The 55,925-nt window shown below is 64.5% G+C and carries 56 protein-coding genes and 1 pseudogene (2 of these 57 only partly in view); 38 read left to right on the forward strand and 19 right to left on the reverse strand.

The window, feature by feature from the left end; all coding sequences use genetic code 11:
• The 12 genes from JG746_RS12860 to JG746_RS12915 form a co-directional block, all read left to right on the forward strand.
• Window positions 1–354, forward strand: the 3' portion of a protein-coding gene (locus tag JG746_RS12860) for a branched-chain amino acid ABC transporter permease (protein WP_202358467.1). It extends 510 nt beyond the left edge of the window; 354 of the gene's 864 nt are visible here — the last part of the coding sequence; the start codon falls outside the window, past its left edge; the stop codon is at window positions 352–354.
• Window positions 355–361: 7 nt separating this feature from the next.
• The gene (locus JG746_RS12865; protein WP_202358468.1) at window positions 362–1,411 is read left to right on the forward strand and encodes a branched-chain amino acid ABC transporter permease; all 1,050 of its coding nucleotides are present in this window, start codon (window positions 362–364) and stop codon (window positions 1,409–1,411) included.
• The gene (locus tag JG746_RS12870; protein ID WP_202358469.1) at window positions 1,411–3,165 is read left to right on the forward strand and encodes an FAD-dependent oxidoreductase; all 1,755 of its coding nucleotides are present in this window, start codon (window positions 1,411–1,413) and stop codon (window positions 3,163–3,165) included. Before JG746_RS12865 ends, JG746_RS12870 begins: the two co-directional genes overlap by 1 nt.
• A gap of 10 nt (window positions 3,166–3,175) precedes the next feature.
• Window positions 3,176–4,063, forward strand: a complete 888-nt coding sequence (locus JG746_RS12875; protein WP_202358470.1) for an intradiol ring-cleavage dioxygenase — start codon at window positions 3,176–3,178, stop codon at window positions 4,061–4,063.
• Window positions 4,064–4,132: 69 nt separating this feature from the next.
• Complete coding sequence (locus JG746_RS12880; RefSeq protein WP_202358471.1) at window positions 4,133–4,951, forward strand: SDR family NAD(P)-dependent oxidoreductase; 819 nt, start codon at window positions 4,133–4,135, stop codon at window positions 4,949–4,951.
• A 70-nt stretch (window positions 4,952–5,021) separates the two neighbouring features.
• Window positions 5,022–6,326 carry an ABC transporter substrate-binding protein gene (locus JG746_RS12885; RefSeq protein WP_202358472.1) on the forward strand — a complete coding sequence of 435 codons (1,305 nt, stop codon included), beginning with the start codon at window positions 5,022–5,024 and terminating at the stop codon, window positions 6,324–6,326.
• 25 nt (window positions 6,327–6,351) lie between these two features.
• Window positions 6,352–7,080: an ABC transporter ATP-binding protein gene (locus JG746_RS12890; protein WP_202358473.1), complete on the forward strand. Its 729-nt coding sequence runs from the start codon at window positions 6,352–6,354 to the stop codon at window positions 7,078–7,080.
• Window positions 7,077–7,805, forward strand: a complete 729-nt coding sequence (locus JG746_RS12895) for an ABC transporter ATP-binding protein (RefSeq protein ID WP_202358474.1) — start codon at window positions 7,077–7,079, stop codon at window positions 7,803–7,805. Before JG746_RS12890 ends, JG746_RS12895 begins: the two co-directional genes overlap by 4 nt.
• Entirely contained in the window at window positions 7,792–8,655 is an 864-nt protein-coding gene (locus JG746_RS12900; RefSeq protein WP_095774988.1) for a branched-chain amino acid ABC transporter permease, read from the forward strand. Before JG746_RS12895 ends, JG746_RS12900 begins: the two co-directional genes overlap by 14 nt.
• Complete coding sequence (locus tag JG746_RS12905; protein ID WP_202358475.1) at window positions 8,652–9,677, forward strand: branched-chain amino acid ABC transporter permease; 1,026 nt, start codon at window positions 8,652–8,654, stop codon at window positions 9,675–9,677. The genes JG746_RS12900 and JG746_RS12905 overlap by 4 nt, the downstream gene beginning before the upstream one ends.
• A 14-nt stretch (window positions 9,678–9,691) precedes the next feature.
• Window positions 9,692–10,708: a zinc-dependent alcohol dehydrogenase gene (locus JG746_RS12910; RefSeq protein WP_202358476.1), complete on the forward strand. Its 1,017-nt coding sequence runs from the start codon at window positions 9,692–9,694 to the stop codon at window positions 10,706–10,708.
• 12 nt (window positions 10,709–10,720) lie between these two features.
• Complete coding sequence (locus JG746_RS12915) at window positions 10,721–11,509, forward strand: alpha/beta fold hydrolase (protein WP_202358477.1); 789 nt, start codon at window positions 10,721–10,723, stop codon at window positions 11,507–11,509.
• 8 nt (window positions 11,510–11,517) lie between these two features.
• On the opposite strand, the gene JG746_RS37130 is transcribed toward JG746_RS12915, so the two are convergent.
• Window positions 11,518–11,937: a hypothetical protein gene (locus JG746_RS37130; protein WP_244730766.1), complete on the reverse strand. Its 420-nt coding sequence runs from the start codon at window positions 11,935–11,937 to the stop codon at window positions 11,518–11,520.
• A gap of 39 nt (window positions 11,938–11,976) precedes the next feature.
• Here JG746_RS37130 and JG746_RS37135 point away from each other — a divergent pair, with 39 nt between their 5' ends.
• Together JG746_RS37135 and JG746_RS12925 are read left to right on the forward strand one after the other, a co-directional pair.
• A complete protein-coding gene (locus tag JG746_RS37135) occupies window positions 11,977–12,759 on the forward strand; it encodes an acyl-CoA dehydrogenase family protein (protein ID WP_244730767.1) in 783 nt (260 codons plus the stop codon).
• Window positions 12,760–12,822: 63 nt separating this feature from the next.
• The gene (locus JG746_RS12925; protein WP_202358478.1) at window positions 12,823–13,371 is read left to right on the forward strand and encodes a flavin reductase family protein; all 549 of its coding nucleotides are present in this window, start codon (window positions 12,823–12,825) and stop codon (window positions 13,369–13,371) included.
• 1 nt (window position 13,372) lies between these two features.
• Here the strand turns inward: JG746_RS12925 and JG746_RS12930 are convergent, their stop codons facing one another.
• The 6 genes from JG746_RS12930 to JG746_RS12955 form a co-directional block, all read right to left on the reverse strand.
• On the reverse strand, window positions 13,373–14,122 hold the full coding sequence (locus tag JG746_RS12930; RefSeq protein WP_202358479.1) for a ribonuclease activity regulator RraA: 750 nt from the start codon (window positions 14,120–14,122) through the stop codon (window positions 13,373–13,375).
• A 23-nt stretch (window positions 14,123–14,145) separates the two neighbouring features.
• Window positions 14,146–15,309, reverse strand: a complete 1,164-nt coding sequence (locus tag JG746_RS12935; RefSeq protein WP_202358480.1) for a mandelate racemase/muconate lactonizing enzyme family protein — start codon at window positions 15,307–15,309, stop codon at window positions 14,146–14,148.
• A 25-nt stretch (window positions 15,310–15,334) separates the two neighbouring features.
• Window positions 15,335–16,432, reverse strand: a complete 1,098-nt coding sequence (locus JG746_RS12940) for an ABC transporter ATP-binding protein (protein WP_202358481.1) — start codon at window positions 16,430–16,432, stop codon at window positions 15,335–15,337.
• A 10-nt stretch (window positions 16,433–16,442) separates the two neighbouring features.
• Window positions 16,443–17,333 carry a carbohydrate ABC transporter permease gene (locus JG746_RS12945; protein WP_202358482.1) on the reverse strand — a complete coding sequence of 297 codons (891 nt, stop codon included), beginning with the start codon at window positions 17,331–17,333 and terminating at the stop codon, window positions 16,443–16,445.
• Complete coding sequence (locus tag JG746_RS12950) at window positions 17,330–18,289, reverse strand: carbohydrate ABC transporter permease (protein ID WP_202358483.1); 960 nt, start codon at window positions 18,287–18,289, stop codon at window positions 17,330–17,332. The genes JG746_RS12945 and JG746_RS12950 overlap by 4 nt, the downstream gene beginning before the upstream one ends.
• A 76-nt stretch (window positions 18,290–18,365) precedes the next feature.
• The gene (locus JG746_RS12955) at window positions 18,366–19,844 is read right to left on the reverse strand and encodes an ABC transporter substrate-binding protein (RefSeq protein ID WP_202358484.1); all 1,479 of its coding nucleotides are present in this window, start codon (window positions 19,842–19,844) and stop codon (window positions 18,366–18,368) included.
• Window positions 19,845–20,054: 210 nt separating this feature from the next.
• Between JG746_RS12955 and JG746_RS12960 the strand changes: the two genes are divergently transcribed.
• From JG746_RS12960 to JG746_RS13025, 14 genes are all read left to right on the forward strand, one after another.
• Window positions 20,055–20,765 (forward strand): GntR family transcriptional regulator, encoded by a 711-nt coding sequence (locus JG746_RS12960; RefSeq protein WP_096455061.1) that lies wholly within the window; start codon window positions 20,055–20,057, stop codon window positions 20,763–20,765.
• Window positions 20,766–20,821: 56 nt separating this feature from the next.
• Complete coding sequence (locus JG746_RS12965; RefSeq protein WP_202358485.1) at window positions 20,822–21,988, forward strand: mandelate racemase/muconate lactonizing enzyme family protein; 1,167 nt, start codon at window positions 20,822–20,824, stop codon at window positions 21,986–21,988.
• Between the two features lie 63 nt (window positions 21,989–22,051).
• Window positions 22,052–23,410, forward strand: coding sequence for a mandelate racemase/muconate lactonizing enzyme family protein (locus JG746_RS12970; protein WP_202358486.1), 1,359 nt, complete (start codon window positions 22,052–22,054; stop codon window positions 23,408–23,410).
• A gap of 97 nt (window positions 23,411–23,507) precedes the next feature.
• Window positions 23,508–23,834: an NIPSNAP family protein gene (locus tag JG746_RS12975; RefSeq protein WP_202358487.1), complete on the forward strand. Its 327-nt coding sequence runs from the start codon at window positions 23,508–23,510 to the stop codon at window positions 23,832–23,834.
• Between the two features lie 9 nt (window positions 23,835–23,843).
• A complete protein-coding gene (locus JG746_RS12980; RefSeq protein ID WP_202358488.1) occupies window positions 23,844–25,043 on the forward strand; it encodes a mandelate racemase/muconate lactonizing enzyme family protein in 1,200 nt (399 codons plus the stop codon).
• A gap of 155 nt (window positions 25,044–25,198) precedes the next feature.
• Window positions 25,199–26,695 (forward strand): aldehyde dehydrogenase family protein, encoded by a 1,497-nt coding sequence (locus JG746_RS12985; RefSeq protein WP_202358489.1) that lies wholly within the window; start codon window positions 25,199–25,201, stop codon window positions 26,693–26,695.
• A 100-nt stretch (window positions 26,696–26,795) separates the two neighbouring features.
• Window positions 26,796–27,071, forward strand: coding sequence for a hypothetical protein (locus JG746_RS12990; RefSeq protein WP_202359338.1), 276 nt, complete (start codon window positions 26,796–26,798; stop codon window positions 27,069–27,071).
• Window positions 27,072–27,361: 290 nt separating this feature from the next.
• Complete coding sequence (locus tag JG746_RS12995; RefSeq protein WP_202359339.1) at window positions 27,362–29,059, forward strand: ABC transporter substrate-binding protein; 1,698 nt, start codon at window positions 27,362–27,364, stop codon at window positions 29,057–29,059.
• Between the two features lie 22 nt (window positions 29,060–29,081).
• A complete protein-coding gene (locus JG746_RS13000; RefSeq protein WP_202358490.1) occupies window positions 29,082–30,065 on the forward strand; it encodes an ABC transporter permease in 984 nt (327 codons plus the stop codon).
• The gene (locus JG746_RS13005) at window positions 30,062–30,964 is read left to right on the forward strand and encodes an ABC transporter permease (protein ID WP_202358491.1); all 903 of its coding nucleotides are present in this window, start codon (window positions 30,062–30,064) and stop codon (window positions 30,962–30,964) included. The genes JG746_RS13000 and JG746_RS13005 overlap by 4 nt, the downstream gene beginning before the upstream one ends.
• On the forward strand, window positions 30,961–31,770 hold the full coding sequence (locus JG746_RS13010) for an ABC transporter ATP-binding protein (protein ID WP_202358492.1): 810 nt from the start codon (window positions 30,961–30,963) through the stop codon (window positions 31,768–31,770). The genes JG746_RS13005 and JG746_RS13010 overlap by 4 nt, the downstream gene beginning before the upstream one ends.
• Window positions 31,767–32,690, forward strand: coding sequence for an ABC transporter ATP-binding protein (locus JG746_RS13015; protein WP_202358493.1), 924 nt, complete (start codon window positions 31,767–31,769; stop codon window positions 32,688–32,690). The genes JG746_RS13010 and JG746_RS13015 overlap by 4 nt, the downstream gene beginning before the upstream one ends.
• Window positions 32,691–32,703: 13 nt before the next feature.
• Entirely contained in the window at window positions 32,704–33,174 is a 471-nt protein-coding gene (locus tag JG746_RS13020) for a GNAT family N-acetyltransferase (protein WP_202358494.1), read from the forward strand.
• Window positions 33,175–33,197: 23 nt separating this feature from the next.
• Window positions 33,198–35,207: a beta-N-acetylhexosaminidase gene (locus JG746_RS13025; protein WP_202358495.1), complete on the forward strand. Its 2,010-nt coding sequence runs from the start codon at window positions 33,198–33,200 to the stop codon at window positions 35,205–35,207.
• A gap of 64 nt (window positions 35,208–35,271) precedes the next feature.
• Here the strand turns inward: JG746_RS13025 and JG746_RS13030 are convergent, their stop codons facing one another.
• A complete protein-coding gene (locus JG746_RS13030; RefSeq protein ID WP_202358496.1) occupies window positions 35,272–36,477 on the reverse strand; it encodes an ROK family transcriptional regulator in 1,206 nt (401 codons plus the stop codon).
• Window positions 36,478–36,643: 166 nt separating this feature from the next.
• The gene (locus JG746_RS13035; RefSeq protein WP_202358497.1) at window positions 36,644–37,738 is read right to left on the reverse strand and encodes a CaiB/BaiF CoA transferase family protein; all 1,095 of its coding nucleotides are present in this window, start codon (window positions 37,736–37,738) and stop codon (window positions 36,644–36,646) included.
• 105 nt (window positions 37,739–37,843) lie between these two features.
• Between JG746_RS13035 and JG746_RS13040 the strand changes: the two genes are divergently transcribed.
• The gene (locus JG746_RS13040; RefSeq protein WP_202358498.1) at window positions 37,844–38,866 is read left to right on the forward strand and encodes an LLM class flavin-dependent oxidoreductase; all 1,023 of its coding nucleotides are present in this window, start codon (window positions 37,844–37,846) and stop codon (window positions 38,864–38,866) included.
• Window positions 38,867–38,918: 52 nt separating this feature from the next.
• The gene (locus JG746_RS13045; protein ID WP_202358499.1) at window positions 38,919–39,566 is read left to right on the forward strand and encodes a ThuA domain-containing protein; all 648 of its coding nucleotides are present in this window, start codon (window positions 38,919–38,921) and stop codon (window positions 39,564–39,566) included.
• 221 nt (window positions 39,567–39,787) lie between these two features.
• Here JG746_RS13045 and JG746_RS13050 read toward each other — a convergent pair whose 3' ends face one another.
• Window positions 39,788–41,806, reverse strand: coding sequence for an amidase (locus JG746_RS13050; RefSeq protein ID WP_202358500.1), 2,019 nt, complete (start codon window positions 41,804–41,806; stop codon window positions 39,788–39,790).
• Window positions 41,807–42,303: 497 nt separating this feature from the next.
• Between JG746_RS13050 and JG746_RS13055 the strand changes: the two genes are divergently transcribed.
• The gene (locus JG746_RS13055; protein ID WP_202358501.1) at window positions 42,304–42,504 is read left to right on the forward strand and encodes a hypothetical protein; all 201 of its coding nucleotides are present in this window, start codon (window positions 42,304–42,306) and stop codon (window positions 42,502–42,504) included.
• A 130-nt stretch (window positions 42,505–42,634) separates the two neighbouring features.
• Here JG746_RS13055 and JG746_RS13060 read toward each other — a convergent pair whose 3' ends face one another.
• From JG746_RS13060 to JG746_RS13070, 4 genes are all read right to left on the reverse strand, one after another.
• A complete protein-coding gene (locus JG746_RS13060; RefSeq protein WP_202358502.1) occupies window positions 42,635–43,861 on the reverse strand; it encodes an alpha-D-ribose 1-methylphosphonate 5-triphosphate diphosphatase in 1,227 nt (408 codons plus the stop codon).
• Between the two features lies 1 nt (window position 43,862).
• A complete protein-coding gene (locus JG746_RS37655; RefSeq protein WP_274609327.1) occupies window positions 43,863–43,988 on the reverse strand; it encodes a hypothetical protein in 126 nt (41 codons plus the stop codon).
• 98 nt (window positions 43,989–44,086) lie between these two features.
• The gene (locus JG746_RS13065) at window positions 44,087–44,899 is read right to left on the reverse strand and encodes a PfkB family carbohydrate kinase (protein ID WP_202358503.1); all 813 of its coding nucleotides are present in this window, start codon (window positions 44,897–44,899) and stop codon (window positions 44,087–44,089) included.
• Window positions 44,900–45,146: 247 nt separating this feature from the next.
• A complete protein-coding gene (locus JG746_RS13070) occupies window positions 45,147–45,713 on the reverse strand; it encodes a TetR/AcrR family transcriptional regulator (RefSeq protein WP_202358504.1) in 567 nt (188 codons plus the stop codon).
• 103 nt (window positions 45,714–45,816) lie between these two features.
• Between JG746_RS13070 and JG746_RS13075 the strand changes: the two genes are divergently transcribed.
• On the forward strand, window positions 45,817–46,629 hold the full coding sequence (locus JG746_RS13075) for an oxidoreductase (RefSeq protein WP_202358505.1): 813 nt from the start codon (window positions 45,817–45,819) through the stop codon (window positions 46,627–46,629).
• A gap of 57 nt (window positions 46,630–46,686) precedes the next feature.
• Window positions 46,687–47,688 carry an NADP-dependent oxidoreductase gene (locus tag JG746_RS13080; protein ID WP_202358506.1) on the forward strand — a complete coding sequence of 334 codons (1,002 nt, stop codon included), beginning with the start codon at window positions 46,687–46,689 and terminating at the stop codon, window positions 47,686–47,688.
• Between the two features lie 123 nt (window positions 47,689–47,811).
• On the opposite strand, the pseudogene JG746_RS13085 reads toward JG746_RS13080, so the two are convergent.
• Window positions 47,812–48,013 (reverse strand): annotated as a pseudogene (locus tag JG746_RS13085) (hypothetical protein).
• A 79-nt stretch (window positions 48,014–48,092) separates the two neighbouring features.
• Between JG746_RS13085 and JG746_RS13090 the strand changes: the two are divergent.
• Window positions 48,093–48,272: a hypothetical protein gene (locus JG746_RS13090; protein ID WP_202358507.1), complete on the forward strand. Its 180-nt coding sequence runs from the start codon at window positions 48,093–48,095 to the stop codon at window positions 48,270–48,272.
• A gap of 319 nt (window positions 48,273–48,591) precedes the next feature.
• Here the strand turns inward: JG746_RS13090 and JG746_RS13095 are convergent, their stop codons facing one another.
• Window positions 48,592–49,626: a class I SAM-dependent methyltransferase gene (locus tag JG746_RS13095; RefSeq protein ID WP_202358508.1), complete on the reverse strand. Its 1,035-nt coding sequence runs from the start codon at window positions 49,624–49,626 to the stop codon at window positions 48,592–48,594.
• Between the two features lie 189 nt (window positions 49,627–49,815).
• Here JG746_RS13095 and JG746_RS13100 point away from each other — a divergent pair, with 189 nt between their 5' ends.
• Window positions 49,816–51,909 (forward strand): putative bifunctional diguanylate cyclase/phosphodiesterase, encoded by a 2,094-nt coding sequence (locus tag JG746_RS13100; RefSeq protein ID WP_244730769.1) that lies wholly within the window; start codon window positions 49,816–49,818, stop codon window positions 51,907–51,909.
• A 15-nt stretch (window positions 51,910–51,924) separates the two neighbouring features.
• On the opposite strand, the gene JG746_RS13105 is transcribed toward JG746_RS13100, so the two are convergent.
• The 3 genes from JG746_RS13105 to JG746_RS13115 all read right to left on the reverse strand — a co-directional run bounded on the left by JG746_RS13105 (window position 51,925) and on the right by JG746_RS13115 (window position 54,146).
• Entirely contained in the window at window positions 51,925–53,073 is a 1,149-nt protein-coding gene (locus JG746_RS13105; RefSeq protein WP_202358509.1) for an amidohydrolase, read from the reverse strand.
• Window positions 53,074–53,122: 49 nt separating this feature from the next.
• Window positions 53,123–53,578 carry a hypothetical protein gene (locus JG746_RS13110; protein ID WP_202358510.1) on the reverse strand — a complete coding sequence of 152 codons (456 nt, stop codon included), beginning with the start codon at window positions 53,576–53,578 and terminating at the stop codon, window positions 53,123–53,125.
• A gap of 124 nt (window positions 53,579–53,702) precedes the next feature.
• On the reverse strand, window positions 53,703–54,146 hold the full coding sequence (locus JG746_RS13115; RefSeq protein ID WP_202358511.1) for an SRPBCC family protein: 444 nt from the start codon (window positions 54,144–54,146) through the stop codon (window positions 53,703–53,705).
• 299 nt (window positions 54,147–54,445) lie between these two features.
• Between JG746_RS13115 and JG746_RS13120 the strand changes: the two genes are divergently transcribed.
• The 3 genes in view from JG746_RS13120 to JG746_RS13130 are tightly spaced (at most 2 nt apart) and all read left to right on the forward strand, a layout consistent with a single transcriptional unit that may run on beyond the window.
• Window positions 54,446–55,306, forward strand: a complete 861-nt coding sequence (locus JG746_RS13120) for an FAD binding domain-containing protein (protein ID WP_202358512.1) — start codon at window positions 54,446–54,448, stop codon at window positions 55,304–55,306.
• On the forward strand, window positions 55,306–55,782 hold the full coding sequence (locus tag JG746_RS13125; RefSeq protein WP_202358513.1) for a (2Fe-2S)-binding protein: 477 nt from the start codon (window positions 55,306–55,308) through the stop codon (window positions 55,780–55,782). Before JG746_RS13120 ends, JG746_RS13125 begins: the two co-directional genes overlap by 1 nt.
• 2 nt (window positions 55,783–55,784) lie before the next feature.
• On the forward strand, window positions 55,785–55,925 hold the 5' end (the start) of the coding sequence (locus tag JG746_RS13130) for a xanthine dehydrogenase family protein molybdopterin-binding subunit (RefSeq protein ID WP_202358514.1). It continues 2,124 nt past the right edge of the window; only the first 141 of its 2,265 coding nucleotides appear in the window; it begins with the start codon at window positions 55,785–55,787; the stop codon falls past the right edge of the window.

Genomic DNA, 55,925 nt, shown 5'->3' on the forward strand with positions numbered 1-55,925 from the left:
ACTTCGGACGACGCCGTGACGGCGGGCCTGATGGGGATCGAGCCGAAGCGGGTGTTCGCCGTCGCCACCGGGATCGCGATGGTCGTGGTGACGCTGGCGGCGCTCTATCTCGGCATGCGGGCGAATTTCGATCCCTCGATCGGGCCGGCGCGGCTGATCTATGCCTTCGAGGCGGTGATCATCGGCGGCCTCGGCAGCCTGTGGGGAACGCTTGCCGGGGGGATCATCATCGGCGTGGCCCAGACGGCCGGCGCGGCGGTGAACCCGGAATGGCAGATCCTGGCGGGCCACATCGCCTTTCTGGCCGTGATGCTGCTCAAGCCGCGGGGCCTGTTCCCGCGGGCAGTGGATTGAGGGCGGCATGTACCGGCTGACAACCCGCACCCGCGCCGGAACTGCCACGGAGATCGCCGTGCTGGTTCTCGTCGTGGCCGCGCTCGCCTTGCCCGCCGTGATCTCGCGCGGCGTCATACAGGACCTGTTCTTCATTCTCACCATGCTGACGCTGGCGCAGATCTGGAACCTGCTGGCGGGCTATGGCGGTCTCGTCTCGGTGGGCCAGCAGGCCTTCGTCGGCATCGGCGCCTATGCGATGTTCGCGGGCGTGATCCTGCTCGGCTGGAACCCGGTTGCCGCGATCCTGCTGGGTGGCCTCGCGGCGCTGGCGCTGGCCGTTCCCACGGCCTTCTTCGCCTTCCGCCTGCAGGGCGCCTATTTCGCCATCGGCACCTGGGTGATCGCCGAGGTGACGCGGCTCTTGATCGCGCAATGGAAGGCGCTCGGCGGCGGCACCGGCACCTCGCTGCCGCGCGAGGCGACCAGCAACATCATGGGCACGGATGCGATCCGGGCGCTATTCGGCGTGCGCGAGGCGGCGGCGCGCGACATTCTCGCCTATTGGCTGGCGCTGGCGCTGGTCGTGGTCGTCACCGGCTGCATCTACTGGCTGCTGCGCAGCCGCCTCGGGCTGGCGCTGGCGGCCGTGCGCGACAATGTCGATGCGGCCCAATCGGTCGGCGTCGACGTCGTGCGGCTCAAATGGGCGGTGTTTCTGATCGCCGCGGCCGCCACCGGACTGACCGGCGCCCTGATCTTCGTGCAGACGGCCCGCATCTCGCCGGAAGCGGCCTTCGCCGTCACCGACTGGACGGCCTACGTCATCTTCATCGTCGTCATCGGCGGCATCGGCACCATCGAGGGCCCCATCGTCGGCGTGCTGGTCTTCTTTGCGCTGCGTTCGGCGCTGGCCGACTACGGCAGCTGGTACCTGATGACACTCGGCCTCGCGGCCATCGCGGTGATGCTGTTCGCACCGAAGGGACTGTGGGGGCTGATTTCGGCCCGCACCGGCCTGCACCTGTTTCCGGTCCGCCGCAGGCTGGCCGGTCCGAAGATCGAGGGAGGAATTTGATGGCGGATATCGAAACCGACGTGCTGATCGTGGGCACGGGCCCGGCCGGCTCGGCCACGGCGGCACTTCTCGCCAGCTCCGGCGTGGCCAACATGGTCGTGAACCGCTACCGCTGGCTGTCGAACACGCCGCGCGCCCACATCACCAACCAGCGCACCATGGAGGTGCTGCGCGACCTCGGGCCGGAGGTCGAGGCCGAGGCCGTGATGCACGCCTCGCCGCAGGAATTGATGGGCGAGAACGTGTTTTGCGAAAGCCTGGCCGGCGAAGAGCTCGGCCGCATGAAAAGCTGGGGCACGGACCCGCTCTCCAAGGCCGAACATCTCCAGTCGTCGCCGTCCTTCATGAACGATCTGCCCCAGACCTTCATGGAGCCGATCCTGTTCAAGACGGCGTGCGCGCGCGGCACGCAGGCGCGCATGAGCACGGAATATGTCAGCCATGTCCAGGATGCGGACGGCGTCACCACGACCTGCCGCGACCGGCTGTCGGGCAAGGACTTCACCGTGCGGTCGAAATTCCTCGTCGGCGCCGATGGCGGCAACTCGCTGGTGGCCGAGCATCTTGGCCTGCCGTTCGAGGGCAAGATGGGCGTCGGCGGCTCGATGAACATCCTGTTCCGGGCCGATCTTTCCAAATACGTCGCTCACCGCCCGAGCGTCCTCTACTGGGTCATGCAGCCCGGTGCCGATGTCGGCGGCATCGGCATGGGTCTCGTTCGCATGGTGCGGCCGTGGAACGAGTGGCTCATCGTCTGGGGCTACGACATCAACCAGCCGCCGCCCGATGTGACGCCGGAACTGGCCACCGGCGTCGCGCGCCAGCTGGTCGGGGATCCCGAGCTCGAGATCGAGCTCCTGGGCGCCAACACCTGGACCGTCAACAACTGCTTCGCCACGCACATGCAGAAGGGGCGGGTGTTCATCATGGGTGACGCCGCGCACCGGCATCCGCCCTCGAACGGGCTCGGCTCCAACACGTCGATCCAGGACGGGTTCAACCTCGCCTGGAAACTCGCCAAGGTCGTCAAGGGGCAGGCGGGGATCGGGCTTCTGGACAGCTACTCGGCCGAGCGTGCGCCGATCGCGCGCCAGATCGTGACGCGCGCCAACCAGTCGATCGCCGAATTCGGCCCGATCTTCGAGGCGCTCGGCATGGATGGCGGCGTGGATCACGAGAAGATCCAGAGGAACATGGAGGCCCGCGCCGACGCCACCCCGGCGGCCGAGGCGCAGCGCGAGGCGCTGCGCAAGGCCATCGCCTTCAAGAAGTACGAGTTCGACGCCCATGGCGTCGAGATGAACCAGCGCTATGCGTCGGGCGCCGTGGTGACCGAAGGCCAGCGCGAGCCGGCTTTCGAGAAGGATCGCGAGCTGCACTACGCGCCCACGACCTGGCCCGGCGCGCGCCTTCCGCATGTCTGGGTCTTCGAGCGCTCGGGCCGGAAGGTGTCGACGCTCGACCTTTGCGGACATGGCGAGTTCACGCTGTTGACCGGCATCGGCGGCGAGGCGTGGGTCGCCGCTGCCGAGGCGGTGGGCGCCGAGCTCGGCCTGCCGATCCGCAGCCATGTGATCGGCCCGCGCCGCGCGATCGAGGACCATACCGGCGACTGGGCGCGCGCGCGCGAAATCCGCGACGCGGGCTGCCTGATCGTGCGTCCCGACCACCACATTGCCTGGCGTTCCGAAACTCTGGCGGCCGATCCTGCGGCCGAACTGCGCCGGGTCTTCAAATCCGTTCTGGCGCGCTGAGGAGGATCCCATGATCGACGAACACGAACACGGCTATTTCACCGAAGCGAACTCGGCCGAAGTCGTCGTGGCGCGCAACAAGAACGCCAAGGACCAGCGGCTTGCTGAGGTCATGGAGGTCATCACCCGCAAGCTGCACGAGGCGGTTAAGGAGATCGAGCCGACGCAAGAGGAATGGTTCGACGCGATCATGTTCCTGACGCGGACGGGCCAGATCTGCAACGAGTGGCGGCAGGAATACATCCTTTTGTCTGACGTCCTCGGCGTCTCGATGCTGGTCGATGCGATCAACAACCGCAAGCCGTCGGGCGCCTCGGAATCCACCGTGCTGGGGCCATTCCACGTCGCCGACGCGCCCGAACTGCCGATGGGTTCGAACATCTGCCTCGACCAGAAGGGCGAGCCGATGTTCGTGCATGGCCGCATCCTCGACACCGAGGGCAACCCGATCGCGGGCGCCAAGATCGATGTGTGGCAGGCCAATGACGAAGGCTTCTACGACGTGCAGCAGAAGGGCATCCAGCCCGACTTCAACCTGCGCGGCGTCTTCCGCACCGGCGCGGACGGACGCTACTGGTTCCGCGGCGCAAAGCCCAAATACTACCCGATCCCGGATGACGGGCCTGTCGGCAAGCTGCTCGGCGCGCTGGGACGCCACCCCTATCGCCCGGCGCATCTCCACTACATCGTCGAGGCCGAGGGCTTCGACGCGCTGACCACCCACATCTTCGATCCGGACGACCCGTACATCGATACGGACGCAGTCTTCGGCGTGAAGCAGAGCCTGCTCGCTGAATTCCGCAAGGTCGAGGACGCCGGGGCCGCCGCCAAGGCCGAGGTTGCGGCTCCGTTCTATGACGTCGAGTTCGATTTCGTGCTTTCGCGGAAGAAGAAGTGAACCGCCGCGCGGCGGGCGCCGCGAAGGCGCCGGCACGCAGGCCGGTATCGTGCAAATGGGAGGAAACTGATGGCCGCACTTGAGAAGATGTTCGATGTCAGAGGCAAGTCGGTGATCGTCACCGGCGGCGCCAGCGGCATCGGCCAGGCCTATGCCGAGATCATGGCCGAGCATGGGGCGAAGGTCTGCATCTTCGACCTGAACCCGGCCGGGCTGGAGAAGACCGTCGCCGCGATCAAGGCATCGGGCGGCGAGGTCTGGGGCCAGGTCGTCAATGTCGGCGACCGCGCGGCGATGGCTGATGCCTTCGACAAGGTGGCCGAGACGGCGGGTTCCATCGATGTCGTGTTCGCCAATGCCGGGATCGACGCCGGACCGGGCTTCAACACCCCGACCGGCGAAAGGAACCCGGAGGGCGCCATCGAGAACCTGCCCGACGAGCATTGGGACAAGGTGATCGAGATCAATTTGACTTCGGTCTACACCACGATCAAGCACGCCGTGCGGCACATGAAGCCGAATGGCGGCGGCCAGATCATCGTCACGTCGTCCATCGCCTCGCTGATCAACGAGAGCATCGTGGGCACGCCCTATATGCCCGCCAAGGCCGCGGTGAACCATCTCGTGCGCCACATGGCGATGGAACTCGGCGCCTACAACATCCGCATCAACGCCATCCTGCCCGGGCCGTTCATCACCAACATCGCCGGCGGCAGGCTGCGCAATGCGGCCGACCGCAAGGCCTTCGAAGCCCAGTCGCTCGTCGGCCGGATCGGCGATCCGGAGGAGATCAAGGGCCTTGCGCTTTATCTGGCATCGCCCGCCGCGTCCTACGTGACCGGGTCGCTGATCGTCATCGATGGCGGCTCGCTGCTGCGCATGACCTGACCAAGCTTCAACTGACGCAGGTTCGTCGAGGGGACGGGCCGGCAAGTCTTAACCAAGGGAGGAAACGACGATGACCTACTACAACAAACTCGTGAAATCTGGCTTGCCCAGCCGCCGGACCGTGCTGAAGGGGCTGGGCGCCGGCGTTGCCGCCAGCGCGCTCGGCATGCCGGCCTATGTCCGCGCCGCGACGGCGGGCAAGATCAAGCTTGGCTATCTCAGCCCCACCACCGGTCCGCTCGCCCTCTTCGGCGAGACCGACGGCTACACCTTGCAGAAGATCCGCGCCTTGCTCGGCGGCCAGCTGCAATGCGCCAACGGCAACACCTACGAGATAGAGATCCTCGATCGTGACAGCCAGTCCAATCCGAACAAAGCATCGGAAATCGCCGGCAACCTCATCCTCAACGACGAGGTGCACCTGCTCGTGCCGGCCTCGACCACCGACACGATCCTGCCCGCGGCCGAGCAGTCCGAACTCTACGAGACGCCGTGCATCTCCTCCGGCGCGCCCTGGCAGGCGGTGATCATGCCGCGCGGCGGCGGCAAGCAGACCTTCGACTGGACCTACCATTTCTTCTGGGGCCTCGACGAGGCGCTGAACACCTTCGTCGGGCTCTGGAACCATCTGGAGACCAACAAGAAGGTCGGGATGCTGTTTCCCCAGAACATCGACGGCGAGACCTGGGGCAACGACGAATACGGCCTGCCGGCGCCGACCCGCAAGGCCGGCTACGAGGTCGTCGTGCCCGGCTATTTCCAGCCGCGCACCAATGACTTCTCCGCCCAGATCTCCGAGTTCAAGAAGCAGGGCTGCGACATCATCGGCGGCATCACCTATCCGGACGATCTCAAGACCTTCGTCACCCAGTGCAACCAGCAGGGCTTCAAGCCGAAGGCCGTCACGGTGGCGGCGGCGCTCTTGTTCCCAAGCGGCGTCGAGGCGATGGGTCCGCTCGGCAACGGCATGTCCTCGGAGGTCTGGTGGACGCCGGCCTTCCCGTTCAAGTCGTCGCTGACCGGGCAGGTCAGCCGCGACATCGCCGACCAGTGGGAAGCCGATTCGAAGCGGCAGTGGACGCAGCCGCTGGGCTATTCGCATGCCTTGCTCGAGGTCGCGCTCGACATATTGAAGCGCTCCTCCAATCCGCTCGACCGGACGGCCAACCGCGACGCGCTGGTCGCCACCGATCTGCAGACGCTTGTCGGCCACATCAAGTTCGACGGTTCGCCGCACAAGAACATCTGCAAGACGCCGATCTTCGGCGGCCAGTGGGTGAAGGGCGAGAAATGGCCCTACGACCTGAAGATCGTCGACAACACGGTCAATCAGCTCTTCGCACCGCAACAGGCGATCCAGCCGATCGCGTGGTGACATGAGCAGGGACGCGGACGGATCGATGGAAAGGGAAATCCTGCTGACGGCGCGCGGCGTGTCGAAGTCCTTCGGCGCCGTCCGCGTCCTGCATGAGGTGAGTTTCGACGTGCATCGGGGCGAGGTGCTGGGCATCCTCGGCCCGAACGGGGCGGGCAAGACGACGCTGTTCAACATGATCAGCGGCGATTTGAAGGCTTCCGGCGGCGAGATCCAGCTCGGCGACACCGCGCTGCGCGGCGAGCCCCCCTTCCGCCGCTGCCAGATGGGGATCGGACGGACCTATCAGATCCCGCGTCCCTATTCCGGCATGACCACCTTCGAGAACCTGCTGGTCGCCGCCGCTTTCGGCGGCGGCCGGTCGGAGAAGCAGAGCTATGCTTTCTGCGCCCAGGTGCTGCGCGATTGCGAGCTTTCCGACAAGGCCAATGTCTCGGCCGGCGCCCTGACGCTGCTCGACCGCAAGCGGCTGGAACTGGCGCGCGCGCTGGCCTCGGATCCAAAGCTGCTGCTGCTGGACGAGATCGCGGGCGGGCTGACCGACGACGAATCGAAAGCGCTGGTGGCGCTGGTGCGCCGCATCCGCGACCGCGGCATCACCATCGTGTGGATCGAGCATGTGCTGCACGCGCTGCTGGCTGTGGCCGACCGGCTGCTGGTGCTGAACTTCGGCGAGAAGATCGCCGAAGGCGTGCCGGCCGAAGTGATCGCGCTGCCCGAGGTCCAGCGCGTCTATATGGGGATCGAGGCATGACGGCCGTTCTGTCCACCCACGGGCTGCTGGCCCGCTATGGCGATTTCCAGGCGCTCTACGGCATCGACATCGAGCTGCACCAGGGTGAGGCCGTGGCCCTGATCGGCGCCAACGGGGCAGGCAAGTCCACGCTGCTGCGTTCGATCATGGGCCTGCTTCCGGTCGGGCGCGAGATGGTGCGGCTGCACGGCGACCCTGTCGGCGGCACCGCGACCGACCGCATGGTGCAGAAGGGCGTCGCCATCGTGCCGGAGGGCCGCCGCCTGTTCACCGGCATGTCGGTCGAGGACAATCTGCGCGTCGCCATCGACCAGGCCGCGCGCATGGGCGCCAAGGGCGGATGGACGCTGGCACGGTTGCACCAGCTGTTCCCGATCCTCAAGGAGAAGGCCCGCACGCAGGTGCAGAGCCTCTCGGGCGGGCAGCAGCAGATGGTGGCGATCGGCCGCGCGCTGCTGTGCCAGCCGCGCGTCCTGCTCTGCGACGAGATCAGCCTCGGCCTCGCGCCCAAGGTGATCCGCGAGATCTATGCCGCTCTGCCCGAGATCCGTGCCACCGGGACGGCGATGATCGTGGTCGAACAGGATGTCGGCCTCGCCCGGACCGCCTCGGACCGTCTCTACTGCATGCTGGAGGGGCGCGTGACCCTGACCGGCAAGTCCGCCGAAATCACGCGCGAGCAGATCGGCAAAGCCTATTTTGGAGCGGGCCATGGAGTGGTTTGACGCCTTGGTGCAGGGGATCCTGCTGGGCGGCATGTATGCCCAGTACGCGCTCGGCATGGCGCTCATGTTCGGCGTCATGCGCATCGTCAACATCAGCCATGGCGATCTGGTGATCCTGCTGTCGCTGATCGGCATCTCGATGGCCACGGCCTGGGGCCTGGGACCGCTGCCCGTGCTGATCGTGTTGGTGCCGCTCGCCGTGCTGATGGGCTGGGTGCTGCAGAAGGCCGTGCTGAACCGTGTGGTGGGCAGCGATCCGCTGCCGTCGCTGATCGCGACCTTCGGACTGTCGATCGCGCTGCAGAACCTGATGCTCCAGATCTGGTCCGCCAACAGCCGGTCGCTGCCCGGCCACGGGATCGAGAGCCAATCCATCGAGATCGGCAGTGTCTATGTCGGCCTTCTGCCGCTGATCGTGCTGGCGGTCGCCACGGGTCTCACCTGGGGCCTCGATCTGACGTTGAAGCGCACGCGCTTCGGCCGGGCGCTGCGCGCCGCGTCGGCCGATGTCGAGGCGGCAGCGATGACCGGCATCAACCCGCGCGCCGTCTATGCGATGGCGACGGCGGCGGCGGTCGGCATCCTCGGCTTCGCCGCCGTCTTCCAGGCGTTGCGGTCGACCGTCGCGCCGGCCGATGGGCCTGCCCAGCTGATCTACGCGTTCGAGGCGGTGATCATCGGCGGCATGGGTACGGTATGGGGCGCCTTCGTCGGCTCGATGGTCCTCGGCATCTCGCAGGCCATCGGCTTCCGCATCGATCCGGGCTTCGGCGTGCTCGCTGGACACATCGTCTTCCTGATCGTGCTGGCGACCCGCCCGCAGGGCCTGTTCGGAAAGGCATTGTCATGAGTGCGATCCCCTATGTGGAAGCCGAGGCGCCCGAGGTGCTGGTTCAGCGCCAGACCCGGTCCGGCCGCATCGCGATGACGCTGGCGGTGCTGGCGATGATCGCTGTCGCGGCCATGCCGTGGTGGGCCTCGACCGGCACGATCCGCTCGATCCTGGTGTTGTGCTGCTACATCGCCGTCGCGCAGATGTGGAACCTGCTCGCCGGCTATGCCGGCCTTGTCTCGGTGGGCCAGCACGCCTTCATGGGCGCGGCCGGCTATGCGCTTTTCGTGCTGGCGCAGACTTACGGCATCAATCCGTTCGCGGCGGTCTTCCTGTCGCTGCTGGTGCCGGCGGCGCTGGCCGTGCCGATCTACCTTCTGCTTCATCGCCTGGACGGCCCGTATTTCTCGATCGGCACCTGGGTGGTGGCCGAAGTCTTCCGGCTGACCGCCTCGAACCTGCCGCTGGTCAATTCCGGCGCGGGCATGTCGCTGCGCGTGATGAAGGATTATTCGGCCTTCGAGCGCAATGTCGCCATGTCGCTGCTCTGCGCGGGCATGCTGCTGGTGACGCTGGGCGGCAGCTACTGGCTGCTTCGCTCGCGCTTCGGCCTTGCGCTGATCGCCATGCGCGACAATCCGGTCGCGGCCGCCAGCCAGGGCGTGAATGTCGCAAAGCTGCGCTTCCTGGTCTACGTCGCTTCGGCGGTCGGCTGCGGCCTCGCGGGCGCGATCTACTTCATGGCGCAGTTGCGGATCACCCCGGGCTCGGCCTTCGATCCGATGTGGGCGAACGTGGCGATCTTCATCGTCATGGTCGGCGGCATCGGCTCCATCGAGGGCGTTCTGATCGGATCCCTGATCTTCTTCATCGCCGACCGCTGGTTCGGTGAATATGGCGCAACCTATTTCGTCGTCCTAGGCCTGATGACGCTGCTGGTGGCGCTGTACGCCCGCACGGGCATCTGGGGCCTGATCTCGAAACGGTGGGATGCGCCATGGTTCCCGATCCGACGCAAGCTTGTCGATCCGGACCGCTGAAAGGGAGGGTTTTCATGAAAGCAGCCATCTTCGATACGGTCGGCAGTCCGCTGCGCGTCGGAATGGTGCCGGATCCGACCCCGGCACCCGACGAGGTCGTACTGCGTGTCGCCGCTTGCGGCATCTGCGGCAGCGACCTGCACATCACCGAGGATCCGGTGCCTTTCGGCATCGGTGGAGGTTTCGTTCTCGGCCATGAATTCGCCGGCGACATCGTCGCGCTGGGATCACGCGTGGCGGGCCTTGGGATCGGTGACCGTGTCGCCGTCGTGCCGATGCGCGGCTGCGGGCAATGCCCGGCCTGCAGGCGCGGCGATCCGGGCCGCTGTCCCGACATGGTGCTGATTGGCGGCGGCTATGCGCAATACGTGGCCGTCGCGGCGCGCCAGTGCCATGTGCTGCCCGACGAGGTGGCACTGGAGGACGGCGCGCTGGCCGAGCCGCTCTCGGTCGCGCTGCATTGCATCGTCCGCTCGGGCATGAAGCCGGGAGACCGGGTCGCCATACTGGGCGCCGGGCCGATCGGGCTGCTCGTCGCTTTCTGGGCGCGGCGCATGGGGGCGTCGTGCGTGGTCGTGGCCGACATACACAGCCATCAGCGCGACCGCGCGCTGGCGCTCGGCGCGACGGGTTTTGCGCTATCGGGCGACAGGCTGGCCGAGAACCTTGCCGATCTCTGTGGCGGTGCGCCCGATATCGTCCTCGAATGCGTCGGCAAGCGCGGCCTCATCGACGCGGCCGTCAAGGCGATCCGGCTGCAAGGCACGGTGGTGGGCGTCGGCCTGTGCATCGGCGGCGACGAATGGGACCCGTTCATCGCGCTGACCAAGGAAGTGAACCTGCTGTTCTCGGTCTTCTTCCACCAGCGCAATGAGTTCGGCATCGCCCTCGATGCGCTGCGCGGCGGACCTTTCGCGCCGCAGGCGCTGATCACCGATCGGATCGACCTCTCGCCGGTTCCGCAGGTCTTCGAGAGCCTTCGCCGCCGCACGACGCAGTGCAAAGTGCTGATCCAGCCCGACCTTGTCTGAGGAGGAATAGGAATGACCGTTCAGTTCGAAACGCTCGAATACGATGTCGGCGGCGTAAAAACGGTGGTGAAGGCCATCGGCAAGGGCAAGCCCGTGCTGTTCCTGCACGGCGCCTCGACGCTGGAAGGTTTCGACTTTGCACAAGGTCTCGCCGACCGGTTCCGCGTTCTGTGCCCCAGCCACCCGGGCTTCGGCTTTTCGGGCGCCGCGCCGCATGTGGCGGCGATGTCCGACATGGTTCTGCATTATCTGAACCTGCTCGATGTCCTGAAACTGTCGGAGAAGCCTCATCTCATCGGCTTTTCCATGGGTGGCTGGATGGCGACCGAGCTGGCCGGCCTTGCCCGCGAGCGGTTCGACAAGGTGGTGCTGGTCGCGCCGGCCGGGCTCAACGATCCCGCGCATCCAGCCACCAATCTGGGCGCGGTCGCGCCGCAGGAACTGCCGGCCTATCTGGCGCATGACGTCTCGGCGGCGTTGCGCTATTTCCCGGACGGCTCGGACCCCGCCTTTGCGGAGGCCTTCGGCGCCGATCGCGCCCGCGAAGGCGAGACGCTGGGCCGCCTGCTTGCCCCCTTCGGCATGGGCCATCCGAATCTGCGCCGCTTCCTGGCGCGCATCGCCAATCCGACACTGGTCGTCTGGGGCACCAGGGACCGTCTGCTGCCCGCCAGCCAGGCGCCACTCTTCGTCGAGGCGCTTGCGGACGCACGCCTGATCCTGGTCGAGGACGCCGGCCATTTCGTCATGCAGGAAAAACCCGAAACGCTTGGGAAGATCGGCGACTTCCTCGCCGGCTGACCACATTTTCAAAATAAGGAGGAGAAGACGATGAACAAACCCATCAAGCATGGCTCTTGGGGAACGACCGTCGACCATCGCGACCTGCTGAAGAAGATCGCGGAGATCGGGCCGGTCCTGGAAGCCAATGCCGCCGCCGACGAGGAAAGCGGCGAACTGACCCAGGCTACGTTCGAGGTGCTGAAGCCGCTGCGCATGTCGCATATCTTCGCCGCCGAAAGCCTTGGCGGCGCGCAGTTGCCGCCCACCCAGGGCCTTGAACTGATCGAGGCGATCACCTGGCATTCGGGCTCGGCGGGCTGGGTTTCGATGGTGCATTGCTGCATCGGGGCGATGTCGGCGGCCTTCCTGCCCGACAGTGCGGTCGCGCGGCTCTTCGCGCCGGGCACCGACAACCGGTTCTCGGGGCAGGGCGCACCGCTGGGCATGCTGAAAAAAGTCGACGGCGGCTACCGGCTGAACGGCAAGTGGAATATGGCAGCGGTTTCAGCCACGCCACCTACAGCCATAGCGCCGCCTTCGTCGACGACGGCTCCGGCAAGCCCGCCAAGGACGAGAACGGTAATGTCATCGTCATGTGCGCCCATGCGCCGATCTCCGAGCACAAGCAGCTCGGCAATTGGGACGTGCTGGGCCTCGGCGGCACCGGCAGCATCGACTACGCGGCCGAGGACGTCTTCATCGCCGACGATCTCGTCTTCCCGATCCTGACCGCGCCGCCGCTGCGCCAGAAGGAGTTCTTCAGCCTCGGCGTCGTGGGCCTCGCCGCCATCGGCCATACCGGCTGGGCGCTGGGTGCGGGCCGCCGGATGCTGGACGAGATCGCCAAGTTCGCCCGTTCGAAGTCGGGCCGCGCCGGACTGATCGGCGAGAGCGAGAAGTTCTGGCACGACTATGGCCGCGCCGAGGCCCGCTATCGGGCCGCCCGCGCCTTTGTCTTCGAAACCTGGCGCGACGTCGAGGCGACGGTCGAGGCCGGCAGCAGGATGTCGACGCGCCAGATCAGCCTTGTCCATCTGGCCAAGTCCGAGATCCACGAGGTTGGCGTCGATATCTGCAACTTCGCCTACCGCGCGGGTGGCGGCGCCTCGCTGCGCGCCGGCGTGATCCAGCGCACCTTCCGCGAGATGATGGTGGCGGCCAACCACTTCACCATCGCGCCGTCGATCGTCACCTCGGCCGGCCGCGACATTGGCGGCATATGGAGCGACCGCGTCTGGCAGTTCTACGACCTGATCGAGAAGAAGTAGTCCGAAGGGCCGGGCGGCGGACGCCGTCCGGCCCCCTTTTCAAACAACAGAAGAGACATGTCGATGAACGCGCCGCATCCGATGACCAACGCCTTCCGCGAAGCCTTTCGCCGCCACCCGGCGGGCGTCGCCGTGATCACGGCCGATCCCGGCGACCGGCCGGTGGCAATGACCGTGTCCTCTTTGATCTCGGTGAGCGCCGCGCCACCGGTCGTCGCCTTCTCGCTTTCGATGAAATCGACCTCGTCCGAGCCTTTGCTGCGGGCCGAGACCATGGTGATCCATTTGCTCCGCTTCACCGACATCGACCTAGCGCAACTCTGCGCGTCGAGCGGCGCGGAACGCTTCCCGCCCGGAGGCGCCTGGGCGCGGCTGCCGACGGGCGAACCGCGCTATACCGGCGTTTCGACCTGGTTCCGCGCGCGCCGGCTCGGCCTGCTGCCGATCGAGGGCGCGACGCTGGTCGCGGCGGAGCTGCTGGAAGGCGAGGTGCAGCCGGACGAGGTCCCGCCGGAGGCGCATTCGCTGGTCTATCTCGACCGTCGCTGGCATCGCCTGCACAAGGAACTGGACGGCGTGGCCGAACTGCTGGATTCGTCGCGTTTTCTCTAGCCTAATTGGAGCTCTTCAAGCCGTTTGTCTTGCGCCACGCCTCGTATTCCCCGCGGGCATCGTCATGCAGCGGATAATATCGTTGCAACGGGGCGCCCTGCATAAGCTTCTCGCGTGAGAACTCTTCCCAATCGTGATGCTTCTTCGCTTCGTCGATGACCTTCGCGGCCATCGCCACGGGGACCACCACCACCCCGTCATCGTCGGCAACGATGATGTCGCCGGGGATCACCGTGACACCGCCGCAGGCGATCGGAACGTTGACGGCATTGGGATAGATGCTGGTCTGCACATGATAGTTAGGCGTCCAGCCGCGCAGCCAAAGCGGCAGGTCGAGCTTCTCGACATTGGGCCTGTCGCGCATGCATCCGTCGATGACGATGCCGGCGCCGCCTCTGCCCTTGAAATAGGTCGACATCATATCGCCGAAAACGCCGGAACTCATGTCGCCGCGCGCGTCGACCACGACCACGTCCCCTTCCTGCGCATGATAGAGCACGTGCCGGTGCAGTTGCGTCTCCGGATCGGCATATTCTCCCTCGTTGAAGAGGTCCGGCCGCTGCGGCAGGAACTGCAGCGTCAGCGCCGGCCCGACGATCGACTTGCCGTGGTTCTGCGCCACCGGTCCGACCATATGCGGATTGCGGAAGCCCATATGGCCAAGCGTGCCGGCAACCGTCGCGGCGCCGATCTCCCTCAATCCCTCGATCAGGTCCTTGGGCGGCCGGATGATGTCGGAGGTATGCGTCATGGTGGACTCCGGTTGAAATTGAACTACCAGTTGGTGACAGAACCGTCGCGGCGCTTGAGGTGGGGCGCTTCCCAGAAACGGAAGCTCTGCGCCTGGATCGCCGCCTCGTTGACCTCGACGCCGAGCCCCGGCAGATCGCCGACCGGATAGGCGGGGCCGTCGAGTTGCGGTTGCACCGGGAAGAACTCGGAGCTGTCGAAGCCCAGCTTTCTCTCGGGCACCCTGGTCTCGAGCCAGGCGAAATTGGCGACCGCGGCGGCCAGATGCACGGTCGCGGCCGTGCACACCGGACCGAGCGGGTTGTGCGGCATCAGGTCGACATAGTGCGCTTCGCTCCAGCCGGCGACCTTCATCGCTTCGGTGAGCCCGCCGACATTGCAGACATCGAGCCGGTTGAACTGATGGATGCCGCGCTCGATGTAGGGCAGGAACTGCCACTTGCTGGCAAATTCCTCGCCGATGGCGAACGGGATGTCGGTCATCGTGCGCAGGGATTCGTAGGCCGCCGGTGTCTCGTCGCGGATCGGCTCCTCGAGGAAATCGAGCACGCCGCGGCCGAGCTTGTTGCAGAAGCTCGCCGCCTCGGCCACCGACAGCCGATGATGATAGTCGATGCCGAGCACGACCTCGTCGCCCAGCGCCTCGCGGGCCTTGTTGAGCATCCGCGCGGTCACGCCGATCGACTCGCGCGGCTCGAAAATGTCCCTGCTGCTTTGCCCGGCGGGAAAGAAGCGGATCGCCTGCCACCCCTGCTGGTGCAATTCGCGGGCTCGTTCGATGGCGACATCGCCCTCGGCCTCGTCACCGGTCGAGGCGAAAGTGGGGATGCGGTCGCGCTGCTTGCCGCCGAGCAGCTCGTAGACCGGCACGCCCAGCGCCTTTCCCTTGATGTCGTGGAGCGCGATGTCGATGGCGGAAATCGCCGCCTGCAGAACGCGCCCGCCTTCAAAATACTGGCTGCGATAGGCCTCCTGCCAGATCCGGCCGATCTGCATGGGATCGCGGCCGATGAGGAATTCGCGGTAGTGCTCGACCGCGCCGGTCACGGCCTTCTCGCGGCCGCTCAGGCCGCTCTCGCCCCAGCCGAAGATGCCCTGGTCGGTCTCGACCTTCACCAGCATCTGGTTGCGCGTTCCCACCCACACGGGGTAGGGCTTGATCGCTGTGATCTTGAGCTTCGTCGTCATCCACGCCCCGTCCCAAACGCCTGTCTCAGGCGGCCTCTAGAGCCATTTCAGTTTCGCCGTCGAACAGGTGCATCCGTTCCTGGTCGAACTCGAGCCAGATCTGCTCGTCGGGTTTGACGGCGATGTTTGGGGACACGCTGATGTTGACGATGGCGCCGGAGAGGAAGGCCTGCACGAAGGTGACGTCTCCGGTTGGTTCGACCGTATAGGCCTTGGCCGGAATGGCGCCTGGCACCGCGCCCTTGTGGAGTTTGATCGTCGAGTGCCGCGCACCGAGCACGACCTTCCTGGTGGTCGCCCTCTGGGCCTTGCGCGCATTGAGCTGCGACAGCCCCAGGCTCCAGCCTTCCGCGCTGGTCAGGACGGTGTCGCCGTTCGCCGTCGACGCCTCCAGCGGAATAAGGCTCATCGCCGGGCTGCCGACGAAGCTGGCGACGAACATGTTGGCGGGATGCGCGAAAACCTGGGCCGGCGAATCGTATTGCTGCAGATAGCCGCCGTTCATCACAGCCATCCTGTCCGCCATGGTCACGGCCTCGAGCTGGTCGTGCGTCACATAGATGATGGTCGCCTTGAGGTCCTGATGGAACCGCTTGATCTCGGAGCGCATCTGCACGCGCAGCTTGGCGTCGAGATTTGAGAGCGGCTCGTCCATCAGGAACACCGCCGGATCTCGAACGAGCGCGCGGCCGAGCGCCACGCGCTGCTGTTGGCCGCCGGAAAGTTCGCGCGGCTTGCGCTCGAGCAACTGCGTCATGTCGAGCACCCGTGCCGCTTCCCGGACCTTCTTGTCGATCTCGGCCTTGGGCAGCTTGCGCATCTGCAGCGGGAAGGCGAGGTTCATATAGACCGACTTTTGCGGATAGAGCGCGTAGTTCTGGAACACCATTGCGATGTCCCGGTCCTTGGGGTCGAGGTCGTTGACCACCTGGTCGCCGATGACGATGTCGCCCGATGTGATCGGGATCAGCCCGGCGATGAGGTTCAGCGTCGTTGTCTTGCCGCAGCCCGAGGGGCCGACGAGCGCAACGAACTCACCGTCATTCACCGTCAGCGAGACCTCGTTGACGGCTTTGAAGCTGCCATAGGTCTTGACGAGATCTTTGAGGACCACGTGGGCCATCGGCAACTCCCTAATGCTTGACCGCGCCTTCTGTCAGGGCGCGTACGAAGTATCGTTGCAGGACGAGGAACAGCACGACGACGGGCACGCTCATGATGAAGCTGGCCGCCATCAGGCCTGGAAAGTCCGTGGTGTTTTCCGAGAAGAAGCGCTGGATGCCGACCGGCAGCGTCAACTGCTCGTTCTTGGAGAGGAAGGTGTAGGCGTAGATGTACTCGTTCCACGCGCCGATGAAGGAATAGATCGCCGTGGCGATGATGCCCGGCGTCGAGAGCGGCATCACGATCAGGATGAAGGCCTGGAACCGCGTCGCGCCATCGATGCGCGCCGCCTGCTCGAGCTGCACCGGGATGTTGTCGTAGAAGCCCTTCAGCAGCCAGATCGCCAGCGGCAGGCCGAATGTCAGGTAGGTGAGAACGAGCGAGCCATGCGTGTTCACCAGCCCGATCGCGCGCATCAGGATGAAGAGCGGCACGAGAAAGATCACCGCCGGGAACATGTTGCGCAGCAGGACGGTGAAGAACAGGAAGTTCCGGCCCGGAAAGGTGAAGCGCGAAAACGCGTAGGCAGCGGGAACCGCCACGATCACCGAAAGGATGGTCGTGGCGGTGGAGACGAAAAGGCTGTTCCAGAAGAAGCGGAGGAAGTCCTGGCCGACACTGTTCTGCGGATCGAGCAGCTTCTGGTAGCTGGCGAGTGTCGGTTGGTCAGGCCACCATTGCGGCGGGAATTGCATCGCGGCGAAGCCGGACTTGATCGAGGTGAGCAGCATCCAGATCATCGGCAACGCTGTGTAGAGCAGCATGAACACGAGGAAGATACGTCCGCCCCACCGCCATCCGTCGAAGCGGATGCGGCGACGGGCCTGGCCTCGAGGGGCTGTCCCGGCAATCGTGCTCATGCGCTTCCGTCCCTCCGGTCGTTGCCGCTCAGCGCGCGGACGTAGAAGTAGCCGAACGTCATCAGGATGATGAACAGCAGCACCGAATAGGCCGATGCCACCCCCCAGCGCTGGCGGCCGAAGGCGAGTTCATAGATGTGGGTGATCCAGATATGCGATGCGTTCGACGGCCCGCCGCCGGTCATGATCCAGGGGATGATGAAGGAGTTGAAGTTGGCGACCGCCAGCAGAAGGATCGTCACCGTCGAGACGTTTCTCAAATGCGGAAAGGTGACGTGCCAGAAGCGCTGCCATGCATTGGCTCCGTCGACTTTCGCGGCGCGCAGCAACTGGTCGGGGACCGTCTGCAGGCCGGCCATCATCATGATCATGGCAAACGGAAATTCGCGCCAGATGTTGACGACGATCAGGGAGGGCAGCACCGTCGAGACACTGTCGATGAAATTCGGCGGCCGGTCAGCCCATCCGAGGCCGACCAGCACCGCGCCGATGATGCCGAAGTCCGAATGGTAGATCCACTTCCAGATATAGGAGGCGGCGACCGCGCTGATGACCCAGGGAATGATCAGGATGGCGCGCAGGACACCACGGCCGAAAAAGTCGCGGTGCAGCGCCAGCGCGGCGGCAAACCCCAGGACGAAGGAGATGCCGGTGGACCCCACCGTCCAGATCAGGGTGTTCCAGGTGACTTTCCAGAACACCCCGCTGGTGAGGATGGCGGTGTAATTGTCGAAGCCGATGAAGGTCTTGTCGCGAAGCTGCAGGCCGGGTGGCGTGCTGAAGAACGACAGCTCGATCGTGTAGTAGATCGGATAGGCGATGACGACGAGCATCACGGCGATCGCGGGGAGCACGTAGGCGTAGTCAGCGCGATGCTCCCAGATCTTGCGCAGCAAGCCGGATCCACCCGGTTGCAGTCTTCGGCGAGCCTCGGTCTTGCCGGTCACGATCGTCACTTTGGCGTGCCCTTGTTATTCGGAACGAACCGGCTGTTCCCTGGAACAGCCGGTCGGATCGCAGGTGAGGCTCGGACTAGAGCCCGCCCATCAGGTCTTTCACCTTCTGGGCCGCGTCGTCCGCTGCCTGATCGACGGTCATCGCTCCGGTCAGGGCATTCTGCAGCATGTCCGGGACGATGATGTTCATGATCTCGGGCGATTGCGGCAGCGCCGGGAACGGGATGCCGTATGGCAGCATCGAAGTCGTGACGTCGAGGAACTTGATGCTGTCCAGACGTTCCTTCATCCATTTGGTCTTGAAGCCGTTGAGATTGCCCGGATTCGACCCGGCATAGGCCATCTTCAGCGACCATTCCGGGCTGGTCCACATGCAGATGATAGCCTTCGCGGCCGGTTCGTCCACCTTGCCGCCCTCGACATATTCAGGCTTCAGGATGTGGATGTTCGAGCCGCCGAAGACGACGGCGCGCTTGCCGTCCGGGCCGGTCGGGATCAGGCCGTAGCGCATGTTGTCGATGACGGTCTGCGCCTTGTCCTTGTCGGTGCCGGTGGCCTTCTTCTGCAGGTCGAGCATGACGTTGTAGTCGGACGGGTGCGAGATCATCATGCCGAGCTGGCCGGCGAGAAACAGCGGCTGGTTGTCGGCCTGCTGGTTGGTGAGTGCCGAAACCGGGACCGACTTGTCGCGGACGTACATGTCGTAAGAGGCTTGCAGCGCGGCCTTGCTCTGCGGGCTGTTGAGCTCGATCTCCTTATAGGCCGGGTTCGCCGTGGCTTCGTCGAACACGCCGCCGCCATAGGCCCACAGCTGGGGCATGAAGCGATACGGGGTGTTGCCGGCATTCTTGCGGGCCACGAGGCCGTAACCGGCAATGCCGAGCTTGTCGTGGATCTGCTTGGAATACTTGACGACGTCGTCCCAGGTCGCCGGAGCCTTGTCCGGATCGAGGCCCGCGCGCTTGAAGATATCGGCATTCCAGATGAACGCCATCGTTTCATTGTTGGTTGGAATGCCGTAGGTCACGCCGTCCCAGGTCACGGCTTTCATGGCGCCGGGCCAGAAATCCTCGGTCGAATAGCCTACATCCTCCGGCTTGAGCGGCTGCAGATAGCCCTTTGAAGCGAATTCGGTGCCGCCCAGGATCTGCAGGCGGACCGCCATCGGCGCCGCATTGCCAAGGAGCGCCGTGCGGAACTTGTCCAGGAGATCGTTGTAGGTGAGGGCCTGTTCCTCGAGCTGGATGTTCGGATAGGTCTTGCGGAAGGTCTCGAAGAAATCCTTGTAGTACTGGCGCAAGAGATCGGGGTCGCCCTCGAACACGCCCTGATACCAGAAAGTCAGCCGCCCCTTGTAGTCGAGCGGGGTGACCTTGCCGCAATCGGCCGCCGTGTCAAATTCCTGCGTGCCCGCGATGGAGCGCACATATTCGGGCGACCACTTGCTCAGATCGACCGGCGCCGCGCCGAGAGCCGGTGCGGACATCAACGATGCGATCAATGCAGTGGAGACAGTGCCGCGCAGGACGGCACCGCCGAGTGTGAACCTCGTCATAGGTATCCTCCAGGTTTCTCTCCCATGCCGCTCCTTATCGAGGCGAGCGGGCTTTACTCGTCGGCTGGGGACATCTCCTCAAATGTATCCCTTCGAGCACTTTATACGTTTTCAGATCGCAGATTGGCTGTCAACGCAACAAATCGTACATTGTTTATGGAAATCGTGCGTGATATCGAGAAAGGCGTGTATTCATGGAAGGGGGCGGCCTTGGCCGAAACGCGGGAATTCAAAGCAGAGCCACCCGAGGGGATCGATCCTCTCGGCGCGTCGAGCGAGGGCGCCTCGCTTTATGAGCTGATCAGGGAGGACATCATCGAGGGGCGGCTCGCCGCCAACGAGCGGCTTGTGGTGACCGATCTGGCCCGGCGCCACGGCACCTCGACCAATCCCGTGCGCGAGGCCCTGCAACTGTTGCGCGGGGAAGGCTTTGTCACCTTTCTCCCAAACCGCGGGGCGCGCGTGCGGCCCATAGACCAGGATTTTGTCCGGGACATCTACGAGATCGGCGTCCTCATCGAGCCGGCCCTGACGCGATGGTTCGTGAACATGGCCACCGACGAGGACATCGCCGAACTCGAACGTCTTCAGGGCCTGATCGAAGAGAACAACTTTGCCGACACGTTCAGGCACAGCGAGCTGGACACCGCCTTCCACACCGTGATGTACCAGCGGCACTACAACCGCCATGCCGCCGAGCTTTGGTGGAAGCATCGCGAGGTGCTGCGAGCCGTGAGCCGGCGCTTCAATTTCACACTCGCCCGGCGTGCCGCGATCATTCGCGAGCACCGCGAGCTCATCGCTCATGTGAAGGCGGGAAATGCCGACGAGGCAGCCGAACTCATTGCACGCCATGTCGAGGGTTCCGGACGGCATGTCCTCGAACACATGCGCGCGCGCAACGCCGCTCGGGCAGGGTAGAACAACTGGCCCGGAACACCGCTCTTCGGTTCATTCCAGATAAGGGTAGTCAAGAGATGAAAATCACGAGCATTCGGCCGTGGCTGATCAAATCCGATGCATCTTACTGGGGAGAGTACCTGTTCGTCGAAGTGACGACAGACGAAGGCGTGAGTGGCTGGGGCGAGATCACAACCACGACAAAGCTGGCCAACCGTGCGCTCTGCACGATCCTGCGGCAGATCGGCGCCGCCGTGACCGGCGAGGATCCGGCGCGCATCGAGCATCTGTGGCACAAGATTTTCCGCAGCTTCACCTATATGGGCAGCCGCGGCGCCGCCGTCGAATGCGTGAGCGCCATCGACATAGCCCTCTGGGATATCCGCGGCAAAGTCCTAGGCAAGCCGATCTACGAACTGCTGGGCGGCCCGGTGCGCGATGAAATCGCGCTCTACACCCATCCCGACCAGGCCAAATTCACCAGCAAGGAGGCCGTGGTCCGCGAAATTCGCGATATTGTCGAATCCGGGCACACCGGGCTCAAATTCGATCCGTTCCCCCACCAGGGCCGCACCTCGGACGGCATGTCGCGTGAACAGCGGGACGGCTATCTCGATGGCGGCATGACCCGCAAGGACGAGCGCGAAGCGGCCGAACTCACGGCCCTGATCCGCGAAACGGCGGGTCCCGACGTCGACATCCTCATCGATGCGCATGGCCGCTTCGACGTTCCCACCGCCATTCGCCTCTGCCGCAGCCTCGAGGAAGCCGGCCAGATCGACTGGTTCGAGGAGCCCTGTCCGCCCGAGAGCCTCAACGCCCTCAAGCAGGTGCGCGACAAGGTCAGCGCCCCGATCTCCTGGGGCGAGCGCGGCCACACGAAATGGGATTTCGTACCGGTGCTCGAGAACAAGCTCGCCGACTACATCATGCCTGACGTCACCTGGACCGGCGGCATTACCGAACTGAAGAAGATTTCCGCCCTGTGCGAGGCCTACTACATCCCGGTCTCGCCGCATGACGCCGCCGGGCCGATCAACGTGGTCGCGGGGGCGCAGGTGATGATGACCGTTCCGAACTTCTACAAGCTCGAAACGTCGGAGTGGAACCTGGGCAAGTACGATCATCTCATCGACAGACCGCTCGATGTTTCGAACGGCAGCCTCAAGCTGACGTCGAAGTCTGGTCTCGGTGTCGAGATGAACCGCGATTACCTGCAAGCCCATGAGATCGAGCTGAGTTAGCCAGGCTCGATGCTGGCCGCCGCTCGGGGAGCGACAAGCTTCCAACCAGAACGAGGACAAATCATGCCAAAGACGGGAGGAGCCGGCGAGGCTCTCAATCGGGTCAACGCCAATTCCAGGCCATCCGACCTTCGCATCACCGACATGCGGGTGGCCGAAATCGTCGGCGCGCCATTCACCTCGGCGCTGCTCAAGATCTATACCAACCAGGGCATTGTCGGGCTTGGCGAGGTGCGTGACGGCGCCAGCGCCACCTATGCGCTGATGCTGAAAAGCCGGCTGCTTGGCGAGAACCCTTGCGACATCGATCGCCTGTTTCGCCGCATCAAGCAGTTCGGCGGCCATGGCCGGCAAGGCGGCGGCGTGTCGGCGGTCGAGATCGCGCTGTGGGATCTCGCCGGCAAGGCCTATGGCGTTCCCGTCTACCAGATGCTCGGCGGCAAGTTCCGCGATCAGGTGCGCGTCTATTGCGATACCGATGCCGAGAAACCGAGCGGCACCGAAACCGGAAAGCGCCTCAAGCAGCGCATGGACCGCGGTTTCACCTTCCTCAAGATGGATTTGGGCTTGATGCAGATCGCCCATGTCCCGGGCGCCGTGGCCGCGCCCGCCGGCGCGCTCGAAGGGTTTCATGCCGACCCGCGCGGCCGTGGCGGCACGCTGGAGGAGCGCAAGGCCCGCAATCTCGCCTATGACGCGCAGAACGTGCAGCACCCGTTCACGGGCCTGCATTTCACCGAAAAGGGGATCGACCTGCTCGAGCAGTATATCCACGAGGTCCGCGAGGTGATCGGATACGAGATTCCGCTCGCCATCGACCATGTCGGCCATATTTCGCTGCAGGACGGCATACGCCTGTCGCGTCGTATCGAGAAATATGTGCCTGCCTGGCTGGAGGACGTGATCCCCTGGCAATATACCGAGCAGTACCGGCAGCTGCAGCAGGCCACCACGGTGCCGATCTGCACCGGCGAGGATATCTACCTCAAGGAGGGCTTCGAACCTCTGCTCAAGAGCGGCGGCCTCTCCGTCATCCACCCGGACCTGCTCACCAGCGGGGGCATTCTGGAGACCAAGAAGATCGGCGACATGGCGCAGGACCACGGCGTCGCCATGGCGATCCACATGGCCGAAAGTCCGATCGCCGCGATGGCCGCCGCGCATGTCGCCACCGCGACCGAGAACTTCATGGCGCTCGAATACCACTCCGCCGATGTCGACTGGTGGGACGACATCGTCACCGGCCTGCCCAAGCCGCTCGTCAAGGACGGCTTCATCACAGTGCCCGACAAACCGGGGCTGGGCATAGACGATGTGGTCGACGAGGTGATCAGCCAGCATCTGCAGCCCGGTGTCACGGGGATATGGCAATCCACCGAGCACTGGGACAATGAATATAGCTGGGACCGGACTTGGAGTTAGCCCAGACCACCTGCCATCATTCCCCCATGGCTCACAGGGCCAACGACCGACCATTCGTGTCGACCTCTCCCAGGCGAAGAAAGAAACGGACGAAACCATGATCTACGAATTGCGTATCTATGACTGCCTGCCGGGCAGGCTGCCGGCTTTGCTCAAGCGCTTTTCCGAGCAAACGCTGGCCATCTGGGAGAGGCATGGCATCCGCCAGGCCGGGTTTTTCACCACGGCGATCGGCGAAAACAGCAATCGCCTCACCTATTTCCTCGCCTGGCAATCGCTGGCCGAGCGTGAGGCGAAATGGGCGGCTTTCGTCACCGATCCGGTATGGCACAAGGCCCGGGAGGAGTCTGAGCGCGACGGGCAGATCGTTGCCAATATCAGCAGCCAGCTGCTCACGCCGACAGCTTTCTCGTCCGTGAAATAGGGCTGCGCCATGAAGATCACCGACCTGCGCTGCGCCGTCATCGGCAAGCACCCCATCGTCCGCATCGTGACCGATGAGGGCCTCTATGGCCTTGGCGAGGTCGAGTTCACCAAGACCTACCTCAAGCCCTTTGTGCTGCATTTCCGCGAGGCGCTGATCGGCGAGGACCCGACCGACGTCGAGCGGGTGATGCTGAAGATCCGCCAGCGCGGCTCGTTCAAGCCCTATGGCGCCGCCGTCTCCGCCATCGAGCATGCCTTATGGGACATCGCCGGCAAGGCGGCGGGCGTGCCGGTCTACAAGCTGCTTGGCGGCAAGGTACGCGACAAGGTGCGCGTCTACAACGGCTCGATCCGCCGGAAGCGCGCCGGCGACCGGCCGGAGGATTACGCCGCCGACGTCAAATGGATGATGGAGCAGCCGCAGAACTTCTTCATGGTCAAGCAGGGAATCTCGTTCCATTCCAACATGAAGGACACCGTCGAGGGCTTCCATTACGGCGTGACGCAGAAGAAGGCCGGCTATCACGGCGCCATGGATCAGGGCGTGATCAGCGAGCGCGGTTTCAATCACATGCTCGACTGTGTGATCGCGATGAAGGAAGTGCTGGGCGACAAGGTCAGCCTGGCGCTCGACTGCGGCCCGGGCTGGATGCTGCCCGATGCGATCAAGTTCGCCCGCGCGGTCGAGAAGTACAATTTGATGTGGCTCGAGGACATGCTGACCGGCGACTATGTGCCGTGGGTCAATCCGCAGGCCTATCGCGAGCTGACCACCTCCACATCGACGCCGATCCATACCGGCGAGCAGATCTACCTCAGGCACAATTTCAAGGAACTGATCGAGACGCAGGCGGTCCGGGTCATCGGTCCCGATCCGGCGGATATCGGCGGCATCGCCGAGCTCAAATGGGTCGCCGAGCATGCCTATATGCACTCGATCCTGATGGCGCCGCACGGCACCGCGAACGGGCTGCTCGGCCTTGGCGCGTTGATCAACGTCTGCGCCACCTTGCCGGCAAATTACGTGGCGTTCGAATATCCGAGCGCCTCGGACCCGTGGTGGGAGGATCTGGTGATCGGCCTGCCGGCGCAGATCGTCAGGGACAGCATGGTGGACCTGCTGGAAGCGCCTGGCCTGGGGCTCGATATCGACGCCGAAGCCGCCAGGAAGTATCTCAGCGAAGAGGATGCGGGCTTCTTCGACTGAACCATCCTTCTTTCGCGGTGCGAGCGGTGCCGGCTTCCGACAGCCGCTCGGGCGACGCTTGCCGTGCTCGACGTCCTGAATGAAGCCCACCTTTCCTTGTTGAGGTCGACCGCGCCGGGAGTAATAGTCGCGGCGGAGTTCGTGAGGAGGAAGAGATGACGCTGAATTTCGACCCGAGGGCGAAGGCCGCGACGCTCTACCACGGCGAATTCCGGCCGATGTTCATCGGCGGCAAGTGGGTCGCGGCACAGTCCGGTGAGGTGATGCAGGCGCTCAACCCGGCGACGGGCGAGGTGCTGGCGACGGTGCCGCGCGGCGGGGCCGCCGACATCGATGCAGCGGTGGCCGCCGCACGCGCGGCCTTCGAAGGCCCATGGTCGAAATTCTCGCCCTATGAGCGGCAGTGCGTGCTGTTGCGCATCGCCGATCTGTTCGAGACGCATTGGGAAGAGCTCAGCGTTTCCGACACGCTCGACATGGGGCTGCCGATCACCCGCACGCTGGCCAACCGGCGCCGTGTCATCGGCATGCTGCGCTTCTATGGCGGCATGGCGACGGCGCTGCATGGCGAGGCGATCGACAATTCCATTCCCGGCGAGATCGTCTCCTTCACAAGGCGCGAGCCGGTCGGCGTCGTCGGTGCGATCATTCCCTGGAACGCGCCGACAGCCGCCTCGATCTGGAAGATCGCCCCGGCGCTCGCCACGGGCTGCACCATCGTGCTGAAACCTTCCGAGGATGCGTCGCTGACGCCGCTTCTGATCGCGCGGCTGATGCAGGAGGCCGGCGTGCCCGACGGCGTCGTCAACATCGTCACCGGCACAGGGGCGGAGGCCGGCGCGCGGCTCGCCGAACATCCCGACGTCAACAAGATCGTCTTCACCGGCTCGACGCTGACAGGGCAGGCGATCGCGCGGGCAGGCGTGGCCAACCTCAAGCGCGTTTCGCTGGAGCTCGGCGGCAAGTCGCCTGTTATCGTCTGCCGCGACGCCGATATCGACAAGGCCGTTCCGGTCGCGGCGATGGCGGTGTTCGTGCATTCGGGCCAGATCTGCATCGCCGGCTCGCGGCTGTTCGTGGCGCGCGAAATCCATGACGAATTCGTGCGCCGTGTCGCCGAGTTCGCCGGCAGGCTGCGCATCGGCCACGGCATCGAGGCGGAGACCGAGATCGGGCCGCTCATCAATGCCAGGCAGGCCGGCAAGGTGGAGGGCTACATCAAGGCCGGCAGCGACGAAGGCGCCGATCTGGTCGCCGGTGGCTCGCGGCTGACGGGCGCGCTCTACGATGGCGGCAATTTCATCGCGCCGACCGTCTTCGGTTCGGTATCGGACAAGATGACCATTGCGCGGGAGGAGATTTTCGGGCCAGTCATTTCCGCCATGCCGTTCGACACGCTCGATGAGGCTGTGGCGCGCGCCAATGCGACGCCCTATGGGCTGGCGGCCGGTGTCTTCACCAGCCATCTCGGCACCGCGCACAAGCTGGCGCGCCGCATCAAGGCCGGCTCGGTGTGGGTCAACATGTACCATGCCATCGACCCGGCGGTGCCGTTCGGCGGCATGAAGATGTCCGGCTATGGCCGCGAGGGCGGCATCGAACATCTGCACGAGTATCTGGAGACGAAGTCGGTCTGGATCCAGACCGACTGAGGGGTGTGGCGGCGCGGTGACGCGCACGGGCAGGGAACCTTTGTTTCGCCTGCCGATTTTGCCTATATAGGACATGCGAATGGCCAGGAGGGTGTTGCCGATGACGACGAAACGGTTTGCGATCTGCGCTCTTGCCGTGGCGATGGCCTGTGGCATGTCCGCGTCGGCATCCGCCGGGAGCAAGCATCGCCACCATCAGGCCGAGCCGGAACGCTATGTTCCCGCCGATGACGATCTCATCGGCTTCCTCTTCGGCGGTCCGCGCTACTACGACCAGCAACTGTTCACGACAGCCGCGGGCGCGTGTTCCTACGACCGGGTCGGGCCGGATGCGAATGCTTTGAACAAGATCAACGACCATCATTGCGGGAAATGATCGGCTGATCTGCTTTCGGCGCACATAGGCCGATCTCCTCACGAAGACTTACGGACACAGTGGCGGCGTCCACCGGCGCGGTGGGACGCATTCAGGAGGCGCAGGCTGTCTTGCGACGGTGGCCAGGCCTTCGGGCGGCTGCAGTGGCGCGACCCTGTGCGGATGTCAGGGACAAGGGTTGACGCCCGCATTGGCCTGCGATTAAATCAATTTGATTTACATCATGACCAGTCTGCTCAGGGAGGAGAAAGATGCTGGGTCTCGTACAATCACCAGAGGCGCAGGGTTCAATGCGTGCGGCCGCTTTCGCGGGCGGCGCGATCAGCCGCCGGCTGCTGTTCGCGCTTGCTGGCGCGGTGGCGGTTTCATCGGCCTTTGTCTGCGTGACGCGGCCCGCGGCCGCCGAATCCGTGCTCGCCATGCATATCGAGGAACAGACGAGCTGGGTGCAGAACTTCAACCCGTTCGATCTCGGCGGGCGGCGCCAGAGCACGATGGATTTCGTCTACGAGCCGCTGGTCATCTTCAACGATTATGACAGCGGCAAGCCGATCTTCCGGCTGGCGACGGGCTATAAATTCTCCGACGATCTGAAGTCGATCACCTACACGCTGCGCGACGGCGTCAAATGGTCCGACGGTCAGCCGCTGACCTCGGCCGACATGAAATACACGCTCGAACTGATGCTCAAGAACCCGGCCGTCGACATCGTCGGCGTAGGTGAAAGCGTGGCTTCGGTCGAGGCGCCGTCACCGACGGAGGTCAAGATCGACCTCAAGGGCGTCGACACCCACTTCCCGGAATCGCTGGCCGATTTTCCGGTCGTGCCCGAGCACATCTGGAAGGATATCAAGGACCCGCTCGCCTTCAAGAACGAGAAGCCGGTCGGCTCGGGGCCGATGACCGAGATCCGCCGCTTCACGCCGCAGGTCTATGAGCAGTGCCGCAACCCGAATTACTGGGACGCAGCCGACCTGCATGTCGACTGCCTGAAACTGCCGCAGATCTCCGGTAATGACCAGATGCTGGCGCTGCTGCCGCAAGGCGAAATGGACTGGATCGGCTCGTTCCTGCCGGAGATCGACAAGACCTATGTCGCGCTCGACAAGGATCACAATGGTTACTGGCAGCCGCCGGCCGAGACCATCGCCTACGAGATGAATCTGAAGACCAACAAGCCGGGCAATTTTGAAGCGTTCAACGACATCAATTTCCGTCACGCCTTCAGCCTCGCCATGGACCGCACCTCGATGGTCGACATTGCCGGCTTCGGCTATCCCGTGGTCAATCTGCATGCCAGCGGCCTGCCGCCACGCTTCGACTCCTGGCGCAACAAGGCCGCCGAGGGCGACAAGGATGTCTGGATGACCTACGACATCGACAAGGCCAACAAGGTGCTTGACGATGCCGGCTACAAAAAGGGCGCCGACGGTTTCCGCACCACGCCGAAGGGCCAACCGATTGCCTTCGTCATTATCGTGCCGAACGGCTGGACCGACTGGATCGACGCCGTGCAGATCGCCACCGAGGGCTTGCGCAAGATCGGCGTCAATGCCTCCGTCGCCACGCCGGAATATGAGCAGTGGCAGAAGCAACTCCTGGACGGGTCGTTCGACGCCGTCATGAACTCGCGCCCCGATGGGCCGACACCGTTCCGCGGCTACTACCAGACGCTGTCGACGGCATTCGCCGGGCGCATCGTCCACGCGGACTCGCGCTACTCCAATCCTGAACTCGACAAGGTGTTCGACGCCTACCGCAAGGCGACCACGGATGAGGAGCGCAAGAAGCTGTTCGACCAGGTGCAGATGATCATCGCCGACGACTTTCCGGTCGTTCCGGTGTTCAACGGCCCGACATGGTACCAGTATTCAAGCAAGCGCTTCACCGGCTGGGTGACCAAGGACGAGCCGGTGATGAACCCGGAGAACCACGACAACAACCGCATGCGGTTGATGCATCTGCTGCGCCTGAAGCCCGCGCAGTAACCCGGCCGGCAGGGCAATCGCGATGCGGATTCCACTTAGGCGGCTGGGTGTCTACTTCGTCGCCTTCCTGTTTGCGATCATCGTCAACTTCACCCTTCCCAGGCTGATGCCTGGGAGTCCGGTGGACTCGATGATCGCGCAACTCGGTCCGCGCGCGACACCGGCGGCGGTCGAGGCGATCAAGGCCCGCTTCGGCGCCGTCGAGCAGCCTGTCTGGTTGCAGTTCGTCGACTATATCAAGGGGCTGGCGACCTTCGACCTCGGCGTCTCGGTAAAATACTATCCGCAGACGGTCACCCAGGTGCTCGCCCGCTCGGCCGGCTGGACAGCACTTCTGGTCACCTGCGCCATCGTCTTTTCCCTCTGCGTCGGTGTCTCCCTCGGCGCGGTGGCAGCCTGGCGGCGGGGCGGACGTTTCGATGCGTTCGTCTCGCCGTTTTCTGTCGTGCTGATCGCGATCCCGCCGGTCATCATCGCCTTGGCCACGCTGTTCACCTTCGGTGTGACGCTGCGCTGGTTCCCAGTCGGCTACGCGTATAATCCGGATCTCGATCCCGGTTTCAACTTCACCTTCCTCGGCAGCGTGTTCTGGCACGCCATCATGCCAGTGCTGACGCTCTCGCCGTATATGATCGGCGAGTTCCAGACCACGATGCGCTCCTCGATGATCTCGGTGCTCGGCGAGGACTACGTCACCATGGGCCGCGCCAAGGGCCTGTCGGAAACGGCGGTGATGTTCTCATACGCGGCGCGCAACGCAATGCTGCCGGTTCTGACCAATCTGGCGCTGATGCTGGGCGCGGTCTTCGGCGGCTCGATCGTCACCGAGATCGTCTTCAACTATCCCGGGCTCGGGCTGACACTGTTCACCGCGAGCGTGGCGCGCGACTATCCCGTCATCCAGGGCCAGCTTCTGTTGATGACATTGGCCACGCTTGGCGCCAATCTGCTGGTCGACATCATCTATGGTATCGTCGATCCGCGCATCAGGGAGGAGCGCGCATGAGGTTCGGGCTGCAACTCCTGTTCCGCCAGAAGAAGGCGGTGGCCGGCTTCATCATCATTGCATCCCTTGCCTTGATGGCGATTTTCGCGCCGATCCTGGCGCCGACCGATCCGGCCGCGCGCGTCGGGCGCTCGCACCAGCCGCCGACGGTCTCGCATTATTTCGGCACCACGAAGATGGGCCGCGACGTCTACAGCCAGTTCGTCTGGGGTGCGCGGCCGTCGCTTGCCGTGGGCTTTGCCACCGGCCTCGCCATCACCGCGATCGGCACGGTAATCGGCCTCATATCAGGCTATTTCGGCGGCCGCATCGATGGAACGCTCGATCTCGCCACCAATGCGGTGCTGGTCATACCCAACATTCCGCTGCTGATCCTGCTCGCCTCCTTCGCCGGAACGGTCGGCCCGTTGGCGATCATGACGATCATCGCGCTGACATCCTGGCCGTGGGGCGCGCGCATGACGCGCGCGCAGACCATGGCGTTGCGCAACCGTGAATTCATCACCGCGGCACGCATGGTCGGCGAGCCTTCATGGCGCATCATCTTCGTCGAGATCCTGCCCAACCTCGTGCCGCTGATCGGCATCAACATTGTCGGCTCGATCATCTATGCGATCGTGGCGCAGACGACGCTCGAATATCTGGGCTTCGGCGATCCGCTCAACGTCACCTGGGGCACCATGCTCTACAATGCGCAGAATTCCTCGGCGATCATCGTCGGCGCCTGGTGGGATATCGGCGCGCCGGCGCTCGGCATCGCGCTGGTCGGGCTCGGGCTGGCCTTGCTCAACTTCACCTTCGACGAGATCGCCAACCCGCAGCTGCGCTCAGGGCCGGCGCTGTCGCGATGGCTGCGGCTGACACGGCTGCGCAAGCGTGAACTGGAGACCGCACGGTGAGCGGACCCCTGCTGCAAATCCGCGACCTCAGCGTCGACTATCTCACCGACAAGGGCGCCTTCCGCGCGGTGAAGAACGTCTCGTTCGACATCGGCCGCTCGGAACTGTTCGGGCTCGCCGGCGAATCCGGCTGCGGCAAGAGCACCATCGCCTATGCCATCACCAGGCTGGCCAAGGCGCCGGCCTGGGTAGCGGGCGGCGAGATCCTGCTCGACGGCCAGGATCTGTTGAAGCTCACTGAGCCGGCGATGCAGAAGGTGCGCTGGAGCCGCATCGGCATGGTGTTCCAGAGCGCAATGAATTCGCTCAACCCGCTAATGCGGGTGGAAGCGCAGTTCCACGACGTTCTGCGGCGGCACAATGGCGCCATCCGGGAGCAGTCGCGGGCCCGCGCCGAGGCGATGTTCAAGCTGGTCGGCATCCCTGCGAACCGGCTTTCCGACTATCCGCACCAGTTCAGCGGCGGCATGCGCCAGCGGATCGTGATCGCCATTTGCCTGGCGCTGGAGCCCGAGCTGATCATCATGGACGAGCCGACGACGGCGCTCGACGTGGTGGTGCAGCGCGAGATCCTCGAACAGGTGATCGACCTGCAGCGCGCGCTCGGCTTCTCGGTGCTGTTCATCACCCACGATCTGCATCTGATGGCGCAGCTCTGTCATCGCATCGGCGTGATGCTGAAGGGCGAACTGGTCGAGGTGGGCGATGTCCGTCAGGTGAGCCATGCCCCGGTGCACGAATACACACGCAAGCTCTGGGGCGCGATCCCGCAACTGCCGGCGCGGGCGCGCGAGGCCTTGGCATGAACGCGCTGCCCTCGGTGCTCGCCGAGCCGGTGATCGCACTCAGCGAGATCGAACGCAGCTTCGGCCTTGTGCAGGCGCTGCGCGGCATCTCGTTGTCGCTGCGGCCCGGCCGGGCACTCGCCCTGGTCGGCGAATCCGGCTGCGGCAAGACGACGTGCGCGCGCATCATCGCGCGCATGGACCATCCGACCGCGGGCACGCTGTCCTTTCGTGGCCGCGACGCGACGCGAGCCGGAACAGGCGACGAGGAGCGGGCCTACCGCCGCGCCGTGCAGATGGTGTTCCAGGATCCGTTCGCCTCGCTCAATCCGGTGTTCACCGTGCATCATCACCTGGCCCGACCGCTCGCTTTGCACGGCCATGCCAGGGGCAAGGCAGCGTTGACCAAGGGCGTGATGGACCTACTTGCCGATGTCGGCCTTGATCCGGAGCTGACGGCGCACAAGTTTCCGCACGAGCTGTCGGGTGGCCAGCGCCAACGCGTCAACATTGCCAGAGCGCTCGCCGTGCAGCCGGACGTGCTGGTTGCCGACGAGCCGACCTCGATGCTCGACGTCTCGATCCGGCTCGGTATCCTGGAACTGCTCGCCCGTATCAAGCGCGAGAAGAACCTGGCGCTGCTCTACATCACCCACGACATCGCCACTGCCGCCCACGTGGCGGAGGAGATCATCGTCATGTTCGCCGGGCAGATGGTGGAGTGGGGCGCGACGTCAGCCGTAATCGCCGACCCGCGCCACCCCTACACGCAGCTCCTGCTTTCGGCGGTGCCCGATCCGGACCGGCCTTTCGTGCCGGGCGACAGCGCCCGCTTCCTCAACCATGCCGAGGAGATGCGGCGGCTATCACGCCCGGCCTCGGCTGACGTGGAGCAGGTGGCTTCGGACCATTTCGTCCGTGCGCTCGGCGCGGTTTCGTAACAGGATCTTTGGAATGGACTATCTGGTCAATCTTTCCCTGCTTGGACCCGATCCGGTGCTCGACCAGCGCCTGGCCGAGACCGGTGTCACCGTCCGCCGGGCGTTGGCGCCGGAATACGAACTGGTGACGGGCTGGGTGCGGCGGACTTTCAGTGCCGGCTGGGCGGGAGAAACCGCCGTCTCCTTCATGCGCCAGCCGCCGGCCTGTTTCCTGGCGACGCGGGCAGGGGAGCTCGTGGGCTTTGCCTGCCATGAATCGATCGCCCGTGGCTTCTTCGGCCCGACAGGTGTCGACGAGGCCGCGCGCGGCCAGGGCATCGGCCATGCGCTGCTGCTTGCCTCCCTGCTCGACTTGAAGACGATGGGCTATGCCTACGCCATCATCGGCGATGTCGGCCCGTCCGAGTTCTACGAACGCACCGTGGGTGCGACGCCGATCCCCAATTCGGAGCCCGGCATCTATGCCGGCCTGCTGAAGACCTGACCCTTTCACCTCACGAGATTGCCATGACCGAGACACTTGCCCTGCGGCTGGAAAGTTTCTGGACGCCTCCGGGCGACGGCCAGAAACTGGCCTATTCGCTGAAACTCACCAACGCTTCGCACCAGCCACTGCGAGACTTCCGGCTCTGCATCAGCGGCCCGGGCCGGATCGATCCCGCCGCGACGGTTGAAGGCGGTGTGCTGACCGAGCGGATGTCCAACCATGCCGCGTTCGCGCCGCCGGACGGCTTCGTGCTCGAGCCGGGCACTGCATGGAGGGTGACGGCGCGGGGCCTGAGCTATCCGCTGCGCCACTGGACCGACGGCGCCACCAGCGCCTATCTCGTGCTCGCCGACGGCAACACGCAGAGCATCTCGGTCGAGCCGACGAAGGCAGCCGGCGACAATGCGGTGCGCAGGCGCGGCGCCGAACCCTATCCGGTGCCCGCTGTGGCGCCGGTTTCGATTTCGGTCATCCCCTGGCCAGGCAAGGTCGAGGTGTCGGGCGCGATGCCGGCGCCCGCGGGTCTCGACCCGAGGCCGCAGGGCAAAGAGGCCACCGCCGCAGCGACGGCCTTTGCCGACCTCACCGCAAGCCTGTTCCCCGTCGAGGGGATCGTTCGCCCGGCGGCGGAAGGCGGCTTCCCCGTCATCATGTCGCCACGGGACGGCTTCGCGCCGGAAGCCTATGCCATCACCTTTTCCACCGATGCCGCGACGGTTTCAGCGGCCACGAGCACGGGGTTTCTCTACGGGCTGATCACGCTTGGACAGATCCTGCGCGGCGCCGGACAACATCCCGGCACCTTCCGCTTTCCGGCGGCCGGCGAAATCCGCGACGAACCCTCACTTGGCTGGCGCGGCTGCCATCTCGACGCGGCGCGGCAATTCTACGCCTCGGCAGAAATCGAAAAATTCCTCAGGCTTCTGGCCTGGAACAAGCTCAACCGTTTCCATTGGCACCTGTCGGACGACGAAGCCTGGCGGGTCGAGATATCGGCCTATCCCCAACTGACCGAAATCGGCGCCTGGCGTGGTCACGGCCTGCCGGTCCCGCCGCTGCTGGGCTCGGGCCCGCAGAAGTCCGGCGGCTATTACACCAAGCCGGTCATCCGCAACATCGTCGCTCTGGCCGGACGGCTCGGCATCGAGGTGGTGCCGGAGATCGACGTGCCCGGCCACAGCTACGCCATGCTGCAAGCGCTGCCCGGGCTGCGCGATCCCGGCGAGCATGGCGAGTATTTTTCCGTGCAGGGATTTCCCAACAACTGCCTCAACCCGGCGCGCGAGGAAACCTACCGCGTGCTGGAGACGATCTTCGACGAGCTTATCGAATTGTTTCCCTCGAAGATCATTCATGTCGGCGCCGACGAGGTGCCGATCGGCGCCTGGTCGGGTTCGCCGCAGGCGCTGCACCGGCTTGCCGAGATCGGCGGCGAGGCGGTGGCAAAGGCGCATGCCAGGCGGCTTGGCGTGGTCACCAACACGCATGGCGCCGATGAGATCGAAGGCTCGGGGGCAGCGGTGCTGCAGGCGCAGTTCCTCAAGCGCGTACAAGCGTTCCTTGCGTCTCGCGGCTGCGTCACCGGCGGCTGGGAGGAGGCAGCACACGGCAATGTCATCGACAAGAACAAGTGCTATCTGAATGGCTGGCGCAATGTCGAGGTTTCGGCGGCGCTGGCCGGCGAGGGCTATGACATGGTCGTCAATCCGGGCCAGGTCTATTATCTCGACATGGCCAACAGCCAGGAATGGTCGGAACCGGGCGCCGCCTGGGCCGGCTGGTCGTCGCCCGAGAAACTCTACGGCTTCGATCCGGTGCAAGGCTGGAGCGAGGCGCAGAAGAAACATTTCCTCGGCGTGCAATGCTGCATCTGGTCGGAACCGATGACCGACCGCGCCGTCTTCGACCGGCTGGTGTTTCCGCGCCTCTCGGCGCTTGCCGAAACCGGCTGGACGCAGCCGGAGCGCAAGTCGTGGGAGCGCTTCAAGGCGCTCTGCGGACTGATGCCGGTTCTCTACGGATTGCCATAGGCCCCCTCCGTTGTGACGCTAGGGGGAGGACCGTGCCACGCTTTTCATGGAATGGCCCGGCGGATCAGCCGAGTGGCTTCTGCAGCACGTCGAACTGGGGGTTGGTCTCCGAAAAGATCGGCAGCGCGGCGGCGCCGAGCACGGAGGTGTCCTTGCCGGCGGCGCCGACCAGCACGCGCGGTGTGGACCGCGCTCTGGTCGAACTGACCGAAAGATGCAGCGGTTCGAGCCGGGCGACGAGGGCCTCGATCACCGGCAATGGCATGAAGCCACCCACCACCACGGTTTCGGGATCGAGCGCCAGTTCCAGCACGTCGATCGCCTGGCGCAGCGGATCGACGGCATCTGCGATCCAGGCTTCGAGGCGATCGTCTCCTTGCGCCAACAGTTCCTCCAGCACATCGGGCGAGGCATGGTCGGGGTCAGGCAGGTCGAGCCGATCATAGGCGGCCCGCAGCGATACGTAGCGTTCCAGGCAGCCGCGCTTGCCGCAGCCGCAGGACAGGCCGCCAGGCCTAACGATCATGTGGCCGATCTCGCCGGCATTGTGGCGGCTGCCTTTGTAGAGATGGCCGTCAAGGAACAGGCCAGCGCCCAGGCCGGTGCCGATGAACAGATAGACGAAGCTGCCGAGGTTGCGGGCAACGCCATAGAGCCGCTCGCCGATTGCCGCGGCGGTGGCGTCGTTCTCGACCGTCACCGCAATGCCGGTCAGCCGCTGGAGCTCGTCGGCGACCGGAAAATCCTGCCAGCCGGGCAGGGCGGTTGGCCCGACCGAGGTCATGCCTTCGACGTCGAAGGGGCCTGGCATCGCCACGCCGATGCCGAACAGGCGCTGGCGGTCGAAGCGAAACTTGCGCATCAGGTCGCCGGCAATCGCGGCAAGCAGCGGCATCGCCTGCGCCGGGGTCGGGCGGTCAACGGGGTGCTCGATACGCGCCCGCACCGTGCCTGAGAGATCGGTGATGACGCCAACCGCCAGCTGATGGTCGAGCTGCAGGCCGATCGAGTAACCGCCATCGGGGTTGATCGAATAGGGCACTGCCGGCTGGCCGCGCGCGCCTTTGAGCGTCGCCTCGGCGCGCAGCAGCTCGGCCGTCTCGAGTTCCTCGACGATGTTGGAAATGGTCTGGGTGCTGAGCGCGGTCAGCCGCGCGATCGCCGCGCGTGACAAGGCGCCGTTGGTACGAATCGCCTCGATCACCACCCGGCGGTTGTGCGACTTGGCCTGTTCGAGATTGGTGCCGGAGACGGCTTTCCTGGAGATCATGGGAACGTTACCAACGAACTTTGCGATAAAAACAAATCAAGTTGATTTAATTATATGCAATGGTAGCTACCACTTCTAGCCGGTTTCGCAGCCAGAGCGCCATCGGAGCAGGTCTAGTTCAGCAATATTTGATGGGGCCGGCCTGGTGGCTTGGCCGGCCAGCGGATCAGAACGCCCAGGGGTTCGCGAGCGCGGCACGAATCTCGGCGTCGTGTTCGCCGCGCGCTGGACTTCTGCCCGGCGTCTTTTGCGCCCATCCGGAAAAGCGTGGAGCGGCGGCGGCCTGCAGGACGCCGTCCACCGTCAGCCAGGAACCGCGCACGGCCATGTGCGGGTGCCGTGCCGCCTCCCACGGGCTGAGCACCGGGGAGACGCAGGCGTCGGAGCCTTCGAACAGGCTGGTCCATTCATCGCGCTTTCTTGCGGCAAATATCGCCGCCAGCCGGCTGCCGAGTTCCGGCCAGAGATCGCGGTCGAACTGCCTGGCGAATTGCGGATCGGCGGCGAGGCCGAGCCTGTCGAGGAACAGCGCGTAGAATTTCGGCTCGAGGCACTGGACGCTGATGAAACCGCCATCGGCTGTGCGGTAGACGCGGCACCAATGCGGTCCGTCGAGAAGGCTTCTGCCGCGTTCGGCGACGAGCGCGCCGGACTGGCCGACCGCCATCAGCAGGTTCATCATGTGGGCCGAGCCGTCGACGATGGCCGCGTCGACCACTGTACCTGGGCCGCCGGCACGCGCGCTCATGATGCTGGCGAGCATACCGATCACCAGATAGAGCGCGCCGCCGCCTATGTCGCCGGTGAGCGTCGGCGGCGCCATGGGCGGCTCGCCCGGCAGGGAGGCGTACCAGAGCGCGCCGGATACGCCGGTATAGTTCAAATCATGGCCAGAGGTGCGGGCGAGGGGGCCGTCCTGGCCCCAGCCGGTCATGCGGCCATAGACCAGCCTTGGATTGACCGCCAGGCAGGCCTCCGGGCCGAGGCCGAGACGCTCCATGACGCCGGGCCGGAATCCCTCGATCAGGCCGTCGGCGGTGGCGACGAGGCGCATCAGCAGGGCGACGTCCCCGGCATCCCCGAGGTCGAGCGCGATGGAGCGCTTGCCGCGATCGAGCAGCGAGTGTTCGGGCAGGCCCGGCACGGGCGCCTGCTTGCGGTGGACGACGATGACATCGGCGCCGAGATCGGCGAGCAGCATGCCGGCGAAGGGCGCCGGCCCGAGCGCCTCGATCTCGACGATTCGCGTCCCCTTCAGCATTCCACCCTCCACGGCGTTCAACCCCAGAGTATGGCCTGAGGTGACGGTGTGTAACCCCGCCGTTTTGGCATTGAAGCAAGTGCCGCTCGCATATACTTCAGGGCCATGAAAAAAATCGGTTTCCTGTCATTCGGGCATTGGACCCCCTCGTCGCAATCGCAAGTGCGCTCGGCGTCCGACGCGCTGCTGCAATCCATCGATCTCGCCGTCGCGGCCGAGCAGCTCGGCGCCGACGGCGCCTATTTCCGCGTGCACCATTTCGCCCGCCAGCTCGCTTCGCCGTTCCCGCTGCTGGCGGCGGTCGGCGCCAAGACCAGCCGCATCGAGATCGGCACGGCGGTCATCGACATGCGCTACGAGAATCCGCTCTACATGGCCGAGGATGCCGGGGCCGCCGACATCATCGCCGGCGGCCGGCTGCAGCTCGGCATCAGCCGCGGTTCGCCCGAGCAGGTGATCGATGGCTGGCGCTATTTCGGCTACCAGCCGCAGGAAGGCAAAAGCGACGCCGACATGGCGCGGCACCATGCCGAGGTTTTTCTCGATACGCTGCGCGGCGAGGGGTTCGCCCAGCCCAATCCACGGCCGATGTTCCCCAACCCGCCCGGCCTGCTCCGGCTCGAGCCGCATTCGGAAGGCCTGCACGAGCGCATCTGGTGGGGTGCGGCGACCAACGCCACTTCGGAATGGGCGGCCAAGCTCGGCATGAATCTGCAGAGCTCGACGCTGAAGTTCGACGAGAGCGGCAAGCCATTCCACATCCAGCAGGCCGAACAGATCCGCATCTACCGCGAGGCGTGGAAGGCGGCCGGCCACGAGCGCGAGCCGCACGTCTCGGTCAGCCGCAGCATCTTCGCGCTGGTCGATGATCGCGACCGCGCCTATTTCGGGCGCGGCAATGAAAGCCGCGACCAGATCGGCTTCATCGAGGAGAATACCAGGGCGATCTTCGGCCGCAGCTACGCCGCCGAGCCTGACGTGCTGATCAAGGAATTGGCGCAGGACGAGGCGATCGCCGAGGCCGACACGCTGCTGCTTACCGTGCCCAACCAGCTCGGCGTCGACTATAACGCCCATGTCATTGAGGCGATCCTGACCCATGTCGCGCCGGCCCTGGGCTGGCGCTGACGGCCTTGCCATGTAACCATCGATCGCGGCGGCGATTCAGGAGGTTCACAGCATGGCGAAGAGGGCTTTGATTGCCTGGGGCGGTTGGGACGGCCACACGCCGGAGCGCAGCGCCAATGTCATTCGCGCGCTGCTTGAGCGCAACGGGTTCGATGTCACGCTGGGCCAGGGCACGGCGATGTTCGCCGATCCGGAATTGTCGTCCTTCGATCTCATCGTGCCTGGCATCACCATGTCTACGATCGAGAAGGCCGAGCTGCAGAACCTGACGCAGGCGGTGCGCGCTGGAAGCGGGCTCGGCGGCTTCCACGGCACGATGGGCGACAGTTTTCGCAACGAGCCGGACTACCAGTTCATGACCGGCGGCCAATGGGTCGCGCATCCCGGCAACATCATCGACTATCGCGTGGTGATCACACAACCGGACGACCCGATCACGAAAGGCATCAGCGATTTCGCCTACCGGTCGGAGCAGTATTACATGCATGTCGACCCGAGCAACGAGGTGCTGGCGACGACGACGTTCAGCGATGCGCATTTTCCGGGCATAGGCGGGGTTGTCATGCCGGTGGTCTGGAAGCGCCGGTATGGCGCGGGGAAGGTTTTCTACAGTTCGCTTGGGCACACGGCGGACGAGTTCGCGGTGCCGGAAATGGCGCTGATCGTGGAGCGCGGTTTGCTGTGGGCGGCGCGGGGGTAGCGGCACGGGTGGCACTCTACGATGCCCCCCCCTCTGTCCTGCCGGCCATCTCCCCCACGAGGAGGGAGATCGGCTGTCACCGCCGCCTTCGCCAATCTCCGACGAGCAGTCTTTGAGCCGGCACCGAAGCTGCCAATCTCCCCCCTTGTGGGGGAGATGTCCGGCAGGACAGAGGGGGGCGTGGCGGAACTCGACGGTGGGTGTTGGCTTTTCCGCTCCGCTCAACCAATCCCGCCCGTAACCACATAGCCGCCAGCCGTGCGCCCATCCTGCAACCGCACCACCGCCGTCACGATCGAGCCATACGAGCCGCGCCAGACGCTGTGGAAGCGCTGATGCTCGGCGGCCGGAACCAGCGCACGGCCGCTGAAACGCGCGCCGCTTCGCTGCATCGCGACGGGCTCTCCGTTGACATGCACCTTGATGCTGGCGTTCTCTGCCTCGACTGGCAGTTCGAGCGTGATGGCGATCTCGTCCTGATCTCCTGAGGTCCGCGTCTCGGCGGCAAGCGCAATTGCAAACGGCTGCGCCGCGCTGCCACCAGCCTTGGCGCTCCGTTCCGTAAACACATCATCGGCCAGCTCTGGCGTCCGTGGCGGGCTGGTGCGGCGCTGGGTGGCGCGCTCGAAATCGCCGGCCATGCGCAGCAGGCTTTCGTCGTCATAGGCCTTGCCGGCGAAGGTCAGGCCGACCGGCATGCCGATATCGGCCATCGTGCCCATCGGCACGGTGACGGTCGGGATGCCGAAGTGGCGCCAGACCAGATTGCCGTTGGCGACCCAGGTGCCGTTGCGCCAGGCGAGATCAGCCGAAGCCTGGTTGATGTCGGCGTCGGCCGGGCCGACATCGGCGGCGGCGGGCAGCACCACGGCGTCGATGCCGTGCGCGTCCAACCAATCCTCGAAATCGATGCGCCTTGTTGCCTCCAGCCCCTTCAGGCCCTCTTCAAGCGTCGGGATATCCCTGAAGGGCATGACGCCGGATTTGGCCCGCTCGACATAGTCCGCAAGGTCGAAGCCGCCTTCGTAGCGGTCGGGCAGCGTGCCCGGCGGCTGCGGGAAGATTTTCGGGCCATCGACCGAAGCGAGATCGGGCAGGGCAGGATCAGCATTGGCGCGCAGGAAATCGTCCCAGCCCCAGATGCAGAGGTCCCAGATTTCACGGTCGGCGAAGTCCGGCGGCACCAGCCCGCGCTCGACCATGCTGCGGGCGCCGGGGCGGTCGCGCTCGTAATTGGAGACGACGGGAAAATCCACCTCCACCACTTCGGCGCCAAGCCGCTTGAGATCAGCCGCCGCCTGTTCCCACAGCGCCAGCACCGAGGCCCGGGTCTCGATCGGTCTATCCGCCTCGCTGTCGCTGCCGATATACATGCGGGGCACGCCGAGACGTTTGCCTTTCAGCGATCCTGCAAGCGCGAGATCCGTATAGCGTTGCGGCCTCGTCCGAGAACTTTTCGGCAGTTCGACCCAGGGCTGCGCGCGCCAGAAATCGCCGCGCGTCTCGGGATCGTCGGCAACAATGATGTCAAGCAGCTCCAGCATGTCGGGCATGGTCCGCGTGTGCGGCACCACGACATCCATGGTCGGCACCAGCGGCCAGTTGCCACGCACCGAGATGACGCCGCGCGACGGCGTATAGGCGACCAGCGCGTTGTTGGTAGCCGGCGCGCGGCCGGATGACCATGTCTCCTCGCCGAGCCCGAAGGCGCAGAAGCTGGCGGCCGTTGCTGTGCCCGAGCCATTGGACGAGCCCGAGGCGAAGGCGGCGGTCAGGTAGTCGGCATTGTAGGGGCTTTCGGCGCGGCCATAGACGCCGCGCTGCATGCCGCCATTGGCCATGGGCGGCATGTTGGTGAGACCGATCAGCACCGCGCCGCCGGCGCGCAGCCGGGCGATGGTGAAGGCGTCCTCATTGGCGACGAGATGCTCGAAAGCCGGAGAGCCGGCGGCGACCGTCAGGCCTTTGACCTTGTAGCTGTCCTTGGCGGTGTAGGGGATGCCGTCTAGGGGCCCGAGCACAGCGCCATCGCGGCGGCGTCGGTCGGAAGCCGCGGCCTCCTCGAACATATCAGGATTGAGCACCGGGACAGCGTTGAGGCTGATGCCGTGCCGGTCGAAATGAGCGATGCGCCTGAGATACGCCGCGACCAGTTCGACGCTGGTGACGGTGCCTTCATCGAGCGCGCGGCGCAGTTGGTCGATCGTCGCTTCGACGAGATGAAGGCTGGCATCGGTCATCACTGGTTCCAGGCTGTTGTCTGCGCACCATGGATGAGGGAGGCCGCCGGCTTCGGCAAGAGCCAATCGGCGCGAAGCTTTTCGTCACGAGCCGGCGGCAAAAAACTTCAATCTTCATGCAACCTCCGATGGGCGCGTGCGTTATAGGGAGCCCGGGGGACGGTGAGGGTTGCATTGGACCGTTTTGAGATCCTGAACGAGCCGACAGGCACGTATTCCATTTCGACAGATCCACGGAGTTGCTGGCAACGGTTGGCGGCAGGGCATTGATCGGGCTCAGCCGGCACGAAGTGCCGTTGGCCCTGCTTGCCGCCATGGAAGCTGACGGCAACCTATGGACGTTGCCGTCGCTGTCGTCGCTGAGCAACGGTCTGACAAATAATGGAGATTAGACACACCAAAACGGCTTGCAAGCGCAAGCTAAAGCTCGCAGAAGTTGCGCAAAAAGCATACCTTTGGGGAAAACTTATAACGTCATCCAGCATGAAAGGGGAATCATGCCTGACCAGAACGCCTTGATCCGCGCGGCCATCGGACGGCTGCTTTCCGAGAAAACCGGTGTCGCGGTCATTTCCATGAAAGAGAGTATTGCGGAACTGCCGGACATAACCGGCGCGGCGCTGACCATCGAAACCCTGCAGGACATGCTGCTGGAAATGGCCGAGGTGCGCGGCATGATGGTCGTGCTCGACGTTTAGAGCAATTCCAGGAAAAGTGTAAGCGGTTTTCCGTCTGGAATTGCGTCAAAAACAAAGAGTTAGAGCAATTCACCGTTTCACGGCGAACTGCCCCAACGCTTGGTCCAGACGCAATTCCCCAGGGAAAGCGCTACGCGGTTTCCCGGGAGGCGGCCGGTAGCCGTGCTCCCATGGCGGGGACAAGGCGTTCCGCCTTGCCCGCCAGGTCAAGCGTGCCATCGCCGTAAATCATGCGGCCGGCGCGGAAGGTGGCGCGGACGCGTGGCACGGGATGACGGTCCGCCACCACGAGATCGGCCAGAAGGCCGGGCGCGATGGCGCCGCGATCGGCGAGCCCCAGGGCGTTGGCCGGGTTGGCGCTCGTCAGCGCGGCCGCGGCGGCGAGGCCATCGCCACGCAGTTCCGAAAGGCCAAGCACGGCCGGCAGGATGGAGGCCGGGTGATAGTCGCTGGCCAGCATGTCGAGCAGCCCGGCCTGATAAGCCTGCCGGGCGGAAAGATTGCCGGAGTAGGACTCGCCGCGCAGCGCGTTGGGCGCGCCCATGGCGGTGTGCATGCCGAGCCTGCGGGCTTCCCGCGCCGCTTCCAGGGTGACCGGGAATTCCGAGAGCGCGGCACCCAGGCCGTGGACCAGTTCCACCTTTTCCAGCGTGTCGTCGTCATGCGAGGCGAGCGCGATGCCGGCAGCCTCGGCACGCGCCGACAGGTCCTGCAGCGCGTTCAGCACATCGCCCTGGCCGTTGCGGCCCGCCATGCGCTTGCCGACGACCTCGGACGCCTCGGCAACCGACATGCCGCGCTCCTTGGCGATGCGGGCGATGTAGAGCTCGACATCGCGGTACTGTCCCTGTCCGGGCGTGTGGTCCATCAGCGAGATCAAATGCAGCCTGCCGGCGTCCATCAGCTTCTGCAGCGCGGGAATAGCCGGGGCGAAGGTCACCTCGAAGCGCGCATGGATGCGGTGATCGACCAGCAAATGGTCCTTCATCCCGGCAATGGTGTCGATGATCTCTATCGTATGGCCTTCGGAGCGCAGCACGCCGCTGGTGACGCTGGCGCCGATGAAGGAAAGCGCGGCATAGGCCGTGGTGATGCCGCAGGAAGCGAGCTTCTTGTCGAGCTCGGCAATGCCGATCCGCATCGGCACGTGGACGCCGATGCGCGGCTCGACTTCCCTCTCCACCATGTCGCCATGCATGTCGATGAAGCCGGGCAGCAGCAGGCGGCCGCCACCCTCGATATCGGCATGCTCGACAGGCCTGTCGCGGATCTCGGCGATCAGGCCGTCCTCGATCCTGACGGCGCCGTTCGGGATGACGCGGTCGCGCAGGACGATTTCGAATTCACTCAGCCACATGTCATGTCTCTCGCAAGGCAGCGATTTCAAGGTGGATTTCGCGGGCGACAAGGTCGGCGACATCGTTGGGGCGATGGAAGACGCCGATCATGGCGATGATGCGCCGGCTTGCCGGCGTCTCGATCACGATCTCTCCAGGAGATGTTTTCTAGTTCACCCGAATGCCGGTTTCCATTTGATTTTTATGACATTTTCATGAAAGCCGGCCTTGCCGGCGCGCCTGCCTCAGCTGGTACGGGATCGTTCCAGCAGCCATTCGGCGGTTTGCTGGCTGGCCTGTTCGGCGGCAAGCTCAGGGATCAACCCCTGCAGCAGGCCGTGCAGGAAGATCCCGGTGAAACAGTCGCCGGCGCCGATCGTGTCGGGCACGCGAACCTGCTTCAGCGGCGTGACATGCTTGAGCGCCTTGCCGTCATAGAGCGAGATCGGGCGCATTCCATCGGTCAGCACCAGCGTCCTTAGGCGCGGCCCGGCAATCGCCGATGCCCGCTCCCAGACGTGGTGCGTCTCCTCGCCGGGAAAATCGGCGCGCGATCCGATGACGATGTCGGCCGGGCGCGGCGAGGCGTCGCGCAGCGGAAACTGCGAGACGACAAGCGGGATCGTCCGCAGCGAGGCGACCAGACCGGCGTCGAGCACCAGGGCGTTGAGATAGGCGGCGTCGCCGCTGACAGGCTCCGGTGCGGTAAAGGGAGGGCGCAACTGGCCGCCGGTGTTCAAAATGGTGCGCTCGCCATTCGGCTCGAGCAGGATTTCGGTGAACCGGGTTTCGCCGGGCCACAGCGTGACATAGCCGGTATCGATGCCCGCCGCCTGCAATGTTGCAAGTGCTGCCCGGCCATGGCCGTCGTCCATCAGGTTGCTGATCAGCCGGACGTCGTTGCCGAGCTTCGCCAGCTGGGTGCCGGTGTGGAAGCCGCCGCCGCCGAGCCTGACGCGGCGGCCGGAATAGACGATGCGTGCGCCCGAGGCGAGGGGCGAGGACAGCGACCAGACCTGGTCGTGATTGACATGGCCGACAACGATGACTGTGCTCATGACCTCTGCTTTCGCGCCAGCGCGCCGACGATGAGGCGCTGCGCGAGCTGGCATAGCACCAGGACCGGCACCACGGACAGCAGGCTAATCGCCATGGAGGGTGGCGAGTGGGAAGGATTGAACGTCGAATTATCCGTCCAGAATGAAATCGGCGCAGCGGTCGGCGATCATGATTACCGGGGCGTTGCGTGCTCAATCCGCCTGAACACGCCCTTCGCGTAACCAACTTGGCTGATGGCGCGCCGCGTTAGCGTTGCCGCATCAGCGTCCGCGCGGCATCTTTCCCCGCCGCGAGGATGCGGTCCGACAGGTCCGTCCCTTGGACGGCGCGGGCCAGTTGCAGCGTGCCGATGAGCGTCGCAAAGACAGCCAGCGCCGTGCCTTCCGGATCCTTGACCTGTGGAACTGCTGCGGCCAGCTGCCGCGCCAGGGTCAGCAAGCGCTCGGTGTAGACCGCGCGTGTTTCCGGCGGCTGACGCGCCAACTCCGGCAACAGCGCGGCGGACGCGCAGCCTTGCCCCGGATTGTCCCGGTGCTCAGCCGACAGATACGCTTCCATGGCCACCTCGGGGCCACCCGAGGCCAGTGCGTCCGCCAATTGCCGCGCCTGAAGCTCCATGGCCGCCGCCACGCTTTCACGCACCAGCTCCGCCTTGGACTGGAAATGCGGGTAGAAGGCGCCGTTGGTCAGCCCGGCGTCGCTCATGATGGTCGCCAGTCCGGAGGCGGCGATGCCGTCACCCCGGAAGCGGTCGGCCGCGACTTCCATGATCCGTCCGCGCGAGGCGTCCTTCCGGCCCTTTTCGTAGCGCATGGCTGCTATTCCCTTTAGCTATTGCATTATGTTCGTAATTTGATATTATGAGTGTAATTCAATCAATGAGAAAAAGCTAGCCCTCGCGGCTTTGGAGCGTGACATGGCAATGAATTCCGCAAAGACAGCGATTGTAACCGGAGCCTCCGGGGGCATCGGCCGCGCCAGTGCCGAGGCGCTGGTGCGGGCAGGGTTTACTGTCTTCGGTACGAGCCGTAAGGCCAGCAACGGGCCGGACGGGGTGACCATGCTGGCTTGCGACGTGACCGACGGTGAGGCCGTCGCTGCATTGGTCACGACAGTGCTCTCGAAGACCGGCCGGATCGACGTGCTTGTCAACAATGCTGGCATCGGCATGCTTGGCGGCGCCGAGGAGTTCTCGATCGAACAGGTGCAGGCCCTGTTCGACGTCAATCTGTTCGGCGTCATCCGCATGACCAATGCGGTGTTGCCGTCGATGCGGCAGCGCGGCGAAGGGCGCATCATCAACATCGGCTCGATTCTGGGATTGGTACCCGCGCCATACTCAGCGCACTACTCGGCCGTCAAGCACGCGCTCGAGGGCTATTCGGAATCGCTTGATCACGAGGTGCGTGCCTTCAATGTTCGCGTCTCGGTCATCGAGCCGGCATTCGTGCGTACCGTCTTTGACCAGAACGGCATCGAGCCGGATTCTCTCTTGAGGGAATACGACCGGGCGCGAGCCGGGTTCAAGGCGCTGCTTGCCGATGTGATGCCCAAAGCCGATCTGCCGGAAGTGGTGGCGGAGGTGGTCGTCAGGGCCGCGACAGATGTCCGTCCGCGACGGCGCTACACCGCCGGCAAGGCGGCGCGGCAGGTCAGTCTCTTGCGCCGCTTCGCGCCCGCCGAGATGTTCGACAAGACCTTGCGCAAGCAGTTCCGCCTGCCGGTTTGAACGACGGCGAGGCGTGCCCGTGCGACACCCCATAATCAGTTTCAGAAAGTCACTGCCATGAAGGCATTCGTCGTCGACAAATACAGCAAGAAGGGCGTTCTGCGGTTGGCCGAGATGCCGGAACCGGAAGTCGGGGACAGCGACGTCCTGGTCGAGATTCATGCCGCTGGGGTGAACCTGATCGATTCCAAGGTCAAAACCGGAGAGTTCAAGCTCATCCTGCCCTATCGCCGGCCTTTCATCCTCGGCCACGACGTGGCCGGCAAGGTCATCCGCGTGGGCTCGAAAGTCCGCAGGTTCAAACCCGGCGACGAAGTTTATGCGCGGCCGCGCGATGGACGCATCGGGGCGTTCGCCGAATTCATCGCCATGGACGAAGCCGACGTCGCGCTGAAGCCCAAAAATCTCAGCATGGAGGAGGCGGCCTCGATCCCGCTTGTCGGCTTGACCGCCTGGCAGGCGCTCATCGAAAGGGCGGGCCTGAAGAAGGGGCAGAAGGTCTTCATCCAGGCCGGCTCCGGCGGCGTCGGCACATTCGCCATCCAACTGGCAAAGCAGCTCGGCGCGCTTGTGGCGACAACGGCGAGCGCCGGGAGTGCCGATCTAGTTAAAAGTCTCGGCGCCGATGTCGTGGTCGACTACAGGAAAGACGATTTCGAGAAAGTCCTGTCTGGCTATGACGTCGTCCTGAACAGCCAGGATGCCAAGACGCTTGAGAAATCGCTCAACGTGCTCAAGCCGGGCGGCAAGCTCATCTCCATCTCCGGCCCGCCGGATCCCGAATTCGCCAGGGAGAAGCGACTGAACCCGGTGCTGAGGCTGGTGCTGCGCCTGTTGAGCCGGGCTATCCGGTCCAGAGCCAGGCGCCATGGCGTGAGCTTCTCGTTCCTGTTCATGTGGGCGCAAGGTGACCAGCTGGGCAAGATCAGCGCGCTCGTCGAATCCGGAGCGATCCGCCCGGTTGTCGACCGGATATTTCCGTTCGAAGCGACCAACGAGGCTCTGGCCTATGTCGAAACAGGACGCGCCAAGGGCAAGGTCGTCATCAAGGTCAGGTAGGCTGTCTTGTCGGACGCAAGACCATCTCGCTTGACGCCCGCTCGTGGCTCTGCATGGCGGCATCGGCCAACGGTCTCGACACGCTCAGGCGCAAGGGAGCCGGCATCACCGGCAGCCTCGACACTACTCCGAAAAGCTCACACTCACGCCGCGCTGACGAAAATAGGCCTGCATCAACTTACGGCCCGAGCGGTTGCTCTGCGCCAACTTGGTTGGATCGAACACCGCCTGTTTCAGCCCCTCTCGTGCCAGCGATCTCGGCATTGTCCGCGCGGAGCGAGGCATAGATGTTCTCGGTCGCCTCGGCCACGGTCAGTTCGCTCACGGGTGTCGTCCTTTGGTTGGTTGATCGGGCGGCGGCTTAGCACAGATTCGCGGCTGCGCGATACCGATGGGGCGGCAGTGTGCTGAGCATGGGTTTTGGCGCGGCAATCCATCCGGGTGGCATCCGTGTCTTGATGCGCTCACGCTACGGACCGGCGCTGATTGCCGTGCGCGACGACGAGATGGCGGCGTCGCCCAACGGCATCGCCAATGGCGGGGCGAATGGCCGCTCAATTCCCCTGCATTGTTCAGGGTTCTGATCCCACCCTAAAGAAGGCCCAGCGCCTTTTCGACAAGGAGGCTTTCAAGGTTGCTGAAACCGCGGATGTATCGCCTGAAGGATACGCGCGGTTTGAGCTGCGCATGGCAAGCAGAAGCATGGCAATGTGGCTGGAATGGCGGGACGGGCGGATCAGCTTCATCCGTGACGATAGGCCATGTCGCCGACGATGCCGGGCTGGCGCTGGCAAGGAACATCAGGGGGATGGCCGGTTCCTGAACCGGCTATCCAATCGTTGTCCGCCCGCTGCGATCGGCTGCAACACTTGACGCAGGCCGCTCGCCGGATGCTCGCCCGCCTTACCCGCGCTTTTCGATCACCGCGTACAGCACATTGCGGTTCTCGCCAAAATACACCTTGGCCTCGACGGCGTTGCGGTCGACGCTGGCGTTGACGATGTTCCACATGTCGACCTCCGAGCGCAGCAGCAGCACCCAGTCCATGAAGGTTTCGCGGTAGCCGGCGTCAGGGGTGCCCTCGGCGTAGTTGGCGAACAGGAACGTGCCGTTCGGCTTCAGCATCTGCAGGCAGGTCTTGGTGAGTTTCACGGCGACGTTGTGCTGGAGGTAGTCGTAGAGGCCGGAGGCGTAGATCAGGTCGAACTTGCCGAGCTTGTGGCTTCTGGTCAGCACGGTCCGCACCGAGCCGTCGATGGCCTCGACGGCGGTGCCCTGGAAGTCGCGTGCGATCAGCCCGACGCTCTGCGGATCCTGGTCGAGCGCGACCCAGCGCTTGAGACGGCCCTCGGCCAAGGCGACGGAGCGGTTGGCTTCGCGCAGATGGCCGGCAGCGATCGCCAGCACCTCGGTTTCGGGTCCGTTCTTGGCCGCCGTCTCGTCGACATAGCGGGTCAGCAGATCGCGCCGTTCGCGTGCCGCCACGCATGACGGAACGTTCTGGGTATGGCTGTAGAGCGCCTTGCCGATCTCCGAGGCGTTGGCCACGCTCTCGGCCACGTGCGGGTCGCAATAGATGTAGTCGAGCAGTTGCGCGTCGCCGGAATAGCCCCTGGGCTTGGTGAAAGACCAGTGCGTCAGCGGATCCTCGAGAAAATACTTCAGGATCGGGTGGTTCTGCGCCACCGGTATCAAGGCCTGCCAGACGTCGGGATGCACCTTGGCCCGCAACCCGCTGAGCAGCGACAACAGCCGGCGAACGATCTCGGCGGGAAATTTTTGCTGCTCGATCTGCTGCTGTGTCGCGTGCAGGATGAGCGCCAGTTCCGCGCGGGCGGTTTCGAACTCTTCGCCGTGATGATCGAGCTTACCCCGGGGCAGACTACCGGCGATGATCTCGGCGGTGATCAGGCTTTGGCCATCAAACACGGTTTGCACACCAGGACTCCTTGGTTAACAGTCAGTTAACTTATTGCGTAGAATGCTCCATTTGCCAACGGCGCTTGGGACGCATTTTATTGTTATGATTAATTTCCCGCTAACCATCTCAATTTATTAGCGATCTTGCAGATAAGAATCTGGGGTCGAGTTAACGCAAACTTGTCTCGCGCCACTGCATTTTACCGCATGGCAATCGTGTCGCGTCCCAAGGAGTCGTCCTGCGTGGGGGCAGAAGTTGGAAAAGAATTCGGAGCGCAAAACCCCCTTTCGCAGGGGCTTGTGAGCGAACGCGCGTCGTCCAGATTGGCCGATACAGCGGATGTGGAACCGTATGATCCGCGCCAGGAACTGGGCGCGGCGGAACTGCGCATCCTTTACCGCGCCGAAGCCCTGGCGAAGCGAAGGAAAGACGCCAGGCCCGGGCTCTGGATCGCCGTCGTCATCTATGTGCTGTTTTCGGTATCGGACCTGCTGCTGATACCTGACGTGGCTGCCTATACGATCACAGCGCGCTTCGCGGTCGGACTGACCGCCCTGCTGACCCTGGAGGCACAGCTTCGCCGCGGCGCGGCGACGGAGTGGCTCGACGTGACCTGCGCCGCGGCGATCATCTTCGGCTATATAGGCTGGTTGTTCCCGGCATCCCTCGGCGCCAACAAGGAAACCGTCGCCTACTACATGGTGTTCGGCACCATTTTCATGATGAGTGCCAATCTATTTTTCACGTTCAGTTTCAAAGTGTCGATCATAACGTCGACGATCATCCTGTGCATCCTGTACGTGGTGAACTATTTCCTGCCCGCCTCGCTGACATACAAGATGGTGTTCGGCACTTTCTACGTTTCGTGCTTCACCTTCACCTCCTATGTGAACTGGAAGCTGAATGAGGAGCGCTACAACGTCTTCCTGAACGCGCTGGAAGCCAAGATCCAGCACAAGGAAGCCACCGAACGCGGCAAGGCCCTGCTCAGACTATCGCGGACGGATCCGCTCACGGGGCTGGAGAACCGGCGCGCGATCGACGAGAAGCTGCGCGATTATTGGAGCGACTGGCAAAGGCTTGGCAGCAAGTTCGCGGCCATCCTCATCGACGTCGACTTCTTCAAGAAGTTCAACGACTGCTACGGCCACCAGGAAGGCGACCGCTGCCTGATTCATGTCGCCAATGCGCTGAGCGACCTGATCAAGAACTACAATGGCTCGATCGGGCGCTATGGCGGCGAAGAGTTCATCGTGCTCGCCCGCATGGACAAGAAGGATCAGGTCACGGAGCTGGCGGAAGCCATTTGCCGCACGGTGGAGAACCTGGCGATCACCCACGAGCTCAGGCGCGATGGGGTCTCGATCGTGACAGCGAGCGTGGGCGCCGCATTCACCAGGACGCAGGCCGGCGCCAAGCTGGAAAAGATCATCCACGAGGCCGATCGCGCGCTCTATCTGGCCAAGGCTGGCGGGCGCAATTGCGCCCGGCTGTTCGACCCGACCGATCCGCAGAGCAGCGACGAGAGCGAGAACCTCGCGGCGCTGCTGAAGATCGCGATCGGCCAGGGCCTCGTTTCACTCGTCTATCAGCCCATCCAGGATGTCGTGTCAGGCCGTGTCGAGGCCGTGGAGGCGCTGATGCGCCTGAAAATGCTGGACGGAACCCTGGTGCCGCCGAGCCTGTTCATTCCCGTGGCGGAACGCACCGGCGCGATCCTGGAACTCGGCCGCTGGGCGATACGGACGGTCTGCGCCGAGCTGCTGGCGGACGATCATGTTCCTCTCGTCAGCGTCAACGTCTCGCCGATCCAGCTCAAGACGCCTGGTTTCGCCGCGTCCGTCGCGACCATACTGGGCGAGACGGGCGTGACCGGCAACAGGCTGGCCTTCGAAATCACCGAAGGGCTCGAGATGGAGATGCATTCGGACATCCTGCGCTGCATCAGCGACCTGAAGCTGCTCGGCATCAAGATCTGGCTCGATGATTTCGGCACCGGCTTCGCCGGCCTGTCGTGGCTGCGTCTGATCGATTTCGATACGGTCAAGATCGACCGCTCGTTCCTGCACGATTGCGGCACGCCGAAGGGCATGGCCATGCTGCAGGACATCATCGCGCTGGTGCGCAATCGCGGCCACCAGATCCTGGTCGAAGGCGTGGAAACCGACGAGCAGATCGCGCTGATGCGCGAGTTCGGCATCGACAAGATTCAGGGCTTTCGCGTCGGCCGTCCGGTTCCCGCCGCGAATTTCCAGGCAAAGCGGGGCGTCCACAAACGCCCCTTCCTCAGATCCGCGTGACAAAGGCGGGCGAATTCACCCCAGCAGATTGCGCGCCGTGCGCATGAAGATCCTCGAGCCGATCGGGATCAGGTCGTCGGGAAAATCATAATCGGGATTGTGCAGGGAAGGGTGCCGTTCGCCGGCGCCGAGGAAGAACATCGCCGATGAGGCGCTGTGGCCGAACAGGCCGAAATCCTCCGAGGCGCGCATCGGCAGGGCTTCCTGCCCGTGCACGACGCCTTCTTCGTCGAGCGCGCGCTGCAGATGCTCCACCGCGTCCGGGGCGTTGACGCTGGCGACGAAGATCTCGTGATAATCAAAGCGCGCGGCGAGGCGGTGCCGGCCGGCGATGTCCTTGACCAGGGATTCGGCGGCGGCGCAGAGATCCGCCATGCGCTCGTCGCGGCGGGTGCGCAAGGTCGCCCATACCTCGGCATGACCGGGCGCTATGCCGAACACGGCTTCGCCCATCGCGGCATGGGTGACGGTGACCATGGAAAAATCGTCGTCGGCGAAAGTGGCGCGGCCGAGCGCGGGAAGCGCCGGCATCAGCTCGCTGATCGCCGGCATCGGCGAGATGCCGGTCTCGGGCATGGAGGAATGCGCGGTCTTGCCCTCCAGCACGATGCGCATGCCGCGCGAGGCGCAGTTGACCACACCGGGTTTCAGCCTGACCTCGCCGAACGGCACGCCGGGCAGATTGTGCAGCGAGAAGGCGAAATCCGGCGCGATCTCGCCATAGCGTGGGTCGGCAACGACGCCGGCGGCGCCATTGCCGGTCTCTTCCGCCGGCTGGAACACCAGCACGACGCGGCCGCTGGCCGGGCGCTCGCGTCCGAACTGCCGGCCAAGCGCCGCCAGGATCGCGGTGTGACCGTCATGGCCGCACATATGCGATTTTCCCGGCACTTGCGAGGCATGCGGCACGCCTGAGAGTTCCTCGATCGGGAGCGCGTCGAGTTCGGAGCGGAACAGCACGGTCGGACCGGCCTTGCCGCTGTCATAGACGGCCGCGACACCATGCCCGCCGAGGCCCGTCAGGACCTTGTCCGGCCCGGTGTCGGCGAGGAAGGAGACGACTTCTTTCGCCGTCTTCTCCTCCTCGTTGGAGATTTCCGGCTGCCGGTGCAGCTTGCGCCGCCATTCGGTCAGTTCGACGATGTCCCGGTTGGTCAGGGTCACGCGGTTCCACCCTCCGTCTGTTGCGATCGGCGCAGTGTCGCAAACGCCGCTAGCGGACGCGATTGGGGCAGAGCGCTTTGAACTGGTCCAGCGTGACATCGTAGGACGAGGCGCCCGAGCCATCGAGCACCACATTGTCGTCAATCGATGTGATCAGATAGTCCGTCGTCACCTGCGTGCCCTTGTTGCGGCCCTGGAACAGCATGTTGGCGCCATAGAAGGTGGTGAATTTGCCGGTCTTGCAGTTGGCGGTGATCTCGAAGTGCAGGGGCGACTTCATTTCCGCGTCAATGCACGCCTTGGAGAAATCGTGGCCATATTCGCGGCAGTAGACGCCGGCCTTGCGCCTGTCGTGTCTGGCCAGGATGCTGGCGTGCTCGGACCCGATGCCTGACTTTTTGACGATGGTAAGTTCCATTCCCACCTTGTTGCCGTAGTAGATGGTCCTGGCTTCGGCAGAGGTCGCCAGCATCAAGGCGGACAGCACGACCAGCAGATGTCGCATGAAAACCCTCCCTTTGGGCCGGGAGGATTTCATGCACGCGATCGCATGGTCAAGGCCCGCAATGCACGACCGCCGCCGATGGGCATGTCATCGACGGCGGCGCTGCGCGGTTTCTGGACTGGCCTTACTGGTTGATCTCCGGCTCGACCAGCTTTGCCAGGTTGCGAAGCGATTCCTGCCAGCCGAGATAGCAGGCCTCGACCGGGATGACGTCGGGGATGCCGGCCTGGATGATGTCGATTTCGGTGCCGACCGAGACTTTTTTCAAGGTCACCGTCACCTGGATCTCGCCGGGCAAATTGGGATCGTCGAACCTGTCGGTGTAGCGCAGGCGCTCGGCCGGCACGAGTTCTAGATATTCGCCGCCGAAGGCATGGCTGCCGCCCGTGGTGAAGTTGCGGAAGGACATTTTGAACGTCCCGCCGACCTTGGCCTCGAGATGATCGACCGTGCAGGTGAAGCCGTTCGGCGGAAGCCACTTCGCCAGCGCGTCGGCTTCGACGAAGGCGCGATAGACCTTTTCCGGGCTGGTGGTGAGAACGCGGTGCAAACGTACGGTGCCGGGCATATCTTGTCCTTTCATGATGCCTGTTCGATGTCCCAAGGACGAATGGGGCTTGACCAGTCCGACACAGGCTCTCAAATTTTTCGAGAACCCGGCCGCGGGCCTGTCTTGATCCCTGTGCATGTCGTTGTCGCAAAGCCGCTGCACAGTTCTGGGCGACATGCACTCGTAGGGCAATTCCGGTCGATTTGGGACTGGATTTCGCGGCGGCTGGACCAATCGTCGCAAATGACGAACCGGATAGCCATTATGAGGAGAGTGTTTATAACGGTCGCTGAAATCGCGATATCCAAGGGGAGACGATGCGCTACATACGTCCGCTTTCAATCGAAGATGCCGTCGGCCAGTTGGCCGGATCGGCTGGCACGGCAGCCATTCTGGCCGGAGGCAGTGACCTGCTGGTGAGGATGAAGGGCGGCTTTGTCGAGCCCGACCTGATCATCGACATCAAGTCGATCGCCGGTCTCAGCGAAATCCGCGAAACAGCCGAGGGCTTCAGCATTGGCGCTGCCGTTCCCTGCGCCGTGCTGGGCGAGAACGCCGCCCTGAAGAAGGCATGGCCCGGCGTGGTCGAGGCGGCCAAGCTGATCGGCTCGAAGCAGGTGCAGGGTCGCTGCACCATCACGGGCAATCTGTGCAACGCCTCGCCGGCCGCGGACAGCGTTCCGGCGCTGGTGGCCGCGGGTGCCAAGGCGGTGATCGCCGGGCCTTCGGGCAAGCGCACCATCCCCGTCGAGGCCGTGCCGGTCGGGCCGGGCAAGACCTCGCTCGCGAAGGGCGAGATCATCGAGGCGATCCTGCTCGACAGCAAAGCGCCACGTTCGGGCGATGCCTATCTGCGCTTCATTCCGCGCACCGAGATGGACATCGCCGTGGTCAGCGCCGGGGTGAACCTGACGATCGACGAGCATGGCGTCGTCACGGCAGCCCGCGTGGCGCTGGGCGCCGCGGCACCGACGGTGCTTTTGGTGGAAGAGGCCGCCGAGGCGCTTATCGGCAGGAAACTGGACGAAGCAGCCCTCGAGCGGCTGGCAAAAGTCTGCGCGGGCGCCTGCCGCCCCATCGACGACAAGCGCGGTACCATCGAATTCAGACGAAAAGTCGCGGGTGTGCTGGCCAGGCGTGCCGCCACGACCGCCTACGCACGTGCAGGAGGCAAATGATGGCTGGCATTGCAGTCTCGACGACAATCAACGGCGACACGCTTGAATATCTCTGCCAGCCTGACGAGACGCTGCTCGACGTGCTGCGCGACCGGCTCGGCCTGACCGGCGCCAAGGAAGGCTGCGGCACCGGCGACTGCGGCGCCTGCTCGATCATCCTTGACGACCGGCTGGTCTGCTCGTGCCTGGTGCTGGGCGCCGAGGCGGAAGGGCGGCGTATCGAGACCGTCGAAGGCATGGCGCATGGCGACCAGCTGCACACGCTGCAGCAGAAGTTCCTCGAGCATGCGGCCCTGCAATGCGGCATCTGCACGCCGGGCTTCCTGATCGCGGCCAAGGACCTTTTGGCGAAAAACCCCGACCCGACCGAAGAGGAAATCCGCTTCGGTCTCGCCGGAAACCTCTGCCGCTGCACCGGTTATGACAAGATCGTGCGCGCCGTCCAGGACGCGGCCATCGTGATGAAGGGAGCCTGAAGATGAATTTCGATCCCCGTTTTTCCGGACGTAAATTCGCCTCCGTCGGCACGCGCCCCATCCGCCCCGACGGCGTCGACAAGGTGACGGGCCGCGCCCGCTACGGCGCCGACTTCAACATGGCCGGCCAGCTGGTCGGCCGC

It is taken from the genome of Mesorhizobium sp. 113-3-3 (genome assembly GCF_016756495.1).
Taxonomy (GTDB): domain Bacteria; phylum Pseudomonadota; class Alphaproteobacteria; order Rhizobiales; family Rhizobiaceae; genus Mesorhizobium.

Excerpts from the sequence above, each read along its gene's own strand:
- JG746_RS12985 (WP_202358489.1), top strand. The coding sequence starts at position 25,199 with ATGACGCTGAATTTCGACCCGAGGGCGAAGGCCGCGACGCTCTACCAC.
- JG746_RS13000 (WP_202358490.1), top strand. The coding sequence starts at position 29,082 with ATGCGGATTCCACTTAGGCGGCTGGGTGTCTACTTCGTCGCCTTCCTG.
- JG746_RS13100 (WP_244730769.1), top strand. The coding sequence starts at position 49,816 with ATGGCAATCGTGTCGCGTCCCAAGGAGTCGTCCTGCGTGGGGGCAGAA.
- JG746_RS13040 (WP_202358498.1), top strand. The coding sequence starts at position 37,844 with ATGAAAAAAATCGGTTTCCTGTCATTCGGGCATTGGACCCCCTCGTCG.
- JG746_RS13125 (WP_202358513.1), top strand. The coding sequence starts at position 55,306 with ATGGCTGGCATTGCAGTCTCGACGACAATCAACGGCGACACGCTTGAA.
- JG746_RS12990 (WP_202359338.1), top strand. The coding sequence starts at position 26,796 with ATGACGACGAAACGGTTTGCGATCTGCGCTCTTGCCGTGGCGATGGCC.
- JG746_RS12930 (WP_202358479.1), bottom strand. The coding sequence starts at position 14,122 with ATGACGCATACCTCCGACATCATCCGGCCGCCCAAGGACCTGATCGAG.
- JG746_RS13005 (WP_202358491.1), top strand. The coding sequence starts at position 30,062 with ATGAGGTTCGGGCTGCAACTCCTGTTCCGCCAGAAGAAGGCGGTGGCC.
- JG746_RS12870 (WP_202358469.1), top strand. The coding sequence starts at position 1,411 with ATGGCGGATATCGAAACCGACGTGCTGATCGTGGGCACGGGCCCGGCC.
- JG746_RS12980 (WP_202358488.1), top strand. The coding sequence starts at position 23,844 with ATGAAGATCACCGACCTGCGCTGCGCCGTCATCGGCAAGCACCCCATC.
- JG746_RS12940 (WP_202358481.1), bottom strand. The coding sequence starts at position 16,432 with ATGGCCCACGTGGTCCTCAAAGATCTCGTCAAGACCTATGGCAGCTTC.
- JG746_RS13035 (WP_202358497.1), bottom strand. The coding sequence starts at position 37,738 with ATGCTGAAGGGGACGCGAATCGTCGAGATCGAGGCGCTCGGGCCGGCG.
- JG746_RS12955 (WP_202358484.1), bottom strand. The coding sequence starts at position 19,844 with ATGACGAGGTTCACACTCGGCGGTGCCGTCCTGCGCGGCACTGTCTCC.
- JG746_RS12965 (WP_202358485.1), top strand. The coding sequence starts at position 20,822 with ATGAAAATCACGAGCATTCGGCCGTGGCTGATCAAATCCGATGCATCT.
- JG746_RS12875 (WP_202358470.1), top strand. The coding sequence starts at position 3,176 with ATGATCGACGAACACGAACACGGCTATTTCACCGAAGCGAACTCGGCC.
- JG746_RS12975 (WP_202358487.1), top strand. The coding sequence starts at position 23,508 with ATGATCTACGAATTGCGTATCTATGACTGCCTGCCGGGCAGGCTGCCG.
- JG746_RS12890 (WP_202358473.1), top strand. The coding sequence starts at position 6,352 with ATGGAAAGGGAAATCCTGCTGACGGCGCGCGGCGTGTCGAAGTCCTTC.
- JG746_RS12895 (WP_202358474.1), top strand. The coding sequence starts at position 7,077 with ATGACGGCCGTTCTGTCCACCCACGGGCTGCTGGCCCGCTATGGCGAT.
- JG746_RS13030 (WP_202358496.1), bottom strand. The coding sequence starts at position 36,477 with ATGATCTCCAGGAAAGCCGTCTCCGGCACCAATCTCGAACAGGCCAAG.
- JG746_RS13015 (WP_202358493.1), top strand. The coding sequence starts at position 31,767 with ATGAACGCGCTGCCCTCGGTGCTCGCCGAGCCGGTGATCGCACTCAGC.
- JG746_RS12900 (WP_095774988.1), top strand. The coding sequence starts at position 7,792 with ATGGAGTGGTTTGACGCCTTGGTGCAGGGGATCCTGCTGGGCGGCATG.
- JG746_RS13045 (WP_202358499.1), top strand. The coding sequence starts at position 38,919 with ATGGCGAAGAGGGCTTTGATTGCCTGGGGCGGTTGGGACGGCCACACG.
- JG746_RS13050 (WP_202358500.1), bottom strand. The coding sequence starts at position 41,806 with ATGACCGATGCCAGCCTTCATCTCGTCGAAGCGACGATCGACCAACTG.
- JG746_RS12925 (WP_202358478.1), top strand. The coding sequence starts at position 12,823 with ATGAACGCGCCGCATCCGATGACCAACGCCTTCCGCGAAGCCTTTCGC.
- JG746_RS12995 (WP_202359339.1), top strand. The coding sequence starts at position 27,362 with ATGCGTGCGGCCGCTTTCGCGGGCGGCGCGATCAGCCGCCGGCTGCTG.
- JG746_RS13025 (WP_202358495.1), top strand. The coding sequence starts at position 33,198 with ATGACCGAGACACTTGCCCTGCGGCTGGAAAGTTTCTGGACGCCTCCG.
- JG746_RS13115 (WP_202358511.1), bottom strand. The coding sequence starts at position 54,146 with ATGCCCGGCACCGTACGTTTGCACCGCGTTCTCACCACCAGCCCGGAA.
- JG746_RS12945 (WP_202358482.1), bottom strand. The coding sequence starts at position 17,333 with ATGAGCACGATTGCCGGGACAGCCCCTCGAGGCCAGGCCCGTCGCCGC.
- JG746_RS12865 (WP_202358468.1), top strand. The coding sequence starts at position 362 with ATGTACCGGCTGACAACCCGCACCCGCGCCGGAACTGCCACGGAGATC.
- JG746_RS12880 (WP_202358471.1), top strand. The coding sequence starts at position 4,133 with ATGGCCGCACTTGAGAAGATGTTCGATGTCAGAGGCAAGTCGGTGATC.
- JG746_RS12915 (WP_202358477.1), top strand. The coding sequence starts at position 10,721 with ATGACCGTTCAGTTCGAAACGCTCGAATACGATGTCGGCGGCGTAAAA.
- JG746_RS13060 (WP_202358502.1), bottom strand. The coding sequence starts at position 43,861 with ATGTGGCTGAGTGAATTCGAAATCGTCCTGCGCGACCGCGTCATCCCG.
- JG746_RS13120 (WP_202358512.1), top strand. The coding sequence starts at position 54,446 with ATGCGCTACATACGTCCGCTTTCAATCGAAGATGCCGTCGGCCAGTTG.
- JG746_RS12970 (WP_202358486.1), top strand. The coding sequence starts at position 22,052 with ATGCCAAAGACGGGAGGAGCCGGCGAGGCTCTCAATCGGGTCAACGCC.
- JG746_RS13055 (WP_202358501.1), top strand. The coding sequence starts at position 42,304 with ATGCCTGACCAGAACGCCTTGATCCGCGCGGCCATCGGACGGCTGCTT.
- JG746_RS13020 (WP_202358494.1), top strand. The coding sequence starts at position 32,704 with ATGGACTATCTGGTCAATCTTTCCCTGCTTGGACCCGATCCGGTGCTC.
- JG746_RS13110 (WP_202358510.1), bottom strand. The coding sequence starts at position 53,578 with ATGCGACATCTGCTGGTCGTGCTGTCCGCCTTGATGCTGGCGACCTCT.
- JG746_RS37130 (WP_244730766.1), bottom strand. The coding sequence starts at position 11,937 with ATGCCCAGCGGTGCGCCCTGCCCCGAGAACCGGTTGTCGGTGCCCGGC.
- JG746_RS13070 (WP_202358504.1), bottom strand. The coding sequence starts at position 45,713 with ATGCGCTACGAAAAGGGCCGGAAGGACGCCTCGCGCGGACGGATCATG.
- JG746_RS13080 (WP_202358506.1), top strand. The coding sequence starts at position 46,687 with ATGAAGGCATTCGTCGTCGACAAATACAGCAAGAAGGGCGTTCTGCGG.
- JG746_RS13065 (WP_202358503.1), bottom strand. The coding sequence starts at position 44,899 with ATGAGCACAGTCATCGTTGTCGGCCATGTCAATCACGACCAGGTCTGG.
- JG746_RS12905 (WP_202358475.1), top strand. The coding sequence starts at position 8,652 with ATGAGTGCGATCCCCTATGTGGAAGCCGAGGCGCCCGAGGTGCTGGTT.
- JG746_RS12910 (WP_202358476.1), top strand. The coding sequence starts at position 9,692 with ATGAAAGCAGCCATCTTCGATACGGTCGGCAGTCCGCTGCGCGTCGGA.
- JG746_RS12885 (WP_202358472.1), top strand. The coding sequence starts at position 5,022 with ATGACCTACTACAACAAACTCGTGAAATCTGGCTTGCCCAGCCGCCGG.
- JG746_RS13075 (WP_202358505.1), top strand. The coding sequence starts at position 45,817 with ATGGCAATGAATTCCGCAAAGACAGCGATTGTAACCGGAGCCTCCGGG.
- JG746_RS12935 (WP_202358480.1), bottom strand. The coding sequence starts at position 15,309 with ATGACGACGAAGCTCAAGATCACAGCGATCAAGCCCTACCCCGTGTGG.